At 63.9% G+C, this 54,945-nt stretch carries 57 protein-coding genes (1 of these 57 only partly in view); 22 read left to right on the top strand and 35 right to left on the bottom strand.

The genetic code is table 11. The annotated features are described in order from the left end of the window. The 3 genes from AC0L21_RS24375 to AC0L21_RS24365 form a co-directional block, all read left to right on the top strand. Window positions 1-1,889: the 3' portion of an ATP-binding protein gene (locus tag AC0L21_RS24375; protein ID WP_473264360.1), read on the top strand. Its footprint begins 337 nt before the window's first position; only the last 1,889 of its 2,226 coding nucleotides appear in the window; its start codon lies off the left edge, out of view; the stop codon is at window positions 1,887-1,889. 123 nt (window positions 1,890-2,012) lie between these two features. Then, window positions 2,013-2,636 (top strand): histidine phosphatase family protein, encoded by a 624-nt coding sequence (locus tag AC0L21_RS24370; protein WP_473264303.1) that lies wholly within the window; start codon window positions 2,013-2,015, stop codon window positions 2,634-2,636. A gap of 56 nt (window positions 2,637-2,692) precedes the next feature. Continuing rightward, window positions 2,693-3,751, top strand: coding sequence for an AI-2E family transporter (locus AC0L21_RS24365; protein WP_473264302.1), 1,059 nt, complete (start codon window positions 2,693-2,695; stop codon window positions 3,749-3,751). Between the two features lie 61 nt (window positions 3,752-3,812). On the opposite strand, the gene AC0L21_RS24360 is transcribed toward AC0L21_RS24365, so the two are convergent. The 8 genes from AC0L21_RS24360 to hisB all read right to left on the bottom strand — a co-directional run bounded on the left by AC0L21_RS24360 (window position 3,813) and on the right by hisB (window position 8,894). Further along, the gene (locus AC0L21_RS24360; protein WP_473264301.1) at window positions 3,813-4,052 is read right to left on the bottom strand and encodes a hypothetical protein; all 240 of its coding nucleotides are present in this window, start codon (window positions 4,050-4,052) and stop codon (window positions 3,813-3,815) included. A 105-nt stretch (window positions 4,053-4,157) separates the two neighbouring features. Then, the gene (gene coaA / locus AC0L21_RS24355) at window positions 4,158-5,114 is read right to left on the bottom strand and encodes a type I pantothenate kinase (protein WP_007598451.1); all 957 of its coding nucleotides are present in this window, start codon (window positions 5,112-5,114) and stop codon (window positions 4,158-4,160) included. 20 nt (window positions 5,115-5,134) lie between these two features. Beyond that, window positions 5,135-5,461 carry a phosphoribosyl-ATP diphosphatase gene (locus AC0L21_RS24350; RefSeq protein ID WP_007598445.1) on the bottom strand — a complete coding sequence of 109 codons (327 nt, stop codon included), beginning with the start codon at window positions 5,459-5,461 and terminating at the stop codon, window positions 5,135-5,137. An 82-nt stretch (window positions 5,462-5,543) separates the two neighbouring features. Further along, window positions 5,544-6,320 carry an imidazole glycerol phosphate synthase subunit HisF gene (hisF, locus tag AC0L21_RS24345; protein ID WP_473264300.1) on the bottom strand — a complete coding sequence of 259 codons (777 nt, stop codon included), beginning with the start codon at window positions 6,318-6,320 and terminating at the stop codon, window positions 5,544-5,546. A gap of 10 nt (window positions 6,321-6,330) precedes the next feature. Further along, window positions 6,331-7,071 carry a 1-(5-phosphoribosyl)-5-[(5-phosphoribosylamino)methylideneamino]imidazole-4-carboxamide isomerase gene (gene hisA, locus AC0L21_RS24340; RefSeq protein WP_473264299.1) on the bottom strand — a complete coding sequence of 247 codons (741 nt, stop codon included), beginning with the start codon at window positions 7,069-7,071 and terminating at the stop codon, window positions 6,331-6,333. Beyond that, entirely contained in the window at window positions 7,059-7,709 is a 651-nt protein-coding gene (gene hisH, locus AC0L21_RS24335; RefSeq protein WP_473264298.1) for an imidazole glycerol phosphate synthase subunit HisH, read from the bottom strand. The genes hisA and hisH overlap by 13 nt, the downstream gene beginning before the upstream one ends. Next, window positions 7,706-8,236: a DUF2628 domain-containing protein gene (locus AC0L21_RS24330; RefSeq protein WP_473264297.1), complete on the bottom strand. Its 531-nt coding sequence runs from the start codon at window positions 8,234-8,236 to the stop codon at window positions 7,706-7,708. The genes hisH and AC0L21_RS24330 overlap by 4 nt, the downstream gene beginning before the upstream one ends. Window positions 8,237-8,300: 64 nt before the next feature. Continuing rightward, window positions 8,301-8,894, bottom strand: a complete 594-nt coding sequence (hisB, locus tag AC0L21_RS24325; RefSeq protein ID WP_456766931.1) for an imidazoleglycerol-phosphate dehydratase HisB — start codon at window positions 8,892-8,894, stop codon at window positions 8,301-8,303. A gap of 191 nt (window positions 8,895-9,085) precedes the next feature. On the opposite strand from hisB, the gene hslV reads away from it, so the two are divergent. From hslV to AC0L21_RS24300, 5 genes are all read left to right on the top strand, one after another. After that, the gene (gene hslV / locus AC0L21_RS24320; RefSeq protein ID WP_473264296.1) at window positions 9,086-9,646 is read left to right on the top strand and encodes an ATP-dependent protease subunit HslV; all 561 of its coding nucleotides are present in this window, start codon (window positions 9,086-9,088) and stop codon (window positions 9,644-9,646) included. A 223-nt stretch (window positions 9,647-9,869) separates the two neighbouring features. Continuing rightward, window positions 9,870-10,355, top strand: a complete 486-nt coding sequence (locus tag AC0L21_RS24315) for a GNAT family N-acetyltransferase (RefSeq protein ID WP_473264295.1) — start codon at window positions 9,870-9,872, stop codon at window positions 10,353-10,355. Further along, window positions 10,352-10,969, top strand: coding sequence for a DUF2585 domain-containing protein (locus tag AC0L21_RS24310; protein WP_473264294.1), 618 nt, complete (start codon window positions 10,352-10,354; stop codon window positions 10,967-10,969). The genes AC0L21_RS24315 and AC0L21_RS24310 overlap by 4 nt, the downstream gene beginning before the upstream one ends. Before the next feature lie 52 nt (window positions 10,970-11,021). Further along, window positions 11,022-12,326, top strand: a complete 1,305-nt coding sequence (hslU, locus tag AC0L21_RS24305) for an ATP-dependent protease ATPase subunit HslU (RefSeq protein WP_473264293.1) — start codon at window positions 11,022-11,024, stop codon at window positions 12,324-12,326. A gap of 29 nt (window positions 12,327-12,355) precedes the next feature. After that, on the top strand, window positions 12,356-13,480 hold the full coding sequence (locus AC0L21_RS24300; RefSeq protein WP_473264292.1) for a hypothetical protein: 1,125 nt from the start codon (window positions 12,356-12,358) through the stop codon (window positions 13,478-13,480). 51 nt (window positions 13,481-13,531) lie between these two features. Here AC0L21_RS24300 and AC0L21_RS24295 read toward each other — a convergent pair whose 3' ends face one another. Genes AC0L21_RS24295 through AC0L21_RS24285 form a run of 3 tightly spaced genes read right to left on the bottom strand, consistent with a single transcriptional unit; the run spans window position 13,532 to window position 16,318 of the window. Then, window positions 13,532-14,122: a Smr/MutS family protein gene (locus AC0L21_RS24295; protein ID WP_473264291.1), complete on the bottom strand. Its 591-nt coding sequence runs from the start codon at window positions 14,120-14,122 to the stop codon at window positions 13,532-13,534. After that, entirely contained in the window at window positions 14,119-15,645 is a 1,527-nt protein-coding gene (gene mltA / locus AC0L21_RS24290; protein WP_473264290.1) for a murein transglycosylase A, read from the bottom strand. The genes AC0L21_RS24295 and mltA overlap by 4 nt, the downstream gene beginning before the upstream one ends. After that, window positions 15,623-16,318, bottom strand: coding sequence for a Tim44/TimA family putative adaptor protein (locus AC0L21_RS24285; RefSeq protein ID WP_027566245.1), 696 nt, complete (start codon window positions 16,316-16,318; stop codon window positions 15,623-15,625). The genes mltA and AC0L21_RS24285 overlap by 23 nt, the downstream gene beginning before the upstream one ends. A gap of 415 nt (window positions 16,319-16,733) precedes the next feature. On the opposite strand from AC0L21_RS24285, the gene secB reads away from it, so the two are divergent. Further along, window positions 16,734-17,216: a protein-export chaperone SecB gene (gene secB, locus AC0L21_RS24280; RefSeq protein WP_007598595.1), complete on the top strand. Its 483-nt coding sequence runs from the start codon at window positions 16,734-16,736 to the stop codon at window positions 17,214-17,216. On the opposite strand, the gene dnaQ is transcribed toward secB, so the two are convergent. From dnaQ to AC0L21_RS24260, 4 genes are read right to left on the bottom strand one after another with little or no spacing between them, the layout of a single operon-like run. Further along, window positions 17,213-17,929, bottom strand: coding sequence for a DNA polymerase III subunit epsilon (dnaQ, locus tag AC0L21_RS24275; RefSeq protein WP_473264289.1), 717 nt, complete (start codon window positions 17,927-17,929; stop codon window positions 17,213-17,215). The genes secB and dnaQ overlap by 4 nt on opposite strands. 28 nt (window positions 17,930-17,957) lie before the next feature. Then, window positions 17,958-18,557, bottom strand: a complete 600-nt coding sequence (gene coaE / locus AC0L21_RS24270) for a dephospho-CoA kinase (RefSeq protein WP_473264288.1) — start codon at window positions 18,555-18,557, stop codon at window positions 17,958-17,960. A gap of 23 nt (window positions 18,558-18,580) precedes the next feature. Continuing rightward, window positions 18,581-19,189, bottom strand: coding sequence for a Maf family nucleotide pyrophosphatase (locus AC0L21_RS24265; protein WP_473264287.1), 609 nt, complete (start codon window positions 19,187-19,189; stop codon window positions 18,581-18,583). Window positions 19,190-19,244: 55 nt separating this feature from the next. Beyond that, entirely contained in the window at window positions 19,245-20,084 is an 840-nt protein-coding gene (locus AC0L21_RS24260; protein ID WP_473264286.1) for a pyruvate, water dikinase regulatory protein, read from the bottom strand. Between the two features lie 66 nt (window positions 20,085-20,150). On the opposite strand from AC0L21_RS24260, the gene AC0L21_RS24255 reads away from it, so the two are divergent. The 8 genes from AC0L21_RS24255 (at window position 20,151) to AC0L21_RS24220 (ending at window position 29,122) form a co-directional block, all read left to right on the top strand. Beyond that, window positions 20,151-20,366: a hypothetical protein gene (locus AC0L21_RS24255; protein ID WP_473264285.1), complete on the top strand. Its 216-nt coding sequence runs from the start codon at window positions 20,151-20,153 to the stop codon at window positions 20,364-20,366. A 177-nt stretch (window positions 20,367-20,543) separates the two neighbouring features. Further along, window positions 20,544-20,978, top strand: a complete 435-nt coding sequence (hemJ, locus tag AC0L21_RS24250; RefSeq protein ID WP_473264284.1) for a protoporphyrinogen oxidase HemJ — start codon at window positions 20,544-20,546, stop codon at window positions 20,976-20,978. A 246-nt stretch (window positions 20,979-21,224) separates the two neighbouring features. Beyond that, window positions 21,225-22,490, top strand: a complete 1,266-nt coding sequence (gene rho, locus AC0L21_RS24245; protein ID WP_007598612.1) for a transcription termination factor Rho — start codon at window positions 21,225-21,227, stop codon at window positions 22,488-22,490. A 309-nt stretch (window positions 22,491-22,799) separates the two neighbouring features. After that, on the top strand, window positions 22,800-24,155 hold the full coding sequence (mnmE, locus tag AC0L21_RS24240; protein WP_473264283.1) for a tRNA uridine-5-carboxymethylaminomethyl(34) synthesis GTPase MnmE: 1,356 nt from the start codon (window positions 22,800-22,802) through the stop codon (window positions 24,153-24,155). A 396-nt stretch (window positions 24,156-24,551) separates the two neighbouring features. Continuing rightward, on the top strand, window positions 24,552-26,432 hold the full coding sequence (gene mnmG, locus AC0L21_RS24235; RefSeq protein ID WP_473264282.1) for a tRNA uridine-5-carboxymethylaminomethyl(34) synthesis enzyme MnmG: 1,881 nt from the start codon (window positions 24,552-24,554) through the stop codon (window positions 26,430-26,432). Between the two features lie 7 nt (window positions 26,433-26,439). Next, window positions 26,440-27,213, top strand: a complete 774-nt coding sequence (gene rsmG, locus AC0L21_RS24230; RefSeq protein ID WP_473264281.1) for a 16S rRNA (guanine(527)-N(7))-methyltransferase RsmG — start codon at window positions 26,440-26,442, stop codon at window positions 27,211-27,213. 29 nt (window positions 27,214-27,242) lie between these two features. Beyond that, complete coding sequence (locus tag AC0L21_RS24225; protein WP_473264280.1) at window positions 27,243-28,097, top strand: ParA family protein; 855 nt, start codon at window positions 27,243-27,245, stop codon at window positions 28,095-28,097. Window positions 28,098-28,237: 140 nt separating this feature from the next. Beyond that, window positions 28,238-29,122 carry a ParB/RepB/Spo0J family partition protein gene (locus AC0L21_RS24220; protein ID WP_473264279.1) on the top strand — a complete coding sequence of 295 codons (885 nt, stop codon included), beginning with the start codon at window positions 28,238-28,240 and terminating at the stop codon, window positions 29,120-29,122. A gap of 150 nt (window positions 29,123-29,272) precedes the next feature. Here AC0L21_RS24220 and holA read toward each other — a convergent pair whose 3' ends face one another. From holA to AC0L21_RS24200, 4 genes are all read right to left on the bottom strand, one after another. Then, the gene (holA, locus tag AC0L21_RS24215) at window positions 29,273-30,301 is read right to left on the bottom strand and encodes a DNA polymerase III subunit delta (protein ID WP_473264278.1); all 1,029 of its coding nucleotides are present in this window, start codon (window positions 30,299-30,301) and stop codon (window positions 29,273-29,275) included. Between the two features lie 47 nt (window positions 30,302-30,348). Then, entirely contained in the window at window positions 30,349-30,900 is a 552-nt protein-coding gene (gene lptE / locus AC0L21_RS24210; protein WP_473264277.1) for an LPS assembly lipoprotein LptE, read from the bottom strand. Further along, complete coding sequence (gene leuS, locus AC0L21_RS24205) at window positions 30,887-33,511, bottom strand: leucine--tRNA ligase (protein WP_473264276.1); 2,625 nt, start codon at window positions 33,509-33,511, stop codon at window positions 30,887-30,889. The genes lptE and leuS overlap by 14 nt, the downstream gene beginning before the upstream one ends. A gap of 170 nt (window positions 33,512-33,681) precedes the next feature. Further along, window positions 33,682-35,379: a diguanylate cyclase domain-containing protein gene (locus AC0L21_RS24200; RefSeq protein ID WP_473264275.1), complete on the bottom strand. Its 1,698-nt coding sequence runs from the start codon at window positions 35,377-35,379 to the stop codon at window positions 33,682-33,684. Window positions 35,380-35,487: 108 nt separating this feature from the next. Between AC0L21_RS24200 and AC0L21_RS24195 the strand changes: the two genes are divergently transcribed. Then, entirely contained in the window at window positions 35,488-36,177 is a 690-nt protein-coding gene (locus AC0L21_RS24195) for a YggS family pyridoxal phosphate-dependent enzyme (protein ID WP_473264274.1), read from the top strand. A 156-nt stretch (window positions 36,178-36,333) separates the two neighbouring features. Here the strand turns inward: AC0L21_RS24195 and AC0L21_RS24190 are convergent, their stop codons facing one another. Continuing rightward, the gene (locus AC0L21_RS24190; protein ID WP_473264273.1) at window positions 36,334-37,107 is read right to left on the bottom strand and encodes a 2-keto-4-pentenoate hydratase; all 774 of its coding nucleotides are present in this window, start codon (window positions 37,105-37,107) and stop codon (window positions 36,334-36,336) included. A 6-nt stretch (window positions 37,108-37,113) separates the two neighbouring features. Then, on the bottom strand, window positions 37,114-37,650 hold the full coding sequence (locus tag AC0L21_RS24185; protein ID WP_473264272.1) for a L,D-transpeptidase family protein: 537 nt from the start codon (window positions 37,648-37,650) through the stop codon (window positions 37,114-37,116). A gap of 235 nt (window positions 37,651-37,885) precedes the next feature. Here AC0L21_RS24185 and AC0L21_RS24180 point away from each other — a divergent pair, with 235 nt between their 5' ends. Beyond that, on the top strand, window positions 37,886-38,572 hold the full coding sequence (locus AC0L21_RS24180; RefSeq protein ID WP_007598630.1) for a response regulator transcription factor: 687 nt from the start codon (window positions 37,886-37,888) through the stop codon (window positions 38,570-38,572). 57 nt (window positions 38,573-38,629) lie between these two features. Continuing rightward, on the top strand, window positions 38,630-39,073 hold the full coding sequence (locus AC0L21_RS24175; RefSeq protein WP_473264271.1) for a cyclic nucleotide-binding domain-containing protein: 444 nt from the start codon (window positions 38,630-38,632) through the stop codon (window positions 39,071-39,073). Between the two features lie 95 nt (window positions 39,074-39,168). Here AC0L21_RS24175 and xth read toward each other — a convergent pair whose 3' ends face one another. The 12 genes from xth to AC0L21_RS24115 form a co-directional block, all read right to left on the bottom strand. Then, on the bottom strand, window positions 39,169-39,984 hold the full coding sequence (gene xth, locus AC0L21_RS24170) for an exodeoxyribonuclease III (RefSeq protein ID WP_473264270.1): 816 nt from the start codon (window positions 39,982-39,984) through the stop codon (window positions 39,169-39,171). 152 nt (window positions 39,985-40,136) lie between these two features. Next, window positions 40,137-40,892 carry an outer membrane lipoprotein carrier protein LolA gene (locus AC0L21_RS24165; RefSeq protein ID WP_456769767.1) on the bottom strand — a complete coding sequence of 252 codons (756 nt, stop codon included), beginning with the start codon at window positions 40,890-40,892 and terminating at the stop codon, window positions 40,137-40,139. Between the two features lie 152 nt (window positions 40,893-41,044). Continuing rightward, window positions 41,045-43,522: a DNA translocase FtsK gene (locus AC0L21_RS24160; protein ID WP_473264269.1), complete on the bottom strand. Its 2,478-nt coding sequence runs from the start codon at window positions 43,520-43,522 to the stop codon at window positions 41,045-41,047. Window positions 43,523-43,531: 9 nt separating this feature from the next. Further along, on the bottom strand, window positions 43,532-44,746 hold the full coding sequence (locus AC0L21_RS24155; RefSeq protein WP_473264268.1) for an aminotransferase class I/II-fold pyridoxal phosphate-dependent enzyme: 1,215 nt from the start codon (window positions 44,744-44,746) through the stop codon (window positions 43,532-43,534). A 325-nt stretch (window positions 44,747-45,071) separates the two neighbouring features. After that, window positions 45,072-45,476: a GFA family protein gene (locus AC0L21_RS24150; RefSeq protein WP_473264267.1), complete on the bottom strand. Its 405-nt coding sequence runs from the start codon at window positions 45,474-45,476 to the stop codon at window positions 45,072-45,074. Between the two features lie 217 nt (window positions 45,477-45,693). Further along, the gene (locus AC0L21_RS24145) at window positions 45,694-47,142 is read right to left on the bottom strand and encodes an ammonium transporter (RefSeq protein ID WP_473248850.1); all 1,449 of its coding nucleotides are present in this window, start codon (window positions 47,140-47,142) and stop codon (window positions 45,694-45,696) included. A gap of 38 nt (window positions 47,143-47,180) precedes the next feature. After that, window positions 47,181-47,519: a P-II family nitrogen regulator gene (locus tag AC0L21_RS24140; protein WP_007598642.1), complete on the bottom strand. Its 339-nt coding sequence runs from the start codon at window positions 47,517-47,519 to the stop codon at window positions 47,181-47,183. 436 nt (window positions 47,520-47,955) lie between these two features. After that, window positions 47,956-48,558, bottom strand: coding sequence for an ATP-dependent Clp protease proteolytic subunit (locus AC0L21_RS24135; protein WP_018459663.1), 603 nt, complete (start codon window positions 48,556-48,558; stop codon window positions 47,956-47,958). 41 nt (window positions 48,559-48,599) lie between these two features. Continuing rightward, the gene (locus AC0L21_RS24130) at window positions 48,600-48,956 is read right to left on the bottom strand and encodes an SRPBCC family protein (RefSeq protein WP_473264266.1); all 357 of its coding nucleotides are present in this window, start codon (window positions 48,954-48,956) and stop codon (window positions 48,600-48,602) included. Next, window positions 48,953-49,267 carry an ArsR/SmtB family transcription factor gene (locus tag AC0L21_RS24125; RefSeq protein WP_247285017.1) on the bottom strand — a complete coding sequence of 105 codons (315 nt, stop codon included), beginning with the start codon at window positions 49,265-49,267 and terminating at the stop codon, window positions 48,953-48,955. Before AC0L21_RS24125 ends, AC0L21_RS24130 begins: the two co-directional genes overlap by 4 nt. 41 nt (window positions 49,268-49,308) lie before the next feature. Then, entirely contained in the window at window positions 49,309-50,610 is a 1,302-nt protein-coding gene (locus tag AC0L21_RS24120) for an ammonium transporter (protein ID WP_473264265.1), read from the bottom strand. A 125-nt stretch (window positions 50,611-50,735) separates the two neighbouring features. Beyond that, window positions 50,736-51,074: a P-II family nitrogen regulator gene (locus tag AC0L21_RS24115; protein WP_007598647.1), complete on the bottom strand. Its 339-nt coding sequence runs from the start codon at window positions 51,072-51,074 to the stop codon at window positions 50,736-50,738. A 238-nt stretch (window positions 51,075-51,312) separates the two neighbouring features. Between AC0L21_RS24115 and AC0L21_RS24110 the strand changes: the two genes are divergently transcribed. After that, window positions 51,313-52,203 (top strand): DUF4339 domain-containing protein, encoded by an 891-nt coding sequence (locus tag AC0L21_RS24110; protein ID WP_473264264.1) that lies wholly within the window; start codon window positions 51,313-51,315, stop codon window positions 52,201-52,203. A gap of 40 nt (window positions 52,204-52,243) precedes the next feature. Here the strand turns inward: AC0L21_RS24110 and tesB are convergent, their stop codons facing one another. Next, window positions 52,244-53,107, bottom strand: coding sequence for an acyl-CoA thioesterase II (gene tesB, locus AC0L21_RS24105; protein WP_473264263.1), 864 nt, complete (start codon window positions 53,105-53,107; stop codon window positions 52,244-52,246). 148 nt (window positions 53,108-53,255) lie between these two features. Here tesB and AC0L21_RS24100 point away from each other — a divergent pair, with 148 nt between their 5' ends. After that, window positions 53,256-54,476 carry a ubiquinone biosynthesis hydroxylase gene (locus AC0L21_RS24100; RefSeq protein ID WP_473264262.1) on the top strand — a complete coding sequence of 407 codons (1,221 nt, stop codon included), beginning with the start codon at window positions 53,256-53,258 and terminating at the stop codon, window positions 54,474-54,476. Window positions 54,477-54,556: 80 nt separating this feature from the next. On the opposite strand, the gene AC0L21_RS24095 is transcribed toward AC0L21_RS24100, so the two are convergent. Then, on the bottom strand, window positions 54,557-54,945 hold a 389-nt coding region (locus AC0L21_RS24095; RefSeq protein WP_473264261.1), incomplete at its 5' end, for a transposase.

The following is a 54,945-nucleotide window of genomic DNA, read 5'->3' as shown; positions in this document are numbered from 1 at the left end:
TGTTCGAACAGCAGGGCGATCTGATCGTGCTGCGTGACACGAGCGGCCGCATCACGTTCGCCAACGACGCCTATTGCGCGCTTGCCAGACAGGCGCGCCGCGCGCTGGTCGGCACGCGCTTTGATTTCGACGTGCTGGAGCAGGGCGACAGCGCCCGCGAGAGCAACGGAACGCGGATTCACGACCAGAAGATCGCAACGCCGCTTGGCGGGCGCTGGATCGCCTGGCGCGAAGGCTATGTCCGCGTCGATGCCGGCCAACCCGCCGAATTGCAAAGCGTCGGACGCGATGTCACCGACCGCACCGAGACCGAGCGTGCGCTGTCCGACGCCCGCGATCAGGCCGACGCCGCCAACCGGGCGAAATCGCGCTTCCTGGCCATGGCCTCGCACGAGATCCGCACGCCGCTCAACGGCATCATCGGCATGGGCGGGCTGCTGCTCGACACCTCCCTGACGCCGGAGCAGTCGACCTACGCCAGGGCCGTGAAGACCTCGGGCGAAGCGCTGATGGCGCTGATCGAGGAGTTGCTCGACTATTCCAAGATCGAAGCCGGCAAGCTCGATCTCGAGCAGCGTCCCTTCGCGCTCTCAGGCCTGATCGAGGACATCACCGAGCTGCTCGCGCCCCGCGCGCAGGCGAAGCAGCTCGAGATCGCCGCCTATGTCGACGAACGGCTGCCGCTCGAAGTGGTCGGCGATGCCGCGCGGCTGCGCCAGGTGCTGCTCAACCTCGCGGGCAACGCCATCAAGTTCACTGCGAGCGGCGGCGTCGCGCTGATCGTCGAGCCCGGCATCTGGCCGAACGAGATCAGCTTTCTGGTGCGCGACACCGGCATCGGCATCGCAGCCGACGCGCAACAGCGCATTTTCCGCGAATTCGAGCAGGCCGACGAACGCGTCGCCCGCACCTATGGCGGCACCGGCCTCGGTCTCGCCATCAGCGAGCGCATCGTCAAGCGCATGGGCGGCCGCATCACGCTCACGAGCGAGCCGGACAAGGGTTCGACCTTCGAAGTCGCGATTCCGCTCGCGTCAAAGCACGTCGATCCGGAACAGACGGCATTCCCCAGTCCCGATCTCGCGGGCAAGTCGATCCTGCTGATTGCCGACGGCATCGAGGCGTCACTGATCGCGCGGCGACTCGAGCGCTGGGGCGGCCAGACCTGCATGGTGACGGACGCCGCGGTGGCGGAAGCGCTGCTGCCGGAACGCTCATGGCATTCGGTGCTGATCGATCGCGCGCTCGGCGCCGCCATCGCCGACCGCCTCGGCGAAGCCGCACGCAGCCATGCGACGCAACGCCTCGTGCTGCTGACGTCCGGCTCGCGCCACGAGAAACTCTCGCCGGCCTTCACCGGCTTCCTGGTGAAGCCGCTGCGCGCGGCCTCGCTCGCTGCACGCCTCGCGCTGCCCCCGGAGGTCGCCTCGCCCGATCTCGCGCCAGAGCCATCGGCCTCATCCACCGGCCCGGTACCGGCGAAAGGCCTGTCGGTTCTCGTCGCCGAGGACAACGAGATCAATGCGCTGTTGATGCGCTCGCTGCTGACGAAACTCGGCCACCGCGTCGTCATCGCGATCAATGGCGAGGCCGCGTTGGAATCCTGGCTCGGCGCGTCATCAGCCGGCACGCCCTATGATCTCGTGCTGATGGACATCCAGATGCCGCAGCTCGATGGCATCGAAACGACGAAACGAATCCGTGCGCATGAGGCCACCAAAGGTGGCCACCACACGCCGATCCTGGCGCTCACCGCCAATACGCTGGTGGAAGATCGCTATGCCTGCTTTGAAGCGGGCATGAACGGGTTTCTGATCAAGCCGCTCGATCGCGAGAAGCTGGAAGAGGCGCTGGCCGGACTGGCGGCGGCGCGGCAGCTGGCGGTTTGATACAGGACCGCTCGACGTTTCCGCGCATGGGAACTTCATATCCATCGGCATTCGAGAATTGAAATCGACCCCGCTGCACGTCACCATCCTCCAAGGGGCGTTTTCAAGAAGAGGATGTCGGACATGAAACTGCTTTGCTGCCTCGCCATTGTCCTGCTCTCTGGATCCACCCCCGCCGCGGCCGATAGCTCGGAACTGATCGCCTCGCTCAAGCAAGGCGGCTACGTGCTGGTGTTTCGGCACACCGCCACCGACGACAGCCAAAAGGATGTCTACCCTTTCAAGTTCGACGACATGAGCGCCCAGCGGCAGCTCAGTGAAAAGGGCCGCGACATGGCGCGCCAGATCGGGACGGCCATCAAGGAACTCGCAATTCCGATCGGCGACGTCTACACCAGCAAGCTGAACCGCGCGATCGAGGCGGGCAGGCTGATCTCCGGCCGCGAGGTCAAGCCGGTCGATGCGTTGACGGACAGCAGCAACGCGAGTGCGTCGGGCATGGCAAATCCGACCGGTGCAAACGCAAAGGCGGGCCAGGCCGTGCGGCAGCTCGTCGACGCGCCGCCCAAAGCCGGCACCAACACCTTCCTGGTCACCCACAAGACCAACATCGCCGATGCCTTCGGCAAGGAAGCCGGGGACGTGCAGGAAGGCGAAGCTTTCGTCTACAAGGCCGGCGGCTCGGGTCCCGCAACCTTTGCAGGACGCATCAAGTTCGCCGACTGGACCGCGAAAGCAGACAAGTGACGGCCCGGACTTCAGGTCCGGATCATACTTCTTGCAACAGAAGGGCTGGCGAACACGTGAGAACATCGGAAGACCGCTCATTCCTCATCTTGCTCGCCGCGATCTCCCTTGCGTTCGGGTGGGTGTTCTGGCCGTTCTCCGGCGCGTTGTTGTGGGCCACGCTTCTGGCGATCATCTTCGCGCCGCTCTATCGACGCGCCATGGAAACGCTTCCGGGAAGGCGCAACCTTGCTGCATCGTTCACTGTCGTCGTCGTGATCGTCATGGTCCTCATCCCCGTGGCGGTCGTCATCGCCTCGCTCATCGACCAGGGTGGGGAGCTCTATCAGCGCGCTCAGAGCGGGGAGATCAGTTTCGCTCATCCCCTGCAGCAGCTGAAATCCGCGCTGCCCGCCTGGGCTGCGTCCCTGTCGGATCGTTTGGCCGGCATCGATTTTTCGGCCCTGAAGGAACGTCTGTCGAGTCTGGTCGTTCCTGCCGGCCAACAGCTGGCGGGACACGCCATCAACATCGGTCAGTTGACGCTGGAATTCGTCGCAAGCTTGCTCGTGATGTTGTACCTGCTGTTCTTCCTGCTCCGCGACGGTGACGAGCTCAATGCACGGATCCGCGACGCGCTGCCGCTGCGGCCAAGCCACACCAGCGAGATTCTGAATGCGTTCACCCTCGCGGTTCGCGGGACGATCAAGGGGATCGTTCTCGTTGCGCTGATTCAGGGAGCGCTTGGCGGGCTGATTTTCTGGGTGCTCGGCTTGACTGCCCCACTGCTGGCGGGCGCCCTGATGGCGCTGCTCTCGCTGCTGCCCGTGCTCGGCTCCGCCCTGGTTTGGATTCCGGTCGCACTATACCTGCTGGTGGCAGGCTCAGTCACGAAAGGGATCATCCTGCTCGCTTTCGGGACCTTCGTGATCGGTCTTGCGGACAATTTTCTCCGCCCGATCCTGGTCGGCCAGTCGATCCAAATGCCGAGCTATGTCGTGCTGCTCGCCACCGTAGGCGGCCTTGCGGCTTTCGGAGCGAACGGGTTCGTCATCGGCCCACTCGTCGCCGCGATGTTTCTCACGGCGTGGCACATCTTCATCGGCTCGAAAGCGCGACAGGAGGTCCGGAAATGATCGTCATGTCGAGTTACTATCCGGCGGTCAGCCGAGCGCTGAATCCGGTCACCCCCGAATGCTATGCGGCGTGAGCAGGAAACCGCGGCGCAGAGAGCTTATCCGGCCGCACCGGCGTGCCCTCGAATTTGGTGTCTGCCTGGGCCGCGCGCTTGCAATGCGGGCACACGAAAAGATGCGCGATGATCGGGGTCGGCTCGTCGGCCAGCAGCTCGGAACGGAACCACTTCATCTCGATATGGCAGTCCGGGCATATCGGTGCTTCGAGATGCTCGGCAGCGCTTCTGAGACGATCAACCATGGGGTCCGTGTGCGTTTCCGAAAGCCATAACCAAATACCCCTCGCCGGTCTGCAACAAAAGATACTCAGCCCGAAATTTAACAAGGGCTGCGTTCGTCAAGGCTGTTACAGCCGCCTGAGCGCCACGCTCGCCACCGTGTGATCGGCGCCCTTCTTCAGGATCAGGGTCGCGCGGGGGCGGGTCGGCAGGATGTTGTCCTCGAGATTGGCGAGGTTGGTGCGTTCCCAGATCGCGATCGCGGTGGCGGTGGCTTCCTCGTCCGACAACAGCGCATAGCGGTTGAAGTAGGATTTTGGATTGGTGAACGCGGTGTCGCGCAGCGACAGGAAGCGCCTGATGTACCACTGCCGCAGCGCGGCCTCGTCGGCGTCGATATAGACCGAGAAATCGAAGAAGTCGGAGACCACGGGCACGGCCTTGCCGTCGCGCGGCAGCTTGCCGGTCTGCAGCACGTTGACGCCCTCGACGATCAGAATGTCGGGCTGGTCGATCTCGGCCCACTGGTTCGGCACGATGTCGTAAGTCAAATGCGAATAGACCGGCGCGCGCACATGGCGGCGGCCGGCCTTGATGTCGGAGAGGAAGCTCAGCAGCAGCGGCAGGTCGTAGCTCTCCGGAAAGCCCTTCTTCTGCATGATGCCCTGCCGTTCCAGCACGGCGTTGGGATACAGAAATCCGTCGGTGGTGATCAGCTCGACCTTGGGACGCGGCGACCAGCGCGCCAACAGCGCCTGAAGCACGCGGGCCGTGGTGGATTTTCCAACCGCGACCGAACCGGCGACGCCGATGATGTAGGGCATCTTGCGGTCGCGGATGTTGAGGAACTGGCGCTCCGCGTAATACAGCCGCTGCATCGCATCGACGTAGATCGACAGCAGGCGCGACAGCGGCAGGTAGATGTCCTCGACCTCCTGCAAGTCGAGGCGGTCGTGCAGCGAGCGCAGCCGGTCGAACTCGCCCGGCTCCAGCGTCATCGGCGTGTCGTCGCGCAGTCGCGACCACTCCTCGCGCGTATAGACGCGGTACGGATTATACTGCTGCTCGGGTGCGCGGATATCCATGACGCGACTCTCCACCTCGGCTAGCTGCCGCCCTTACGCGACGCCTTTTCTTCCAACCCTGACATATTGGTCCGCTTGTCCAATGCGGCCTCGACCTCTTCCAGCTTTACGCCGCGGGCCTTGAGCAGCACAAGGAAATGATAGAGCAGGTCGGCGCCTTCGGCGATCAGATGCGCGCGATCGTTTTCGACTGCTGCGATTACGGTTTCGACTGCCTCCTCACCGAACTTCTTGGCGCAATGTTCGGCGCCCTTGTCGAGGAGCTTGCGGGTATAGGACGCCTCGCCACCCGCCGCCGCGCGGGCGTCGATGGTCTCGGCGAGATCGTGGATCGTGAAACGCGGCATACAAAATACTCGGATTGGCCGGTTATCTGGCGGGACAAGCCGGTTCTCGCCGATGATGTAGCATTTTTAGGAACGGGAGTCGTCAGGCATCGAGGCGCATGGGCAGCCCGCGGCGGGACATGTGCTCCTTGGCTTCGCGGATGGTGAATTCCCCGAAATGGAAGATCGAGGCGGCCAGCACGGCGGTGGCGTGGCCGTCGCGAATACCGTCGACGAGGTGGTCGAGATTGCCGACGCCGCCCGAGGCGATCACGGGAACGGGAATGCTGTCGGCGATCGCCCGGGTCAGCGGGATGTCGAAACCCTGCCTGGTGCCGTCGCGGTCCATCGAGGTGAGCAGGATTTCACCGGCGCCGAGCGAGACCACCTCCTGGGCATATTCGACGGCGTCGATGCCGGTCGAGTTGCGGCCGCCATGGGTGAAGATCTCCCAGCGCTCGCCGCCACCGGCGCGCTTGACCCGCTTGGCGTCGATCGCGACCACCACGCATTGCCCGCCGAATTTCTCGGCGGCTTCCTTGACGAACTCACGCCGCGACACCGCGGCGCTGTTGATCGAGACCTTGTCGGCGCCGGCACGCAGCAGCGTCTTGATGTCGTTGACCTCACGCACGCCGCCGCCGACAGTCACGGGCATGAAGCAGGCTTCAGCGGTGCGCCGGACCACGTCCAGCATGATGCCGCGATTCTCATGGGTCGCGGTGATGTCGAGGAAGGTGAGCTCGTCGGCGCCGGCGGCGTCGTAAGCGATCGCCGCTTCAACGGGGTCACCGGCATCGCGCAAATCGACGAAGTTGACGCCCTTGACGACGCGGCCGTCCTTGACGTCGAGGCAGGGGATCACGCGCACCTTGAACATCGGATGTCTCCTAGGCCGCGGCGCGGATCAGGGTGAGGGCGGCTGCGGGATCGAGCCGGCCATCGTAAAGCGCGCGGCCGGCGATCGCGCCGGCGAGCTTTTTCGCGCGCGGCGTCAGCATCGCCTTGACGTCCTCGATCGAGGCGAGGCCGCCGGAGGCGATGACGGGGATGGATATGGCGTCGGCAAGCGCAATGGTCGCATCGAGATTCAGGCCCTTGAGCAGGCCGTCGCGCGCAATGTCGGTGAAGATGATGGCGGCGACCCCGGCATCCTCGAAACGCCGTGCGATCTCCAGCACCGTCACCTGCGAGGTCTCGGCCCAGCCTTCGACCGCGACCTTGCCGTCGCGCGCGTCGAGCCCGACCGCGACGCGACCGGGGAATTTTTTGGCGGCCGCCTTCACCAATTCGGGGTCGCGCACCGCGGCGGTGCCGATGATGACACGGGTGATGCCCTTGTCGAGCCAGGCTTCGACAGTCGCGAGATCGCGAATGCCGCCACCGAGCTGCACTGGAATCGTGATCGTCTTCAGCATCGCCTCGACGGCCTGCGCGTTCACAGGCTTGCCGGCAAACGCGCCGTCGAGATCGACGACGTGGAGATACTCGAAGCCCTGCGCGACGAAGCTCTCCGCCTGCGCGGCGGGATTGAGATTGAACACGGTCGCGCGCGCCATGTCGCCCTGTTCGAGGCGCACGCATTGGCCGTTCTTGAGGTCGATCGCGGGAAAGAGAATCACGGTTTCCATCGCAAAAAGTTCGAGATCAGAGCCAGCCCAAAACGCTGGCTCTTCTCGGGGTGAAACTGCGTCCCGATGGCGGTGTCCTTGCCGACGATCGCGGTGACAGGCCCGCCGTAATCGGCGCGCGCGAGCACGTCCGCCTCGTTGGCGGCGTTGAGGTGGTAGGAGTGCACGAAATAGGCGTGCTGGCCCTTGGGGCCGAGCGGCAGCCTGTCCAGCACCGGATGCTCGCGCAGCACATCGAGCGTATTCCAGCCCATGTGCGGGATCTTGAGGCTATCGTCGCGAGGCGTAATCTTCTCGACGTCGCCGCCGATCCAGTTCAGGCCTTGCGTGATGACATGCTCCTTGCCGCGGGTGGCGAACAGCTGCATGCCGACGCAGATGCCGAACATCGGCCGCGCCTTGACGCGCACCGCTTCGGTGATCGCCTCGACCATGCCGTTGACGGCATCGAGCCCACGCCGGCAATCGGCGAAGGCGCCGACGCCCGGCAGCACCAGACGATCGGCGCTGTAGGCCTGGTCCGGATCGCTGGTGACGAAGACCTTTTGCGGGTTCTCCATGCCGCGCGCGGCGCGCTCGAACGCCTTGGCGGCCGAATGCAGATTGCCGGAACCGTAATCGATGATGGCGACGCTCATCTTGACCCTCCCGGTTCTGGAAACAAACCAATGATGCCGCCCGCCGGCATCGGTGGCGGGCTGGAGAATTGCTGGCCCGGCACGTTGCGGGTCGGCGGCGGGCCGCCGCGATCGACGGCCCATTGATCGTTGACGATGCCGCGCTGCTTCTGGCTCCAGCGCTCGAAGAAGCGGCGCTCGGCGGTGTCCTCATCGTCGGAAATGACCACGTCGAGCTGGCGCCATTTACCGCGCGACAGCGTCCAGCGGCGCAGGCTGGAGGCTTCGAATCCCATCAGCAGCGCGACGATGACGTCGGCGAAAAAGATCGACGAACGGCCGACGCCGAGGCTGGACAGCCCGACGTTGAACGCGGCAACGAAGATCACCCAGCCGATCAGCGCCAGCCATAGCCGATTCCACAGCAGCCAGAGCGGGCCGAAGATCATCGCCCAGAAATGGAAGCCGTCGCGCACGAAGACGAATCTGTCGGTCGCGCGCAGATCGGCTCCGACAGGGGAGGGAGCATGAACTGTGTAGACGGACATGGCGATGCCCCGTTCCCAAGAATTCAGTGATACCGCAAGCGGCGCGGGCCGCGGGCCGAAGATGTCAGCCGCCGAGCGAGCCCTTGGTGGACGGGATTTCGCCCACCGCCTTCGGGTCGATCGCGACCGCCGTCCGCAGCGCCCGCGCCAGACCCTTGAAGCAGGACTCGGCGATATGGTGACTGTTATCGCCATATAGGGTCTCGACGTGAAGAGTCACGCCGGCGTTCATGGCGAAGGCCTGGAACCATTCGCGCACCAGCTCGGTGTCGAACTCGCCGATCTTGTCGCGGGGGAAGTCGACCTTGAACACCAGGACCGGGCGGCCCGAGATGTCGATGACCACGCGCGACAGCGTCTCGTCCATGGGCATGTGCACGCCGGCATAGCGGGTGATGCCCGCCATGTTGCCGAGCGCCTGCTTGACGGCCTGGCCGAGCGCGATGCCGGTGTCTTCGGTAGTATGGTGATGATCGATGTGCAGATCGCCGACCGCCTTGACCGTGAGGTCGATGCGGGAATGGCGGGCGAGGAGATCGAGCATATGGTCGAAAAAGCCGATGCCGGTCGCGATATTGGACACACCGGTGCCATCGAGGTTCACGGTGACCTCGATGTCGGTTTCCTTGGTCTTGCGCTTGATCGTCGCGGTGCGCATCAAAACTGGCTTTCATCCTCGTTCGGGGCCGAAAACGCCGGTCTTTTAACAGCCAAATGACGCCTTCGCTACTGCGGGAACGGCTGGCCGGGCCTCTACTTCTGCCTATGGTGAGCGAAATTGGTCCCGGAGCGGCCCGTTGTGCCCCCGCTCCCGACCGCCTAAATCAGCCCGGACAACGAGGATCATTCATGCAGGCTTCCCAGAACAGCTCGCCGGTCTGGCACGGCACCACGATTTTGACGGTCCGCAAGGGCGGCACGGTGGTGGTCGGCGGCGACGGTCAGGTCTCGATCGGCCAGACCGTGATCAAGTCCAACGCCAGGAAAGTCCGGAAACTCGGCAAGGGCGACGTGATCGGCGGCTTTGCCGGCGCCACGGCCGATGCCTTCACGCTCTTTGAGCGCCTGGAAGCCAAGCTCGAGCAATATCCGGGGCAATTGACCCGGGCCGCGGTCGAACTCGCCAAGGACTGGCGCACCGATCGTTATTTGCGACGGCTGGAGGCCATGATGATCGTGGCCGACAAGGACGTTTCCCTGGTGCTGACAGGCACCGGCGACGTGTTGGAGCCCGAAGCCGGCGTGATGGCGATCGGCTCCGGCGGGAATTACGCACTGGCGGCCGCCCGCGCCCTGCTCGACACCGACAAGGACGCCGAGACCATCGTCCGCCGCTCCCTCGACATCGCCGCCGACATCTGCGTCTACACCAACCGCAATGTGACCGTCGAAGCGCTGGCGGCCGGCTAGGGCTGTGGGGTTGGACTCGGGCCAACGTTCCGACGAAGGTGCGTTCCCTCCCCCCTTGTGGGGGAGGGCTAGGGAGGGGGGTAGCCCAGGAAAAAGTGCCGGTTTTGGATGATGCAACGAGCGCGGGCGCGCGACGGAAAGAGTCCCCGTGTGGCACCCCTCTCCCTGCCCCTCCCCCACAAGGGGGGAGGGAACGGAGAGAGCGTTACTATCGGCCGAACTCATGACGTCCGCCTACACCTTCCGCTCGATGACCGCGGCTGACCTGCCGCTGATCCGGCGATGGCTGGGCGAGGCACATGTGCGGGACTGGTGGGGCGATCCGGACGAGCAGTTCGCGCTCGTGAGCGGCGATCTGGATGAGCCGGACATGGACCAGTTCGTCGTGTTGGCCGATGGCAAGCCGTTCGGCTATCTTCAATGCTACCGCCTGACCGCCTGGAATACGGGTCTTGGGCCGCAACCGGAGGGCACCCGTGGCATCGATCAGTTCATCGGCGAAAGCGACATGATCGGGCGCGGGCACGGTTCGGCATTCATCCGCCAATTCGCCGACGCGCAGTTGCGGCAGGGCCTGCCGCGCATCGTCACTGATCCTGATCCGCTCAACGCGCGCGCCGTGCGTGCCTATCAGAAGGCCGGCTTTGTCCGCGAGCGCATGGTCGAGACGCCCGACGGGCCCGCACTCCTGATGGTGCGCGAGCCATGACGCTGGCAACCACGCATGAGAGCAAGGCCGGGTTTCCACCGCTCGCCTGGGTCGGCATCGCGCTGCTGCTGCTGGCGATGCAGGCCTCGATCCTGCTTGCGATGGGCCGGGTGCCGATCTGCACTTGCGGCTATGTCAAGCTGTGGCATGGCGTGGTGAACAGCTCGGAAAATTCGCAGCACATCGCCGACTGGTACACCTTCTCGCACATCCTGCACGGCTTCCTGTTCTACGGACTGACCTGGCTGCTGTTCGCACGCCTGCCATTCGTATCTCTGTCCTGGCCGGCGCGCCTGATCGTCGCGATGCTGATCGAAGGTGCCTGGGAGATCGTCGAGAACTCGCCTTTCATCATCGAACGCTACCGCGCCGGCACGATCTCGCTGGATTATTTCGGCGACAGCATCGTCAATTCGGTTTCTGACAATTTGTCCATGATGCTGGGCTTCCTCGCCGCGCGCCTGCTGCCTGTATCGGTGACCGTCCTGTTCGGGCTCGCCTTCGAAATCATGCTGGCGCTCCATATTCGCGACAATCTGACGCTCAATATCCTGATGCTGATCCATCCGATCGAGGCCGTGAAACAATGGCAATCGGGCCCGCCGATCATCTGACGGCAAAAAAAGCGGCTTGTCCCGCCCCGCATCTGATCCTAGCTAAGGTCTCATGACAGACTTTTCTCCCCGCGAAATCGTTTCCGAACTCGACCGTTTCATCGTCGGCCAGGCCGATGCCAAGCGCGCCGTCTCGATCGCGTTGCGCAACCGCTGGCGGCGGCAACAGCTCGAAGGTTCCTTGCGCGAAGAGGTGCTGCCGAAGAACATTTTGATGATCGGCCCCACCGGCGTCGGCAAGACCGAGATCGCGCGGCGGCTCGCCAAGCTCGCCAACGCGCCGTTCCTGAAGGTCGAGGCGACGAAATTCACCGAGGTCGGCTATGTCGGCCGCGACGTCGAGCAGATCGTGCGCGATCTCGTCGAGGTCGCGATTTCTCAGGTCCGCGAGCGCAAGCGGAAGGACGTGCAGGCACGCGCGCAGCTCGCCGCCGAGGAGCGCGTGCTCGATGCCCTGGTCGGCGCCAATTCCAGCGCGGCAACGCGGGACTCCTTCCGCAAGAAGCTGCGCGCGGGCGAGCTCAACGACAAGGAAATCGAGATCGAAACGCAAGGCGGCGGCAGCGGCTTTCCGATGTTCGAGATCCCGGGCATGCCAGGCGCGCAGATGGGCGCGGTTTCGATCGGCGACATCTTCGGCAAGCTCGGTGGACGCAGCAAGACGCGGCGGCTGACGGTGGAGAGCTCGCACGAGATCCTCGTCAACGAGGAATCCGACAAGCTGCTCGACAGCGATCAGTTGACGATGGAGGCGATCAGTGCGGTCGAGAACAACGGCATCGTGTTCCTGGACGAGATCGACAAGATCTGCGCCCGCGAGGGCCGCGCCGGCGGCGACGTCTCGCGCGAGGGCGTGCAGCGCGACCTGCTTCCGCTGATCGAGGGCACCACCGTCTCGACCAAGCACGGCGCGGTGAAGACCGACCACATCCTGTTCATTGCCTCCGGCGCCTTCCACGTCGCCAAACCGTCCGATTTGTTGCCGGAACTGCAGGGCCGCCTGCCGATCCGCGTCGAGCTGCAGGCGCTGACCCGCGACGACATGCGCCGCATCCTGACCGAGCCGGAGGCTTCGCTGATCAAGCAATATGTCGCGTTGATGCAGACCGAGGGCGTCACGCTCGACATCACCGACAACGCCATCGACGCGCTTGCCGACGTTGCGGTGGCCGTGAATTCCACCGTCGAGAACATCGGCGCGCGGCGGCTGCAGACGGTGATGGAGCGGGTGCTCGACGAGATCTCCTTCACCGCCCCCGACCGCAGCGGCGAGACCGTCAGGGTCGACGCCGATTTCGTGCAGAAGCACGTCGGCGACCTCGCCAAGAACGCGGATCTGAGCCGGTTCATTTTGTAAATCCGGGCGGCCCGCGCTATGGATGCGGCGTGACCGCACGCATCCTGCAAAACCCCTGGCGTCTCCTGCTCGCGATCAACGCGGCAATCATGGTCGGCGTCTTCGTTCACAAGATCCAGCTGCCGCCTTACGTCCCCTACATCCACCTCCTCGTCGACTATCATTTCGGCTTCATCAAGCGCGCGTTGATCGGGGCGATCGTCGCGCTGTTCACCGACAAGGTGCCGCTATGGCTAGTGTTCGCGCTCGGCGGCGCGGCATGGCTGGTGACGCTCGGTCTTTATGTAAGACTATTCGAGAAGACGTTCGGCTTCACCGTGAAGACATTGCCGCTGTTCGTCTTCATCGCGGGCTCGCCGTTCTTCCTCAAGAACTTCATGCACACGCTCGGCCATTTCGACATCTATGGCTGCGCGCTGGCGATCGTCCTGCTGTTGGTGCCCGCCGGCTCGCTGCTGTTCGTGGCGCTGGCTGCGCTGTTCTCGATCGTTCTCGTCCTGATCCACCACATCCATCTTCTGATGTATGTGCCGACCATCATCACCATCGTCGTGATCAGGCATTATCTGACGCACGGCTGCGATCGCACCAATGTCGCGTTCGGCATCATCGCCCTGCTTGCCGTTTCCACGCTGTTCTTCACGGCGCAGTTTTTGGGAACGATGCCGATCCCGGAGGCGGATTTCGTCGCCTATCTGAAGAGCCGGATGGTCGATCCGTCGCGGACCGACCTGCTGCAGTTCGCCTACATCTGGTATCAGCCGCTGGCGCAGGAGATTTCCGACACCTGGGGCCGCCTGCCGCACAACATCCTGGGCGTCCCCGTGTTCGTGCTGTTGATCTGGCTGCACAATCCGCTGTGGCGCTATTTTGCGAATTTGATCGGCGCGCTCGCCAACGACACACATCGCCGTCTCGTGGTCGCGGCGCTCGCCGGCGTCAGCCTCGCCTGTCTCGTGATGTTCGCGATGATCTTCGACTATTCGCGCTGGATCTCGAACTGGGCCGTCTGCATGTTCCTGATCCTGCACGCGGTGAAGATGCTGCCCACCGCTCACGAGACGCCGTTGATTCCGGCGGAAGACCGCAGCGCGAATATTTCCGGCATGATCCTCACCCTGATCCCGCGCGTAGGGATCGTGCGACCGTTTTAGACGATGCGCTCCCTCTCCCGCTTGCGGGAGAGGTTGCAGCGAGCCCCGCGGCTAATATCTAGCCCGCCTGATCCGCACGTAAAGCGCGCCCTCGCCGCCATGGCCGATGCCGGCCTCTTCGAACCCCACGACGAAGGCGCGGAATTCCGGCAGGCTCAGCCATTCCGGCACCTGACGGCGCAGCACGCCGCTTTCGCCGCCGCTTCGGCCCTTGCCGGTGATCACGAGCACGAACGTCAGGCCGTCATGATGGGCGCGGTGCAGGAAGCCGGTCAGCGCGCGATGGGCACGCATCTGGGTCATGCCGTGCAGATCGAGCCGCGCCTCGATCTCGCTGCGCCCGCGCGACAGCTTTGTGCGCTCGCGTTTGCCGAGCGGCGCAAGCGGCGGCACGGCGGGTTTCGCTGCACGCGGTGCCGGGACGGCGGCAATCGGACGTGGCGATGACGCAGGCCGCGTGGCGGGCGCTGCGGGGGAAGGCTCGGCGCGCGGCGCAGCTTGCGCCTTCGCCGCACGAGGCTTCCTCAGCGGCTTGACCTGCTTTGCGACCGTATCCCACAGCGCGCGCTCTTCCTCGCTCAGCGCGCGACGGCGCGGCGAGGGACGAGGCTCCAGCACGGGCGGACGGGACGATCGCTTCATTGCTGGTGGGAACGACTCTTCGGGTGCCTGCGCGGTTCGCGGACAGGTTCTATCACGGGACGCGGCGCCGGCAGCGGCACCGGGCCGGCGATAGCGACCGTGTCAGTCTTGTTCGGCGCGACAGCTCCGGCAGGAGCAGCGGTCTTCGCAGGCTCGGTTTGCGGAAACAGCTTTGCAATTCTCTCCGACGGCCGCGGATCCGGCACAGGGAGCCGCGCGCCGCGCGTGGTGGGATCGAGGCCCTTCGGCACCAGCATCACGAAATGCATGGCATGGCGCAGCCGCCCGGAGACGCGGCCGGCCTCCTGACCCGCGCCGAAATAGAGATCGGCGCGCGCGGGCCCGATGATGGCCGAGCCGGTATCCTGCGCGATCATCAAGCGATGGAATGGCGTCTTCGACCGATCGGAATCGATCGGCAGCTCGCCTTCGATGAAAAACGGAGTGCCGTAGACGTGCAGCGATTTGTCCACCGCGATCGAGCGGCCGGCCGTCAGCGGAATGCCCTGCGCACCGACCGCCTCTTCCTTGTCGGACAGATTGACCTCGCGGAAGAAGATGTAGGAGCGGTTCTGGCGCCGCAGCTCCTTGGCGCCGTCAGGTGTCTGCGCCATCCACTCCCTGATCCTCTGCATCGACATCTCTTCCTTCGGAATGATGCCGCGCTCGATCAGGATGCGACCGACGGCGGTGTAGGGATAGCCGTTATAGGCGTCGTAGTTGAGCCGGACCGTGCCGCCGTCGTCGAACTTGATCCGCGCCGAGCCCTGGATCTGGGCGAACAGCAGATCGGTCGGGTCCTTCAGCCAGGCAATCTCGAGTCCGCGGCCGGCGATCTTGCCGTCCTCGATCTCGGCGCGGTCGTAATAGGGCACGAGCTTGCGGCGGCCGATCTTGCGATAGACCGGGCCCTTGTTGGGCAGGCTGACCGAATCCTGCTTGTAGCCGCGCACGAACAGGTTGGAGGGGCGGCGATAGACCGGGACGTTGTAGACCTCGGTCTGCGTGCGCGATCCCTCCAGCACCGGCTCGTAATAGCCGGTGACGAAACCGTCGGGCTCGCCGAGGCGCGAGATCCGCAGCGGCGCGAAATTCTCCTCGAAGAAGATCTTGGCCCTGGCATCGTCGGTAAGCTCGAGCGATTTGGCGACCCGGCAGGGTTCGCCCAGCGACGCGCCCAAAGCCTTCGGTTCGGGCGCGCCGGTCTGCGCGCTGATCGGCCGGCAGCTCGCGCGAAAGGTCTTGTAGGCGGCGAGATGATTGTCGTCGCCCCAGCCCTTCACATCGGCCCAGGCCAGCGGCAGATATTGCGCGCCGGGAATTTCGAGCGGCAGGGGGAGCTGCGGATACGGCAAGGCCCGCGGCGGCGCGGCGGGCAATTCCGGAAGATGATGGTGATGGCTGCGATAGTGGCGCCGCGCCGCCTCGGCACCGAGTGAAAACGACGACAGCGCGACGGCACCTGCGCAAAGCGCCGTCGCGCAGGTCTTCAGGAAAGCCTTAATTCGCGCTTCCGGTGCCAACCAGCTTCCAGTTCGGATCGCGAGAGGTGATGTCGCGGGCGAAAGTCCAGATGTCGGTGATGTCGGCGACCGTGTCGGCGCTGCCGTCGACGATGTTGCCGGCCTTGTCCCGCGTGGCTGAGATCATCTGCGAGACGAAGCGGATCGTGAGCTGGGCCGTGCGGTCGCGCAGCTCGGCGCCGACGAGCTCGGCCTTGTCGATCGAGACAAAGCGCGTCTCGGTCTTCTGCTCGTTCTTCTCGCGCTCCTTGATCGCGGCATCGAAGCTCTCATAGACCTCCGACGACAGCAGGTCGCGCAGCGCGCGGCGGTCGCCATTGGCAAAGGCCAGCACGATCATCTCATAGGCGCCGCGGGCGCCGGAGATGAAATGGCGCGGATCGAAGGTGGAATCCTTTTCGACAATGGAGTCGAGACCCTGGGCGAGCACGGTGCCCGGCTCGGTCAGGCCCTTCCAGCGGTCGGAGGGCGGGGTCGGCTCGGCCGTCGGCGCCAAGGGGGCCTGGTCGATGACCTTGCCCGGCATGGTGACGACGTTCTTGTCCTGGGCACCCTGGAGCGCGTTGCGGTCGAACGGCGGCCGCTCGTTACCGGTGCGCTGCCCCAGCACACTGCGCAGCCTCAGAAAGATGAAGACCGCAAGCGCCAGGAAGATGATGGTGTAGATGTCCACGTCGTATTCGCTTTCTGGTCGTCTGTAGAAGGGGCCGTCTCGAAGGATCGTGCCGGGAAAATCGATCCGGCCAGTAGACCGTTCCAGACCGGAACGGCAAGTCTACATCACCATTTCGGGTCCGCGCGTCAGGTCCGTGGGATGTAGGCACGAAATCTTGCCCGGCCAATGGCGCCTTTTGGCACAGCACCGAGTGTAGCGCGTTTTATGCTTAAGGGGAAACCCGATCCTGACCGGAAATCGCGCATCTTCAATCGTTTAAGCCGCGGTTACGCGGGATCGACGGGGTGAACGCCATAGTTGTGGGCGTGGCCGGAATTCCCCATCCGGGACCGTTCGTCCTTGTGGAACGAGGTGGCCCTATGTTAGCCAACCGCCGCGAAATTCAGCCCCAATCGGGTAAGGAGACACTCTTATGACCAACGGTAACGGCACCCCTCCCGAGGCGGCCCAGGCTCCCCAGCTCAACGTCCTGGCGCAATATACCAAGGACCTCTCGTTCGAAAATCCGAATGCGCCCAGCTCGCTCCAGCAGCAGAGCCAACCGCCGCAGATCAACATCCAGATCAATGTCAGCGCCAACAACCTGAGCGAACAGGAGTTCGAGGTCACGCTGTCGGTCGAGGGCAAGGCCGAGACCGCCGGCAAGATCATGTTCTCGTTCGAGCTCGCTTATGCCGGCGTGTTCCGCATCTCCAACGTGCCGAAGGACAATTTGCATCCGCTGGTCATGATCGAATGCCCGCGCCTGCTGTTCCCGTTCGCCCGTGAGATCATCGCTACTGCCGTGCGCGACGGCGGGTTCCCGCCCTTGATGCTGGACCCGGTCGACTTCGTCGGCCTCTATCGGCAGAACATGGAGCGGCAAATGGCCGCTCAGCCGAGCGGCCAGGCCTAACCAGCCGAAGCGACAGCTGGAGCGGGCAAGAACTCGTTCCAGATCGCCTTGTCGCCGAGCGTCGCGATGAAGGCCCGGTGGGCCTCGTGCTCGGCGTCTGAGATTCGCGGCGCGAGCGGCGCTGGCCGCTGCCGCCGTGGCGCATCGGCAGCCCCATTGGCGCGAGTCTCTTCGGATTCCGAAGCGAGCAGCAGCTGCGATTGCCGCGCGCCGACGAGATCCACATAGACTTCCGCAAGCAGCTCGGCGTCGAGCAATGCGCCGTGCTTGGTGCGGCGTGAATTGTCGATCGCATAGCGCGAGCAGAGATCGTCGAGCCGGTTAGATACGCCGGGATGCTTGCGCCGTGCCAGCAGCAGCGTATCGACCAGCCGCTCACGCGGGATCCCCGGGCGCTTGATCCGGTCGAGCTCGGCATTGATGAAGCTGATGTCGAACGAGGCATTGTGGATCACCAGCGGCGCGTCGCCGATGAACTCCAGAAAATCGTCGACGACCTCGTGGAACAGCTGCTTCGTCGCCAGGAACTCGGCCGACAGCCCGTGCACCGCAAAGGCTTCTGCCGGCATGTCCCTTTCCGGATTGATGTAGACGTGGAAACTCTGCCCCGTCGGCATGCGATTGAGCATCTCGACGCAGCCGATTTCGACCAGGCGGTCTCCCCGCAGCGGATCGAGGCCGGTGGTTTCGGTGTCGAGAACGATTTCGCGCATGATCCAAGAAGCCGTGTCAGGCGGCGAATCAGGCGCGCCGCTGCGGCATCTTAACGACCTCGGCCAGGATGTGCGCGATTTGGGCGCGCACCGGCTCGAGTCCATGCGACGTATCCACCACAAAATCAGCACGCTTGCGCTTGTCCGCGTCGGGTGTCTGCTTGGCGATGATGGCGTCGAGCTTGGCCTCGTCCATCGTGCCGCGCGCCAGCACCCGCTCGCGCTGCAGTTCCGGAGACGTGGTGACGACGACCACGGCGTCGACCCGCGTCTCGCCGCCCGTCTCGAACAGCAGTGGAATGTCCAGCACCACGACCGGCGCGTTGGCGGCTTCTGCGTCGGCGAAGAATTTTCTCCGGGAAGCGCCGAGCATCGGATGGACGATCTGCTCGAGCTGCTTGATGGCAGCGGCATCCTGCACCACACGCGCCGACAGTTTTGGCCGATCGACCTTGCCGTTCGCGGTGGTGCCGGGGAACGCGGCCTCGATCGCGGGCGCAGCCTCGCCCTCATAGAGCTGATGGACGGCCGCATCGGCATCGTAGACGGGGACGCCGGCCTCCGCGAATAATTTCGCGGTGGTGGATTTGCCCATCCCGATCGAGCCGGTCAGTCCCAGGATCCGCATCAGCGCCCAGCCATCTCTGCCAATTACACTGCAACTAGCCGCTCGCGCCGCAGGAACGCAAGCAGCGGCAGCAACGGCAAGCCGAGAATGGTGAAGTGGTCGCCCTCGATACGCTCGAACAAATGAATGCCCAGGCTTTCGAGCTGATAGCCGCCGACGCTGGTGGTGACGGCATCGCCGGCGATGTCGAGATAGGCCGAAAGCTCGGCCTCGGTCATCTGCCGCATGGTGAGGCGGGCGACCGAGACCTCCTCGAAGATGATCTCACCATTACGTGCTATCGCCACGGCGGAATTCAGCTCATGGCATTGGCCGGAGAGATCGCGCAGTTGCGCCAACGCCTGGGCACGGCCCGCAGGCTTGTTGAAGAGCCGATCGCCAAGCGCCAGCGTTTGATCCGCACCGATGACGGTGCTTCCAGCGTGATGGACCGAGACCGCTCTGGCCTTTTCGCGCGCCAAAAGCAACGCAATCTCGCGCGGATCTGAAAGCCCGGAGGCGGCCTGGATACCGCGCTCGTCGATATCAGCCGTGATCGCCTTGAACTCGAGCCCGGCATTGGCCAGCAGCATCTTTCGCGCGCTGCTCTGCGAGGCCAGGATCAACGAGGATTTGCCGAGCCACAGACCCATTGCGAAACTATTCCCAAGACTATTCCCAAGGATATTCCAAAGACTGTTCTCAAGTTTATTCAGACGGCCGGTTACGCTGGCGATCGCTGTAGAGTTTCATGATCGCCGCGGCGGTTTCCTCGATCGAGCGCCGCGTCACGTCAAGCAGCGGCCAATCGTGCTTGGCGCTCAGCTTGCGGGCAAATGCGACCTCCTCGGCGACCGACTGCTTGTCCGTGTAGGTGTCGCCGCTGGAATCGGCGCCCATGGAGAGCAGGCGGTTCGTGCGCACCTGAATCAAGCGTTCCGGCGTCGCATGCAGGCTCACCACCAGCGGTCGCGTCAACGTTTCCAACTGCGACGGCACCGGAATGCCTGGAACCAGCGGCACGTTGGCAGTGCGGATGCCACGGTTGGCAAGGTAGATCGACGTCGGGGTCTTGGAGGTGCGGGAGACACCGACGAGCACCACGTCCGCGTCGTCGAGCCCTTCGACATGCTGGCCGTCATCATGGATCATCGTGTAGTTCAACGCGTCGATGCGCTTGAAGTATTCGGCATTGAGGACGTGCTGGGCGCCGACCCGGCCGGTCGTGGCAGCTCCAAGATACGCCTCGAACAGCTGCATCACCGGGCCGATGATCGACAGGCTCGGAACATTGATCCCCTTGCACTTGTCCTCGAGCCTGGAGACCAGATCCTTCTCGAGCAGCGTGAACAGCACGATTCCCGGCGCTTCCTCGATCTCGTCGAGCACACGATCGAGCTGTTTCTGGCTGCGCACCAGCGGATAGACGTGCTCGACCGGCGTCACGTTGGCGTATTGGGCGGCAACGGCCCGCGCGACCGTGATCAGCGTCTCACCGGTGGAGTCGGACACGAGGTGCAGATGGAAATAATTGCTCGAGGTCGGCACAAAAGACCTTTGTATGAAACCCGTGTGGTTTGTGGATTTCTGTGGACCTTAACCCCTCGGAAAGGGATGTGCGACACCGCGGGCGGGACAAGTGCCAATTTTCTTCACACCACTGCCCGTGAGAACAAGTTCGGCGCCCCGTCGAAAGAGAAACGGGATTGTGCCGATAACCCTCTTGATAAGCTGCCGACAGAAACGCGCAAGCCTTTGAAGCTGACCGCCTTATCGAAAGCGGCCAGCGCAATCAGGGATATGTTGATGGATGTGAACAAGCGCGTGTGAACGGGCGGACGGAATTGTGTGAGTCCAATTCACCGTCACATAGACTCAAACCTTAAGAATCTAAGATTCTTATTGGAGAAGGGCGCTACGGACGGATATGTGTGCAGGCAAGACCTTAACGAGTTCTTACTATCCCCAGCGTTCCCCCTCGGCTGGGTAGAAATCCGGACCCCAGACATGTTTGAAGACGTCTATCTCTGGATCAAGGCGCTGCATGTGATCGCGGTCATCTCCTGGATGGCCGGCATGCTCTATCTGCCGCGGCTGTTCGTTTATCATTGCGAGGCCGAAATCGGCTCGAAGCAGTCGGAAACGTTCAAGATCATGGAACGGCGGCTGTTCAAGGCGATCATCAACCCCGCCATGATCGTGACCTGGCTCGCCGGGCTCTATCTCGCCTGGGCTGGACACTGGTTCAGTTTCGGCTGGCTGCACGTAAAACTGGCACTGGTCCTGGCGATGTCCGCGGTCCACGGCTTTTTTTCGCGCTGGCTGAAGGATTTCGCGGCGGACCGGCGCCCCCGGAGCCAAAAATTCTATCGAATTATCAATGAGGTACCTACTGCCTTGATGATTCTGATCGTCATCATGGTGATCGTGAAGCCGTTCTAGGCAGGGGTCGCGAACAATCGCTCAGTGCTTCTGCTTGCGGAGTGAGAGGCGATTTTCTATATTAGCAATATCCCACCCAACGCAGGCGGATGTGGTCGTGTCTGAGCTTTCCAGAGGCCGGACACCCCATCAGGTTTGAAGCCTCACCGGCGCTCTCCTTGCCAGACCTGCGGACCTTACCTTTTCGCGTCCGCATTTCAGAGCCTCCTCGCACCCCCTCCCAGGTTACCCCACAGGACCACCCCAATGCGGGAAATCAAACTCCAGGACCTCAAGTCGAAGACGCCGGCCGAGCTCGTCTCGTTCGCGGAAGAGAACGGGGTCGAGAATGCCAGCACCATGCGCAAGCAGGAGCTGCTGTTCGCCATCCTCAAGCAGCTTGCGCTCGCCGAGACCGACATCGTCGGTGAAGGCGTCGTCGAGGTTCTCTCCGACGGCTTCGGCTTCCTCCGCTCGCCCGATGCGAATTATCTGCCGGGCCCGGATGACATCTACGTTTCGCCCTCGCAGATCCGCCGTTTTGGCCTGCGCACCGGCGACACCATCGAAGGCCACATCCGCAGCCCGAAAGAAGGCGAGCGCTATTTCGCGCTGCTGAAGGTCAACACGCTCAATTTCGAGGACCCGGAAAAGGCCAAGCACAAGGTCAATTTCGACAACCTCACGCCGCTGTTTCCGAATCAGCGCTTCCGCATGGAAATCGACGACCCAACGCGGAAAGACCTGTCTGCAAGGGTGATCGACATCGTCGCACCGATCGGCAAGGGCCAGCGTGCTCTGATTGTCGCGCCGCCGCGCACGGGCAAGACCGTGCTGATGCAGAACATCGCGCATTCGATCGCGCATAATCATCCCGAGTGCTATCTGATCGTGCTCCTGATCGACGAACGTCCGGAAGAAGTTACGGACATGCAGCGTTCGGTGAAGGGCGAGGTCGTCTCCTCGACCTTCGACGAACCGGCGGTGCGCCACGTCCAGGTCGCCGAGATGGTGATCGAGAAGGCCAAGCGTCTGGTCGAGCATGGCCGCGACGTCGTGATCCTGCTGGACTCCATCACGCGCCTCGGCCGCGCCTACAACACCGTGGTGCCGTCATCGGGCAAGGTGCTGACCGGCGGTGTCGACGCCAACGCGCTGCAGCGGCCGAAGCGGTTCTTCGGCGCGGCCCGCAACATCGAAGAGGGTGGCTCGCTGACGATCATCGCGACCGCGCTGGTTGATACCGGCAGCCGCATGGACGAAGTCATCTTCGAAGAGTTCAAGGGTACCGGCAACTCCGAGCTGATCCTCGACCGCAAGGTTTCGGACAAGCGGACCTTCCCGGCGATCGACATTTCGCGCTCCGGCACCCGCAAGGAGGAGCTGATCACCGATCCGGTGGTCCTGAAGAAGATGTACGTGCTCCGCCGCATCCTGAATCCGATGGGGACGATGGACGGAATCGACTTCCTGCTCGACAAGCTGCGCTCGACCAAGAGCAATTCCGAGTTCTTCGACTCGATGAACACCTGATTGCAGTGCAATATGACCAAAGGGCGCCTTCGGGCGCCCTTTTTCGTTGTGCGGCTTTGCTGCAGCGAAGGTGCAGCATTGTGGGGCGTCTGCCGCTTTTAGCGGATGTCGCCTAATACATTGATATGATTTGCGAATAGCGAGATCAGGGACGTCGCTCATTCCGTTGGAAGTGGTTCTTGCAACAGACGCTCGCGAAATTGTTGCATCGCAACACGGGCTTTGCTGCAGGAATTGGTGCAGCAAATCGCGCGATTTGTCTGCCGAAACAGATGTTTGCCTTTTCGCTTTCAGCCGGACAAATAGGTCATGCATCCGCGAGACCACACCATCTTTGCGCTGTCGTCCGGCCGTCCGCCAAGCGCGCTCGCGGTGGTGCGCGTCTCCGGGCCAGGCGCCAGCCTGGTGCTGACGACGCTGGCGGGCAAGCTGCCGGCGCCGAGGCAGGCAAGTCGCCGGCTCCTTCATGACGACGCGGGCCAGCCGATCGACGATTCGGTGGTGTTGTGGTTTCCAGGCCCCGCCAGCGCGACCGGCGAGGACGTCGCCGAATTCCACGTCCATGGCGGCCGCGCGGTGCTGGCGGCACTCTTCGCCGCTATTTCCGTAATTCCGAATACGCGTACCGCCGAGCCCGGCGAATTCACCCGGCGTGCCTTCGAGAACGGCAAGCTCGACCTGACCGAAGCGGAGGGCCTCGACGATCTCATTCACGCCGACACCGACCGGCAGCGCCGCCAGGCGTTACGGCAGCTGCAGGGTCTCCTTGGCAGTCGCGCGCGCGACTGGCGCGAGCGCATCATCGAGGCCTCGGCCTTGATCGAGGCCGGCATCGATTTCTCCGATGAGGGCGATGTGCCCGCCGAGTTGATGGCGCCTGCGGTCAAGGCGATCAGTGCGCTGCACGACGAAATCGCAGAAGTCCTTGCGGCACAGGGACAAGCTGAACGCTTGCGCGACGGCCTCGTGGTTGCGATCGCGGGCGAGCCGAATGTCGGCAAATCGACGCTGATCAACCAGCTCGCGCGTCGCGACGTGGCAATCGTCTCGCCGCATGCCGGCACGACACGCGATGTAATCGAGGTGCAGCTCGATCTCGACGGCTATCCCGTCACGGTGATCGATACCGCCGGCATTCGGGAGACCGACGATCCGGTCGAGCAGGAGGGTGTACGCCGGGCGCGAGCCCGAGCCGAAGACGCCGACCTCGTGTTGTGGCTGGTGGAGGCGGGGCGCGCTGTTGATCCGGCTGCGATACCGTTGCTGGGGAAGTCCGGCAACGCAGGCAATCGCTCCGGCTCGGTCTGGACCGTGCGCAACAAGGTCGATCTCGGCGGGGTCGAGGACGTCGGACCGCGCGGTGAGTTCCGAATCGCAGCGAGCCGGGGCGACGGCATTCCCGAACTGGTCGATGCCCTCGTGAAATTCGCTGCCGTCTTCTTCGGAACGACCGAGGGGGCATTGGTGACCCGGGCCCGGCAGCGGGATCTGCTGCGCCGGGCATCGGACAGCTTGCGTCGGAGTCTGGAGCTTGTAGAACACGGCGAGGAGCTTGCCGCCGAAGAGCTGCGGGCTGCCGCCTATGCCTTGGGCCGGCTGCTGGGTCGGGTGGACGTTGAGGACGTCCTGGGGGCCATTTTCCAGAAGTTCTGCGTTGGAAAGTAGCGCTAGTTCTTCATTGTAGAACTAGCCTTTGTTCCACTTCTTCCGTTTCACGTGAAGCGTCTCCATCACCCAATTCTCCGGTCTGAAACGTAGCAGCTAAGGAGCGGGTGAGCGGAGAGACCGGGATCACCCCTCTCGCGCCGATAGGGGTATGCCGCTGCCATCGCTTCGGAGACCGGCCGGCATCTGGGCACTACGACCTCCGGTCCATGTCCTTATCCTTCGAGAGTCCCGTTTTCTCGCATTGAAAACCGCAATCTTTCCAAGGGCCATTCTACTGTGCATGGGGTTGTTTTCGCGAAAACACTCGGGCATCGCTTGCCCCGTTTCACGTGAAACAGCCGCCTCTCCAGTTTCCACTTCCGGCTTGCCCGCCTCTGAGTTAGAAGTCCGCCCATGCGAACAGAGCGAGAGAGCTTCGACGTCATCGTGATTGGCGGCGGCCACGCCGGCTGTGAGGCCGCTTCTGCCTCTGCCCGGATGGGCGCGGCCACGGCCCTGGTGACGCATCGTTTCTGCACGGTTGGCGCGATGTCCTGCAATCCCGCCATTGGCGGTCTCGGCAAGGGCCATCTGGTTCGCGAGGTTGACGCGCTCGATGGTCTGATGGGCCGGGTCGGCGACGCGGGCGGCATCCAGTTTCGCGTCCTCAATCGCCGTAAGGGACCGGCGGTGCGTGGTCCGCGCGCGCAGGCCGACCGGAAGCTCTATGCCGCCGCAATGCAGTCGGCGATTCGGGAGACCGACGGTCTTTCGGTGATCGAAGGCGAGGCCGACGAGCTGATCGTGGTCGAGGGACGGGTGATCGGCCTGCGCCTGGCAGATGGCCGCGAACTTCGGGCAGGGGCTGTCGTCGTCACCACCGGCACCTTCCTCCGCGGTCTGATCCATCTTGGAGAGAAGAACTGGCCGGCCGGCAGGGCTGGCGAGGCGCCTGCGATGGGTCTTTCGACCTCCTTCGAGCGTGCCGGGTTCACCCTTGGACGGCTCAAGACAGGGACCCCGCCGCGACTGGACGGCTCGACGATCGACTGGTCCGCGGTCGAAATGCAGCCGGGGGACGAGCCCCCGGAGCCGTTTTCGGTGATGACCCAGCGGATCACGACCCCGCAGATCCAGTGCGGGATCACCCGGACCACGCCTGCGACGCACGAGGTGATCCGGGCCAATGTCCATCGCTCTCCGATGTACTCCGGCCAGATCAAGAGCTCCGGACCGCGCTATTGCCCTTCGATCGAGGACAAGATCGTTCGCTTCGGCGATCGCGACGGTCACCAGATCTTCCTGGAGCCGGAAGGGCTCGACGACAGCACTGTCTATCCCAACGGCATCTCGACCTCGCTGCCGGAGGAGGTCCAGCTCGCCATCCTCGCAACCATTCCCGGCCTGGAGCGGGTGAAGATGGTCCGGCCGGGCTATGCCATCGAATACGACCACATCGATCCGCGTGAGCTCGATCCGACCCTCCAGACCAAGCGTCTGCGCGGCCTGTTCCTGGCCGGGCAGATCAACGGCACGACCGGATACGAGGAAGCCGCCGGCCAGGGCATCGTGGCCGGCCTGAACGCGGCTTTGGCTGCGAGCGGGTCCCCGTTGACGGTGTTCGACCGGGCCGATGGCTATCTTGGTGTGATGATCGACGACCTCGTCACCCGCGGCATCAGCGAACCCTATCGGATGTTCACCTCCAGGGCCGAGTACCGGCTGACGCTGCGGGCGGACAATGCCGATCAGCGTTTGACCGAGAAGGGCATCGCCCTGGGATGTGTTGGGAGCGCCCGGACCGTGCATCATCGCGCCAAGATGAATGCCCTGAATGCGGCTCGAGCGCTGTCGAAGTCGCTGACGATCACCCCGAACGAGGCTATCAAGCAGGGTCTCACCCTGAACCGGGATGGTCAGCGTCGCTCGGCCTTCGAGCTGATGGCGTATCCCGAGATCGGCTGGAGCCAGGTCCGTGCGATCTGGCCGGAGCTCGCTGCCATCGATCCTGTCATTGCCACCCATCTCGAGATCGACGCGAAGTACGACGTCTATCTGGAGCGCCAGAGCGCCGACGTCGAAGCCTTCAGGCGGGACGAGGGGATGGTCCTGTCGGACGTCGATTACCAGCAGGTCCCCGGTCTCTCCAACGAGGTGAGGGCCAAGCTGGAGAAGGCGCGGCCGTTCACCGTTGGCCAGGCCGGCCGAATCGACGGCATGACGCCGGCCGCGCTCGGGATCCTTGCGGCCTATCTCCGCCGCGAAGCGCGGAAGACTTCCAAAGCAATCGCATAGGTTTCACGTGAAACAGCGCGCGCCGGGCGGCGGCGGATCGTCATCGAGAAAATCCTCGGCGGGTGAGGGCGCCGGCGGTCGCCCCGAACCGGCGCCGACCGGACCGAAGATCGACAAGGCCAGCGCCAACGACCGGTCTTTGGACTCCGTCATCGCGGCCGACAAGATTGCAGCGCTCAAGCTCGCACCCGTTTCACATGAAACGGAGGCCCGGCTTGATCGCTACATCGCACTGCTCCGGGAGTGGCAGGCCAAGACCAACCTGGTCGCGCCCTCGACGTTGCCGCATCTCTGGACCCGGCACATCGCCGATTCACTTCAGCTCGTCGCTCTTGCCCCGTCGGCCAAACGCTGGGCCGACCTTGGTAGCGGCGGCGGCTTCCCCGGCGTAGTGCTGGCCTGCGCTATGGCAGGAACGGCCGGGGCGAGCGTCCATCTGGTCGAGCGAATCGCCAAAAAGGCGGCCTTCCTGCGCGAAGCCGTCCGCGTCACGACATCTCCAGGAGTCGTACATCTCGCTGAGATCGGGGATAATGTGGATAGAATCACCGGCCCGGTCGATTGCGTCACCGCGCGTGCGCTGGCTCCGCTACACCAACTCATCGGCTTTGCGGAGCCGCTGATGCGCCAAGGCGCAAAGGCGTTGTTTCTCAAGGGTCAAGATGTAGAGTCTGAATTGACCGAAGCCACTAAATATTGGAATGTTCAGCCGCAGCTCCACCGAAGCCGAACAGGCGACGGTTGGATCGTTGAGCTGGCTTCCGTCGAACGGCGCGGGTGAGGCGTCAGGGGCCGAGTGGGGAATTTGCGATGAGCGTGATTGACGAACCGCAGCAGGAACAGACCGCCGCCGTCCCGCAGGGCCATCCGCGCATCCTGGCGCTGGCGAATCAGAAGGGCGGCGTGGGAAAAACAACCACGGCGATCAATCTCGGCACGGCGCTCGCTGCGATCGGCGAACGTGTCCTGATCGTCGATCTCGATCCGCAGGGCAACGCCTCGACCGGACTCGGCATCGATCGCCGCAACCGCTCCTGCTCGACCTATGACGTTCTGGTGGGCGAGGCGAGCCTGCGGGAAGCGGTAGTGTCGACGGCAGTGCCGCGGCTGCATATCGCGCCCTCGACCATGGATCTCTCCGGCCTCGAGCTCGAGCTCGGCACCACGCCCGGTCGTGCGTACAAGCTGCGTGACGCGATCAGCGTGCTCAACAACAACGTCTCGCCCGACGCCGATTACACCTACGTGCTGATCGACTGTCCGCCCTCGCTCAATCTGATCACCGTGAACGCGATGGCGGCTTCCGACGCGATCCTGGTGCCGCTGCAGTGCGAATTCTTCGCGCTCGAAGGTTTGTCGCAACTGCTGCAGACGGTGGAGCAGGTGCGCTCGACGCTCAATCCGAACCTGTCGATCCACGGCATCGTGCTGACCATGTTCGACTCGCGCAACAATCTCTCGAACCAGGTCGTTGCCGACGTCCGGCAGTTCATGGGCGAGAAGGTCTACAAGACCATGATCCCGCGCAACGTGCGCATCTCGGAGGCACCGTCCTACGGCAAGCCGGTGCTGGTCTACGATCTCAAATGCGTCGGCAGCGAAGCTTACCTGCGGCTCGCCACCGAAGTTATCCAGCGCGAGCGCGAGCTGCGAACGACGCATTAGAGGTGCTGTAGGGTGGGCAAAGGCGTCTCGCCGTGCTCACCATCTTCCGCACATAACTAACTGGTGGGCACGCTTCGCTTTGCCCACCCTACGACAATTCAGTTCTGGAGTGCTGCAGCGTGAATCCAAGGGAGCTGGCGATGGCCGACGAAGCGCGTTCGCGATTGGGCCGGGGTCTTGCGAGTCTGATCGGTGATGTCGGTGGCGAGGCCCAGCATGTCGATCGCCCGCGCGCGCAACGCAAGGTGCCGATCGAGTTCATCAAGCCCAATCCGCGCAACCCGCGCCGCACCTTTTCGGAAGGCGAGCTTAGGGAGCTCAGCGATTCGATCAGGCAGCACGGCGTGATCCAGCCGATCGTGGTCCGCCCGGTGAAGGGGGCGCAGGACCGCTTCGAGATCATCGCCGGCGAGCGGCGCTGGCGCGCCTCGCAAATGGCCGGCCTGCACGAAGTGCCGATCGTCCCCGTCGACATCAGCGACAGCGATGCGCTGGAGTTCGCGATCGTCGAGAACGTGCAGCGCGAAGACCTCAACCCGATGGAAGAGGCGCTCGGCTATCACGCGCTCGCCAACGAGTTCAAACGCAGCCAGGACGACATCGCCAAGGTCGTCGGCAAGAGCCGCAGCCACATCGCCAACATGATGCGGCTGACGAAGCTTCCCGCGGAGGTGCAAGCCTTGATCACGAGCGGGAAGCTGACCGCCGGTCACGCCCGCGCGCTGATCGGCGTGCCTGATCCGCTCGCGGCCGCCAAGCGCATCGTCGAAGAAGGCCTCAACGTCCGCCAGACCGAGGCGCTGGCGCATGAAGAGGGCGTGCCGGAGCGCAAGCCGCAGAAGGCGCGCACGGGGGCGAAGGAAAAGGACCCCGACACGGTCGATCTGGAGAAGCGCGTCAGCGATGCGCTGGGACTCAAGGTCACCGTCAGTCACCGCGACCCCGGTGGCTCCGTGCAGATCAACTACCGCAACCTCGATCAACTCGACGAGGTGATGCGGCGGCTGGCGAAGGGCGCGATCTAGACGCACCCTCGATGTCGTCCTGGCGAAGGCCAGGACCCATACCGCGTGATGTCTCGATTGGAGCTGGTCGCCATACCGGACTCCGAATCTTCGCCCAACCTCTCCTTGGGATAATGGGTCCTGGCTTTCGCCAGGACGACATTGGGAGACTCAGCGCCGCCGCTTCGCGTTCGCGGCGATCGCCATCAGCGTGCGCTGGGCGATGGCGGCGGCTAGCGTCGATTGCTTGCGGGTGTCGAGCGCGGCGGTCGCGAGCTGCTCGATGATGGCGGCGAGCCTCGCCACGCTGAAATTGCGCAGTGCGGTTTCGACCGCGGGTTTCCGCGAAAAATGCAGGCGCGGATAGCCGCTGTCGAGCACCGCGGAAGCGGGCGTGCCGTCGGCGATCGCGAGCGCCGATTTGTGCAGCCACGCCGCCTGACGCTGCGCCGCGGAGATGATCACCCCGGGGTAGGTGCCAGCGATCATGGCCTTGGCAAACTCGTTCTCGACGATCTCGGGTCGCCCGGCGAAGGCGCCATCGACGATCGGATCGAGTTTCAGCTCCGACGCATCGGCGACCACGGCCATCACGTCATCCAGCGTGATCTCGCCCTTGCCGTGGGAATAGAGCGTGAGCTTGCGTAGCTCGTTGCGGGAGGCCTGGCGGTCGCCGCCGAGGAACGACATCAGCGCCGCGCGGGCATCCTGCGCGATGCGCAAATTGGCGATGCGGAGCTCGTCTTCCATCAGCTTGGCGAGGTCGCGCTCGGTATCGGGATAGCAGGCGATCGCGACGGCCGTCTTGGCGCGTTCGCAAGCCTTGCGCAGTGGCGATTCCGGGCGCAGCTCGCCGGCCTCGATCACGATGCGGCAATCCTTCACGCCCATCTCCGCCAGCGTGTCGATAGCGCTGGCAAAGCTGCGCGAGCCGGCGCGCACGCGGATGGCGCGACGGCCGCCGAACAGCGGCACCGTCATGGCTTCGTCGACGAGGCGCGACGGCTCGGCGGAGAGCTCGTCGCCATCGACCTTGACCAGTGAGAACGGATCGTTGGGATCGTCGACGGCCGAGGCGATCAGCGCATCCGCGCGTTCGCGGACCAGGCCGGCGTCAGGACCATAGAGCAGGATAATCGGACGGCCCGCATCGGGGCGGGCGAGAAAGGCGTCGATCTCTTTTCCGCGCAGCGCAACCATGGTGCCTGGGAATCGTCATTCCGGGTGAACCGGAAGGGCGGGATGAATTAAGTGCCCGCGGTGAAGAACGAGGCGAGCCGGGTATTGATGTTCTCGGCGATCTCGTTGGCGGCACGATCCTCGGCATCGCGCACTGCGCGGTTGCGCGAGAAGCGCTGGTAGGAGCCGGGCATGTCATAGGACACGCGCGAGAACGTGGTGCCGGTCATCACCGATTTGCCGGTCGCGACCTCGACCAGATTGTACTGACAGTCGATGCCGTAGTTTTCGCTGCTCGGCAGACCGGTGCTGGGATCGACGATCAGGGACGATTTGCTCGAGTTGAAGCGGATCACCAGGCGGTGGGTCGGCGGCATGCCGGTGGCGGTGCCATAGAGCTTGAAGGCCAGAGCATTGCGGACCTCGACGCCGACGCGGGCCTCGCGGGAGGCATTTGGCTTGTCGACAGGAGGCAGCTCGACCCCCATCAGCTTCTCGCGCAGGCCGGGGGTTCCGTCGGTATGCTCGGCATACATCGGCTGGAAGCAGCCGGCCGTCATGGCCGCCAGTGCGGCCACCGCCAGCAAGCGGGCTGCGATGCGGATCCTAGCCGACAACATTCACGATCCTCTTGGGGACGATAATCACCTTGCGGACGGGCTTGCCGTCCAGCGCCAGTTTTACCGCATCGAGGGCCAAAACGGCAGCCTCGATTTCCGGATTCTCGGCCCCTGTTGCAACTGTGACCTCGCCCCGCTTCTTGCCGTTGACCTGGACCACCAGGGTCACACTGTCTTCAACCAGCAAATCGCGTTCGATTTGGGGCCAATTGGCCTCGGAAACCAACCCGCCGTGGCCGAGAACCTGCCAACACTCCTCGGCCAAATGCGGCATCATCGGGGAGAACAGCTGGACCAGGATCTGGCTGGCCTCCCGGATCGCCCAGGCCAAATCTGGAGCCGGCTGGCCGGGACGCTGCAAGATCTCCGCAAACGCATTGGTGAATTCGCGGATATGGGCGAGGCAGACGTTGAAGTGCAGCCGCTCGATTCCGGTGGTGACCTTGTCCAGCGCCCCATGGGCGGCCTTGCGCAAGGCGGTGGCGTCCGGGCCGAAGCTGGCGGGCCGGGCCGCCGGCGCGGCCTTGCCGCCTTCGACAGAGTCGTTCACCAGCCGCCACAGCCGCTGCACGAAGCGCGAGGCGCCCTGGACGCGCTCATCGCTCCAGATCACGTCGCGCTCGGGCGGGGAGTCCGACAGCATGAACCAGCGGGCGACGTCGGCGCCATAGGTCTCGATGATGTCGTCGGGGTCGACCGTATTCTTCTTCGACTTCGACATCTTCTCGATCGGGCCGATCTGGATGTCTTCGCCTGACGTCAGCAGCGTCGCGCGGCGGCCGTTGGCGCCGGTCTCGACCTTCACCTCGACCGGCTGGACGTAGGTGCCGTCGGCCTTCTGATAGGTCTCGTGCACCACCATGCCCTGCGTGAACATGCCGGCGAACGGCTCGTCCAGTGCGATGTGACCGGTCGCCTTCATGGCGCGCGTGAAGAAGCGGCTGTAGAGCAGATGCAGGATCGCGTGCTCGACGCCGCCGATATACTGGTCGACCGGCAGCATCCGGTTGGCGACCTCTGGCGTCGTCGGCGCGTTCTCGTTCCAGGGATCGGTGAAGCGCGCAAAGTACCAGGACGAATCCACGAAGGTGTCCATGGTGTCGGTTTCACGCTGCGCCTTGCCGCCGCATTTGGGGCAGCTGACGTGCTTCCAGGTCGGGTGATGGTCGAGCGCGTTGCCGGGCTTGTCGAAGGTTGCATCGTCCGGCAGCTTCACCGGCAGGTCTGCGTCAGGCACTGGCACCACATCGCATTTGGGACAATGGATGACGGGGATCGGGCAGCCCCAATAGCGCTGGCGCGAAATACCCCAGTCGCGCAGGCGGAAATTGACCTGACGCTCGCCGACCGGCGCGTTGCCGCGCAGCTCGGTCTCGAGACGCTTCGCCACCTCGTCCTTGGCCTGATCGATTGTCATGCCGTCGAGGAAGCGCGAATTGATCATGCGGCCGTCACCGTCATAGGCGGTATCGGTGATGACGAACGATTTCGGATCCTGGCCCTCAGGGCACACCACCGGCGTGTTGCCGAGAGCGTACTTGTTGACGAAGTCGAGGTCGCGCTGGTCGTGTGCGGGACAGCCGAAAATGGCGCCGGTGCCGTATTCCATCAGCACGAAGTTGGCGACATAGACCGGCAGCTTCCAGCTCGGATCGAACGGGTGAACCGCGCGGATGCCGGTATCGAATCCCTGCTTCTCGGCGGTGTCGATGATCTCCTGCGCCGTGCCCATCCGCTTGATCTCGCCGATGAACTCGGCGAGCGCAGGGTTTTTGGCGGCGGCGGCCTGCGCCAGCGGATGATCGGCCGAGATCGCCATGAACTTCGCGCCGAACAACGTGTCCGGGCGCGTCGTGAAAATCTTCAGCTCGCTCTCACCGGCCGGTGTTGTCGCCGTATCGAGCGCGAAGCGGATCAGCAGCCCCTCGGACCGGCCGATCCAGTTGCGCTGCATCAGCCGCACCTTGTCGGGCCAGCGATCCAGCGTATCCAGTGCCGACAGCAGCTCCTGCGAGTACTTCGTGATCTTGAAGACCCACTGGTTCATTTCCCGTTGTTCGACAACGGCACCCGAACGCCAGCCCTTCCCGTCGATCACTTGCTCATTGGCGAGCACGGTCATGTCGACGGGGTCCCAGTTCACCTTGCGCTTCTCGCGCTCGGCGAGGCCTTCGCGCAGGAAGTCCAGAAACATCTTCTGCTGGTGCTTGTAATAGGAGGGATCGCAGGTCGCGACCTCACGGCTCCAGTCCAGCGACAGCCCGATCGAACGGAGCTGCTTCTTCATCGCGGCGATGTTGTCGTAGGTCCAGGCCTTCGGCGCCACCTTGCGCTCGATCGCGGCGTTCTCGGCCGGCAGGCCGAAAGCGTCCCAGCCCATCGGGTGCAGCACGTTGAAACCCTTGGCGCGCATGAAGCGGGCCAGTACGTCGCCGAGCGTGTAATTGCGGACATGGCCAATATGGATGCGCCCCGACGGGTAGGGGAACATCTCGAGCACATAATATTTCGGCCGCGGATCGTCGTTCCTGGAGACGAAGATCGCCTGTTGGTCCCAGGCGGCTTGCCAGCGCGGTTCGGCGTCGCGGGCGTTGTAGCGTTCGGAGGTCATGGAATCGTTGGGGTTTTCGTGGATCTGGGCCGGCTAAAGACGGCGGACTAGGCCATAGAAGTCCTCAAGGGGTCAATGGGTTGCCGCAATTTGGGAACCTCCGCGACCGTCCCGGGTAAATAGTGGGGCCGCCATTGGGGTGTGATTAAAAGGTTGCTACGGGTTACCCCTCAACCCGCCATCATCATTTCCGCCGCGCCGTTGTCGATCACCGTGATGCCGTGCTCGACGACGTTGTTGCGGCCGCGGTGCTTGGCGGCGTAGAGCGCGGCGTCGGCGGCTTCGATCAAATCGCCCGGGCGCAAGCTCTCGTTGGGCTTTGTCGCGGCAACGCCGATCGAGACGGTGACGATCATGTGGTCGGAGGTGATGTGCGGCAGGCACAGCTTCAGCACGGCCGCGCGCGCCTGTTCGCCGATTTCGACGGCGCGCGCGACGTCGGTGTTCGGCAACAACAGGCAGAATTCCTCGCCGCCGTAGCGGGCCGCGAAGCCCATCGTGTCGGCGGCGATACCGGACAGCGATTCGCCGAGCCTGGTCAGGCAGGAATCGCCTTCGAGATGGCCGTAGGTGTCGTTGAACAGCTTGAAATGGTCGACGTCGATCATCAACAGTGCGAGGTCGCTGCCATATTGCTGCGCGCGCATCCATTCGAAGTCGAGGCGGCTCTGGAAGCCGCGGCGGTTGGCAAGTCCCGACAACATGTCGATCGAGGCCATCACCGTGAGCCGGTCATTGCTCGCCATCAGCTCGCGTTCGCGCTGGCTGAGCTGCGCGGCCATCGCGTTGAACGCACGGGCCAGCGGCACGAACTCGGACGGCAGGCGGTTGCGCGCGGCACGCGCCGAGAGATCGCCCTCGCCCAGACGCTTGGCCATGTCGGCGAGCATCCTGATCGGCTTGATCACCAGTTTCTCGGCTGCGATCAGCGCGCCGAGCAGCACGAATACGACGACGAAAGCAAGCTGGAGATAGGCGGTGCGGATGTCGCGGCTCACGGCGGCGGACACCTTGTCCTCGTCGATGCTGGCGATCAGGCGGGCATTGGTTCCGGCAATGCGGATATAGCTGACCGCGCGGCGGGAGCCGTCGGCAGCGAGGAAAGAGAGGGAACCTTCGTCCTGATCCGACCTCAGCGCCTTGTCGGCGATCGCGGACATCAGCGGCATGTTGTCGAGTGGACGTCCGATCGCACTATGCTGGTCGGCCGGTGCGGCCAGCACGGTGCCGGTGCTGTCGACCAGCACGGCCGTGATGCCGGCGCGACCCCCCAGATTGCTCATGACCTTCGACATCCAGTCGAGGTTGACGGTGGCGAGCACGACGGCATCTGCTGCGCCGCTGAAGGCGGATACCGGGTAAACCGCCATGACGGTCGGTGTCGGCACCGGGCGCGACATGATGAAGTCGCTCAGCACGAAGCGGCCGGTTTCTTGCGCCTGCTGGAAGTACGGCCGATCGCTGAGGTCGAGGCCGACATACATGTTGTTGGTGGCGCACTGGATGCGTCCGTCCTGGCCGGCGATCAGAAGCGTGCGGATCCAGGGGAGATTCGACGGCAGGCTCGCGCGCAGCACGTCACAGCTCTTGCTGATGCCGCCGGCGGAGGCGCGGATGAATGCTTCCGATTTCAGGATGGTCTCGACCGACGAGATCACCTCGCGCTGCGCGTCGGCGCTGTGTCTTGCGACGGTGGTGAATTCGGCCGTGGCCTGCGCGATCTGCCGCGTGCGCGTGTCTTCGAGCGAACGGATGCGCTCGAACATCAAAGGCGTCACCAGAATGACCGCGAGCAACGCAAGCCGCGCCCGGATTCCGAGAACCTGCTTGAGTTTCACTCGTTTGCGGTTGAAACTGACGTTTGCCATCTTCGCTGCCCACCCCGCGGCTAAGGTAAAGCGAAGGGTTCAAAAACTCTTTCTTGAACTCGGTAAAATTAGAACTACCTCCGCAACAATCAGCCCCGATGCGACATCATGACCGAAGCCAACGCCGCGCCGCTAACCGGCCATTCACCAAACGCGCTCGCCGCGGTCGAAGCCGAAATCGCGCGCGCCTGCAAGGATGCGCGGCGCGAACGTGGCTCCGTGACCTTGATCGCGGTGTCGAAAACTTTCGCCGCGGATGCAATTACCCCGGTCATCGACGCCGGACAGCGCGTATTCGGTGAAAATCGCGTGCAGGAGGCCAAAGCCAAATGGCCCGCGTTAACGTCTGTTTACTCCGAAATCGCGCTGCATCTGATCGGGCCGCTGCAATCCAACAAGGCGAAAGAGGCGGTCGCGCTGTTCGATGCCATCCATTCGGTCGACCGCCCGAGCATTTGCCAGGCGTTAGCCAAGGAAATCGAATCCCAGAACAAGCACCCGGAATTGTTCGTCCAGATCAATATCGGTGAGGAGCCGCAGAAGGCGGGCATCGCCCCCGGCGAGGCCGATGCCTTCATCGCGAGCTGCCGCGACACCTACGGGCTGACGATCTCGGGGTTGATGTGCATCCCGCCGGTGGACGAGCCGCCGGCCGCGCATTTCGCGTTGACCGCCAAGATCGCCGCGCGCAATGGATTGAAGAAGCTCTCGATGGGCATGAGCGCGGATTATGCGACCGCGATCATGCTCGGCGCCACTCATGTGCGCGTGGGCAGTGCGATCTTCGGGCACCGGTGATCATAGGCGAATTTGTTTTTGGTCGTCCTGGCGAAAGCCAGGACCCATTACCCCGATAGTCTGTTTGACCAAGACCGTGGCAACGACCGTTCTGCCCTTTGCGTAGATCACGCGGTATGGGTCCTGGCTTTCGCCAGGACGACGATGGGGATGAGCCTATTCGAACCTCACCGACACCGTCCCCAGCACGCCGAAATCCGCGGCGAGATGATCGCCGGCCTGGATCGGCAGCGGCGGATGGCACGTGCCCGTGGTCACCACCTCTCCTGCCCGCAAGCTGATGCCGAGCCCACGCAGCTCGTTGGCCAGCCAGGCGAGCGCAATGCGGGGATCGCCGAGCACGTTCTTGCCGTGGCCGAGATAGCGCTGGCCACGCAGCGTGATCTGCGGCCGCTGCTCGACGAGATCCATGGCGCGCCAGTTCGCGTTCGTCGCTGCGCCCAGCACGAACAGATGCGCACAGGCGTTGTCGGCGATCAGCTGCGCCTCGCCGGCGCTGGCGAAATCGGCAAAGCGTGAATCGGGAATCTCGATCGCGGGATGCAAGCTGTCCACGGCGGCGAGCACCTCGTCGACAGTATAAGGTGCCGTGCGCGGCGGCAGATCGCGTCCCATGCGGAAAGCGAACTCGGGTTCGCCGACGCGCATTGCGTTGCCCTTCATCGAGGCGGTGCCGCCATCGGCGATCACGGTGTCGCTCATGATCCGACCGGCCAGCGGTCCCGCGACATTGATGTGCTTCTGTCCGGACTCGCTCGTCGCCGCGATCTTCCAGCCGAACAAGGTCCCGCCGAGCGCTGCCTGTACGGCGTAACCCTCGGTCCGGTTCTGAGGCCGCAACCCCGCCTCCAGCGCGTCAATCTTGGTGCCGTCGCGCCAATGTCGGATGAGGACGCGCGATGCGGCGGCGATCTGATCCCTGTCGAGCATGTGTCCTCACCCGATGATGATTCTTGTTTTTGGTCCCAGCCGCCGCAGCAATTGTCGCATCGCCGCTTGGGTCATCGAGACGCAGCCTGCGGTCGGGCCGAAATTGTCGCGCGCGAGATGCAAGAACACCGCGCTGCCCCGGCCGGCGATCCGCGGCCTCGTATTGTGGTCGATTTCGATGATGAAGTCATAGAGATGGTCGGCCCGCTTCAGCCTGTCGCCGCCCTGCCCCTCGCCGAGGCGGATTCCCTGATTGTAGTGACGGTCCTTGGGATCCTCGCACCAGGCGTCCTCGCCGGTGATGATCCGGGCCGGCAGGAAGGTCTGCGGGCGGCTGTACCGGTCGCCCCGCCACCACAATCGCCTGGGACGGAAGCTGCCCCTCGGGGTGCCGCCATCGCCCTCGCGCTTGTTCGCCAGAATGCCGCCACGTCCGAGCGCCACCGGAATCGTCAGCGCTCCGGCGGTCAGCCAGCCCCGGCGCGGATTCCCGGCGGCAGCCTTAACGCGGATCGCCGAGAGCGGCCCGGCGCTTCGGTTCATGGTGTAACTAGCTGAAGCAGCTTTATTTTTCATATGAACGTGCGATGTCGAATTCATTACAGGACATTCATCAAAACGGCCTGCTATTCTGGGTTAGAGTGGTTCTGGCTTGTGAATCGGTAACAGCCCACTACTTCAAGACGAACAACAATAATAATTGCGACCCCTAAACTTCCCTCTCGGCTGGGTGCAGCATGGATGCGCGCCGCGCCGGACCCCAAAAGGATGACCCCCTATGGCCAATGCCCGCAAGATCCTGATCGTGGATGACGATACCGATCTGCGCGATACGTTGGTGGAGCAATTGTCGCTGCACGAAGAGTTTGAAGCCTCCGCGGTCGATACCGGCGCCAAGGGCGCGAGCGCCGCGAAGGCCAATGCCCCCGATCTCGTTCTGATGGATGTTGGCCTGCCCGACACGGATGGCCGCGAAGTGGTCCGTTCATTGCGCAAGGGCGGGTTCAAGGCTCCGATCATCATGCTCACCGGGCATGACACCGATTCCGACACGATTTTGGGGCTGGAATCCGGCGCCAACGACTATGTCGCAAAACCCTTCCGCTTCGCCGTGCTGCTGGCGCGCATCCGCGCCCAGCTCCGGCAGCACGAAGCCAGCGAGGACGCGGTGTTCTCGGTCGGCCCCTACTCTTTCCGGCCCGGCTCCAAGATGCTGACCGCCGCCAATGCGCGCAAGGTCCGGTTGACGGAGAAGGAAACCGCCATCCTTCGCTTCCTCTACCGGGCCGGCCAGATGCCGGTCTCACGCGAGACCCTGCTCCAGGAGGTCTGGGGCTACAATTCCGGCGTCACCACCCACACGCTGGAAACCCACATCTACCGGCTTCGCCAGAAGATCGAGAAGGACGCCGCCAACCCGGAGATCCTGGTCACGGAAGCCGGTGGCTACAAGCTGGTGCCGTGATACGCTTTGGCGCGTGCGAATCGTTTTAGATTGCGTGCCCTTGAGCCCCGGACCTGAATGTCAATCGACGACGATGTAGCGCTTCTCGAGCGTGTCCCGACACTGCGCCTGTTGGGAGACGCTTCGTTGCGCATGCTGGCGATCGGTTCCGAGCAGCGTAACTTCGTCCGCGGCGACGTCTTGTTCAATCTCGGCGACGATGCCGATGCCGGCTTCGTGGTCCAGCGCGGCGCCTTCCGGGTCGACGACGGCGCCGGCGCGGAGATGATCGCAAGTCCCGGTGCGCTGATCGGCGAGCTCGCGCTGATCGTGCCGATGAAGCGGCCGTCGAGCGCGATCGCGATCGAGCACGCCTCCGTCATCCGCGTCGCGCGCAGCCTGTTTCAGCGCGTGCTCGAAAGCGACCCGCCCGCCGCCGTTCGCCTGCGCGATGAGTTCGCGGTGCGCTCCAGCCAGATCGCCAGCGATATATTGATGGCTGGTGCGAAGTTGACGAGCTAGCAGTGCAGTAGCCCGGATGGAGCGCAGCGTAATCCGGGATTCTCGCCTACGGAAAAACTGCCCCGGATTACGCTGCGCTCCATCTGGGCTACAGATCACACCTCGAGCGTCACTGTCACCGGCACATGGTCCGACGGCCGCTCCCAGCTGCGCGCATCGCGCAAAATCCTGAAATCACTGACTGCATCTTTCAGCGCGCGCGAGACCCAGATGTGGTCGAGCCTGCGGCCGCGGTCGCCGACGGTCCAATCGGCGGAGCGGTAGCTCCACCAGGTGTAGACCTTCTCCGACATTGGAATGCGCTCGCGCGCGACGTCGACCCACTCGCCGGCGGCGAGCGCGGCTTGCAGCTTCTCGGTTTCGACGGGCGTGTGCGACACCACTTTGAGAAGCTGCTTGTGCGACCAGACGTCGTTCTCATGCGGGGCGACGTTGAGATCGCCGACCAGGATGTGGCGATCCTCGCCGCGCGGATGCAACGGCTCGCACGCCTTCATCTCGTCGAGGAAGCGGAGCTTGTGATCGAATTTCTCGTTCAGCGCGGGATCGGGAATGTCGCCGCCGGCCGGCACGTAGAAATTATGCACCACCAGGGGCTTCGCGATCCCGGCCTTCTCACCGAACGATACCGAGATGTGGCGTGAATCCACCTTGTCGCAGAAGGTTCGGATGTCCTTCGACTCGAACGGTATCTTCGAGACGATGGCGACGCCGTGATAACCCTTCTGACCGTTCAACGCGACATGCTCGTAGCCGAGCCGCTTGAAGCGCTTCAGCGGAAAAGCGTCGTCGATGCACTTGGTCTCCTGGAGACACAGCACGTCCGGCCGTGCGCTCTTGAGAAATTTTGCGACCAGATCGATGCGTAGCCGCACCGAATTGATGTTCCAGGTTGTCAGGGAAAAACGCATGAGGGATGCGTCTTAGCATGGATTGGCGTGGGGAAAATGCTTGTCCACAGGGGCGGAATCGTATGGTGGGTTAGCGCAGCGTAACCCACCATGCTTCCACATTTGCGGACCGAGATGGTGGGTACGTCTTCGGCTAACCCACCCTACGGCACCTAGCCCGGCGACGGGCCGTAATTGGTGAAGTCGATCTTGAACATGCCGGGATCGAGCTTCTTGCTCGTATCCAGATTGTAGACCGCGATCGTGGTGTCGTAGCCCTGCGGATCTGTGACGGTCCACTGCTTCAACTGGCCGTCCTTGGCGCCGAACATCAGCAGAAGGCGACTGGTGCCGACCAGCGCCTGCTTCTCCTCGATGGTGACGCTGACGAAGACGTCGTCGGCCGAGACGTTGACGACGTTGGTGTCCTTCATCAGGTCGATGCGGTCGGACAGCAGGAAACGCAGCGGTGTTTGCGACAGCGGATAGACGTCCTGCGTCGCCAGCTTGCGGTCGCGCACCACCAGCGAAGATCCGTCGGCGACGATGTCGATCGGGCTAGGCGCGTCATATTCGAAGCGCACCTTGCCCGGCTTCTGGATGTAGAAGTCGCCTTGCGTCTTGCTGCCGTCGGGGCCGACCTGGACGAAATTTCCGACCAGCGTCGACAATGACGACAAATAGGCGCTGACCTTGGCGGCCTGGGCCTTCTGGTTCGCATCGAAGGTCTGGAAGATGCTGCTCGGCACATTGCGGCGCGGATCCGGGATCACCGGATTCGGCGGCGTCTGGGTCGCGCCGGTGACCGCGGGCCCTCCACCTGCCGGACCACCATCGCGGCCCTTCGGCGCGGGCTTCGGCACGGGAACGGTCTGCGCAAAGGACGCTGCACTCACCATCGCGGCGGTGACTAGAATCACGCCGGCCATGCGCGCGCTTCGCGCGGCGACGATGGCAGCGAATCGAATGTCCGGATGTCTGATCAACGCGTCGTCCTGTGTGGCTGGGCGCCCTTTTAGCGTGATTTCGGCCAAAAGCAGATAACGTTTTTGCGTGAAATGGTGGTCTGGGGCGGCTCGCCTCACATATGGCTGTCTTCTTCCTCGACCAGAATCTCGCGCTTGCCGGCGTGGTTGGCGGGTCCGACGATGCCCTCCAGTTCCATGCGCTCCATCAGCGATGCGGCGCGGTTATAGCCGATCTGCAGGCGGCGCTGGATGTAGCTGGTCGAAGCCTTGCGGTCGCGTTTGACGATCGCAACGGCCTGCGAGAACAAATCGCCGCCGCCATCCGCGCCCATGGCGGACGCGTCGAACACCGCGCCGTCCTCGTCCTCGCTGGGTTCTTCGGCCGTGACGGCTTCGAGATATTCCGGCTGTCCCTGAGTCTTGAGGTGGCGCACCACCTTCTCGACTTCCTCGTCCGAGGCGAAAGGTCCGTGCACGCGGCTGATGCGACCGCCGCCGGCCATGTAGAGCATGTCGCCCTGGCCGAGCAGCTGCTCGGCGCCCATCTCGCCGAGAATCGTACGGCTGTCGATCTTGGATGTCACCTGGAAGGCGATGCGGGTCGGGAAGTTCGCCTTGATGGTGCCGGTGATGACGTCGACCGATGGACGCTGCGTTGCGAGGATCACGTGCAGCCCGGCGGCGCGCGCCATCTGCGCGAGGCGCTGCACCGCGCCTTCGATGTCCTTGCCGGCAACCATCATCAGGTCGGCCATTTCGTCGACGATGATGACGATGTAGGGCAGCGGGTCGAGCGAGAGCTTCTCTTCCTCGTAGATCGCCTTGCCGGTTTCCTTGTCGAAGCCGGTGTGCACCGTGCGGGTCGGCTCTTCGCCCTTGGCCTTCAATTCGAGCAAGCGCGTGTTGTAGCCGTCGATGTTGCGCACACCGAGCTTGGCCATGTTCTTGTAGCGCTCTTCCATCTCGCGCACGGCCCATTTCAGCGCGACCACCGCCTTCTTCGGGTCGGTCACGACGGGCGTGAGCAGATGGGGGATACCGTCATAGACTGAGAGTTCGAGCATCTTCGGATCGACCATGATCAGGCGGCACTGGTCCGGGCGCAGTCGATAGACCAGGCTGAGGATCATGGTGTTGATGGCGACCGACTTGCCGGAGCCGGTGGTACCGGCGATCAGCATGTGCGGCGTGCGTGCGAGGTCGATGATGACGGGATCACCGCCGATGGTCTTGCCGAGGCAGAGCGGCAGCTTCGCAACCGAATCGACGGTCTCCTTGGCGACCAGCAGCTCGCGCAGATAGACCTTCTCGCGATGGGCGTTCGGCAGCTCGATGCCGATGGCGTTGCGGCCGGGCACGACGGCGACGCGCGCCGACAGCGCGCTCATCGAACGCGCGATGTCATCGGACAGTCCGATCACGCGCGACGATTTGATCCCCGGCGCCGGCTCCAGCTCGTACAGCGTGACCACAGGACCAGGATTGGATTTCACGATCTCGCCGCGAACGCCGAAATCTTGCAGCACGCCTTCGAGCGCGCGCGAATTGGTTTCCAGCTCGGCCTTACTGAGCGGCTGGCGATCGCCGGCCTTCGGTGCGGCCAGCACCGACACGGACGGAAGCTCGAACTTGTCGGAGGATTTCTTGGAAGCGGCCTTGGGCGCAGCCTTCTTGCGCGGCGCGCGGGCGGCGGGCTCCTCCTCCTCTTCCTCGTCTTCTTCGACCTCTTCGTGCTCGTCGTCGTAGTCCTCGTCCTGAGCCTGCGGCGAGATCGACGGCGCGGCGCGGCCGCCACCGAGCTTCGGCTCCTGGCGGCTGAATGCAACGGCCTTGGTCTTCGGTCCGCTCGAGACCAGCGAGCGGTAGGCCGCGCCAAGCAGCCAGATCAGCCGTGCTTTCGTGCTCATCAAGGCGTGGAACAGCCAGCCTAGCGATACCGAACCGCGATCGCTCTCCTCGTCCTGGTCGAGCGGCTTGTCGTCGTCCTCGATCTCCGCGAGTTCGTCGTCATGCTCGCGTGCGCCGAGGCCGCAGGCGATCAGGAAAGTCGCCGCCATCGCGGCGAACAGGATCGTGCCGAGCACGATTCGATAGATCATGCCCGGCGGTCCGAAGATCACCGCGGGCGCGCGAACCAGCGCATCGCCGACCACGCCGCCGAGGCCTGTCGGCAGCGGCCAGGCGCCGCCATGCGGCCAGCAACTGACGAAGCCCGCCGCGATCACCGTGCAGAGAATCCAGGAGCCGAGCCGCAGCGCCTCGCGGTCGAACGGGCGATGGGTCAACATGCGCCAGCCCCAGACCGCGACCGTCAGGACCAGCATGATCGCGCCGAGCCCGAGGATCTGCATCGCAAGGTCGGCGCCGATTGCGCCGGCATAGCCGAGAATGTTGCGGATCGGCCGCGACGTTGCATGGCTGAGGCTGGGATCCTGCACCGACCAGGTCATCAGAGCCGCAGAGGCGACGCCCGACAAAGCGATCAGGCCGAGCCCGCTGAGCTCGCGCACACGCCGCGCCAGACCCTCGCGGATCGAGGGCGGCAGATGGCCGACCAGGGGAATGACACGTTCGATTGTCGACATGCTCACGGGCCCCGCCTAACCCAGAGTCTCGACCAGGCGGTGCAGCGCCTGCGCCGTGGTCTCGCCATCCTGCACCAGCGCAAGGCGAATGTAGCCTGCGCCGGGATTGAAGCCGTCGGGCTGGAGCCGCGCCAGGTAGCTGCCGGGCACCACGCGCACGCCTGCTTCCGTGAAGAGTTTCAGGCACACGGACACGTCGTCGCCGATTTCTGACGTGTTGAGCCAGACGCAGAAGCCGGCGTCGGGCCGGTGATAGCCGTAACGATTGCCGATGATCTGGTCGGCGAGATCGAACTTGATCCGGTAGAGCCTGCGGTTCTCCTCGACATGCGCCTCGTCGCCGTAAGCAACGGTAGCGACATGCTGCAGGGGCACCGGCACCTGCGGCGCCGCGATGTTGCGCAGCTCGAGGAACATGCCGATGAGTTTTTTGTCCCCGGCGGCGAAGCCGACGCGCAGGCCCGGCAGGTTCGAGCGCTTCGACAGCGACTGGAACGCAACCACGCGGGTGAAATCAGGGCCGGCGCATTCGAGCGCGCTGCCGGGCGCTTCGCGGGTGTAGATCTCCGAATAGCACTCGTCGCTGAGGATCACGAAGCCGTAGCGGTCGGCGAGCTGCTTCAGGCGCGTGAAATAATCGCGAGAGGCGACCGAGCCCTGCGGGTTGGCGGGCGAGGCCAGATAGAATGCCACCGTGCGCGCCAGCGTCGCCTCGTCGATGGCGTCAAGATCGGGCAGGAAGCCGTTCTCGGCCGTCGTCGGCAGGTAGACCGGCTCGCAGGCGGCGGCGCGGGCACCGGCGCCATAGACCGGATAGAACGGGTTCGGCATCAGGATCGCCGGCTTGCCGGGACGCGGGCCGACATAGCGCGCCGCCGCGATCGCGGCGAGGAACAGGCCTTCGCGGCTGCCATTGAGGACGAGAATCTCGCTCTCGGCATCGAGGGTGCGCGGCAGCCTGAAACGCGACGACAGCCAGGCGCCCGCAGCCTTGCGGAACGGGTCGGTGCCCTTGTTCGCGGGGTAACGGCCGAAATCGGCGATATGCTTGGCCAGCACCGGGCCGACGAAGTCGGGCACAGGATGCTGCGGCTCGCCGACGGCAAGCGAAATCAAAGGCTTGCCGGGCTGATGCGGCGCCAGCAGTTCGTTCAGCCGGACGAAGGGAGAGCGTTCGCTATCGGAGCTTCCACTGTCCTGCGGCGCACGGGATGAAGCGGTCATAGCCATTCTGGACGCCAGCACTCTTGGAACAGCCGGTCGCGACCAAGGCGCCGGCGGGAAGCGGTTCAGTTCACCATAGATAGGGCGAGGTTAAGACGCGATTAACCATCGGTCGCCGGCTCCGTCCAGAGCAGGAATAATGAGGCCGGATAACATACGGGATGCGGGCCACGGGGGGAGCTGGTTCTTGCACCTCTCCCGCTTGCGGGAGAGGTCGGCGCGTAGCGCCGGGTGAGGGTTCTCTCCATCCAGGGACTGTCCCGATGTTGAGACACCCTCTCCCCAGCCCTTCCCCGCATGCGGGGGAGGGAGCGCGCCGTCATCGCGGCCTTTAATGCGCCGGCAGCTTCTCGAATGTCGCCATGCCCGCGGGGATCGCGTGGAAGTCCTGCTTGTCGCAGGTGTAGATCGCCATCTGCGGATGGAACTGCGCAGGCTCGTCCAGCGTGCCGACCTTCAGGATCGCAGCCGGCAGTCCGGGAACCTTGGTCACCAGATGGGTCCCGCATTCGGCGCAGAATTCGCGCGTGACGGCGCGTTCGAGGTCCTCGCGCGTGAACTGCTTGGGTTGCCCGGTGATGTAGCTGAAGCCGGCCGCCGGCATCGCGATGAAAGTGTTGGGCGCGCCGCCCGAGATGTACTGGCACTCACGGCAATGACACTGCGCCTGCATCATCGGGTCGCCCTCGGCGACATAGCGCACTTCGCCGCAATAGCATCCGCCTTCCAAACGCATGACGACCTCCCTTTTGTTGTTTGTTGTGGTCGATATTTCTGCGCCGGTTATCCGGAATGGCAATCCTTTTCTTCGCGCTTCTTTCCGCCCAGCCGGACAAAAAGAAAGGGGCTCCAACTTGCGCTGGAGCCCCTCAACGGTCGGGACATTGCCGGGTATGTGCCCCAAACCGTAGTTGTGAGCGCGACCCCCGAGGAGGTCGCGCCCGGGAGGAGACTTACATGTTGTAGGCGCGCTCGGTGTGCTCGGTGATATCGAGGCCTTCACGCTCGCTCTCGACATTGGCGCGGAGGCCAACGATCACATCGACGACCTTGTAGAGGATCGCCGAACCGATACCCGACCACACCAGCGTGGTGCCGACGCCCCAGACCTGGGAGATCATCTGCGCCGCGAAGTCGTAATCGGCAACCTTCGGCGGGATCGCGGTGTAGTCGATGATGCCCGCACCACCCAACGCCGGATTGACGAGGATGCCGGTGCCGAGGGCGCCGATGATGCCGCCGACGCAGTGCACGCCGAACACATCGAGGGAGTCGTCGTAGCCGAGCGCGTTCTTCACGACGGTGCAGAAGAACAGGCAGACCACGCCGACCACGAGGCCGAGGACGATCGCACCCATCACGCCGGAGAAGCCGGCGGCAGGCGTGACGGCCACGAGGCCCGCGACAGCGCCGGAGATGACGCCGAGCACCGACGGGTGACCCTTGATGATCCACTCCGCGAACATCCACGACAGCGCGGCGGCTGCGGTGGCGACGAAGGAGTTGGTCATAGCCAGGGCCGCGCCGCCGTTGGCTTCGAGGTTGGAGCCGGCGTTGAAGCCGAACCAGCCAACCCAGAGCAGCGAGGCGCCGATCATCGACATGGTCAGCGAGTGCGGAGCCATCAGCTCCTTGCCGTAACCGACGCGCTTGCCGATCAGCAGGGCGCCGACGAGGCCTGCGATGCCGGCGTTGATGTGCACCACGGTGCCGCCCGCGAAGTCGATCGCACCCTTCTTGAAGATCCAGCCTGCGTCGGCGTTGATCTCATCGAGCTTGGCCTGCGCCGCGGTCTTCGCCGCGCCATCAGCCGCAGCAGCCAGAGCCTTGGCTGCGTCCTGGATCATGTCCGGGCCGGGCCAGTACCAGACCATGTGCGCGATCGGGAAGTAGATCAGCGTGACCCAGAGCGGAACGAAGAGCGCGAGCGCGGCGAACTTCATGCGCTCGGCGAAGGCGCCGACGATGAGGGCGGGCGTGATCGCCGCGAAGGTCATCTGGAAGCACATATAGATGAGCTCCGAGATGTTAGCGTCGACCGAGAAGGTCGCGGCCTTCGAGTCGGTGGTAACGCCCATCATGAAGGCCTTGGAGAAGCCGCCGATGAAGTCGGAGCCGCCGGTGAAGGCGAGGCTGTAGCCGTACACGGCCCAGATCACGGTGACGACGCAGACGGTGTAGAACACCTGCATCAGGACCGAGAGCATGTTCTTGGAGCGGACGAGGCCGCCGTAGAAAAGCGCGAGACCGGGGATCGTCATCAACAGCACGAGCACTGTCGATGTCAGCATCCAGGCGTTGTCTCCCTTGTTGACCGTTGGCTCGGCGTAGGCTGCGGTCGCAGCGAACAGGCCGACTGCGAGAGCCGCCAATCCCGCGCCATAGGGACGCTTAAACGTCATTTCATTTACTCCTGATTGAATTTTGATTGAGCGCGAAATCAAAGGGCCGCAGCATCGGCCTCGCCGGTGCGGATGCGAACCGCATGGTCGAGATTGATGACGAAGATCTTGCCGTCGCCGATCTGACCGGTTTTCGCGGCGGTCGTGATGGCGTCGATGGTCTTGTCGACCTGGTCGGAGGCGACAGCGACCTCGATCTTGATCTTGGGCAGGAAGCTCACGGCATATTCGGCGCCGCGATAGATTTCCGTATGGCCCTTCTGGCGGCCATATCCCTTGACTTCCGTCACCGTGAGACCGTGAACGCCGATGGCGGTCAGGGCGTCACGGACTTCTTCCAGCTTGAATGGCTTAATAATCGCCATAACAATTTTCATGGGTCCTATCCCCGCTTGGGCCCGGTCCGGACGTGGCCGGGCGTTTCTCGACTGGTTCGCCACGAGGGAGAAAGTTCACTACGCGGGCACAGCCAGGACCCATAGAATCAAATGCCGTGCCAGATCGGGCGTGTTGCCTAACGGACTATGAAAACGGGTGTTTTCGCGTTTGACGCGTATTGCGGTGCAGTGCGCCATTACGCCGCGCTCAATAGCTGATCATGCCTGATTAAAATAAAGGCACGTCAAGCTGCCGACACATTGATGCCCACGCGTCGGGCAGTGGAAAGGTAATTTAGTAGCGCGAACGCCTGTTGCAGGGCCGTTCGTGCTGCGAAATATCGGGCTCCCCGTACTTCTGCTCACGGAATGCGCGCAACCGGCCAACCGGCTTGAGTAGGGGCGAGGCCTGCCGAGCGGTCGCCGGCAGAGACCGTCAGGCGGCGCTGCGTTCCGCGAAGACCCGGTCGATCAGCCCCCAGTCGACCGCCTGCTGTGCGGTCATGAAGTGGTCGCGGTCCAGGGTCCGTTCCACGTCCGGCTCGGGGCGCCCGCAATGCTGGGCATAGAGCCGGATGATGCGCCGCTTGGTTTCCTGCATCTCGGTGGCATGGATCAGGATGTCGGACGCCTGGCCCTGAAAGCCGCCGAGTGGCTGATGCACGTGAAGGCTCGCATTGGGCAGGGCGGCGCGGTGGCCGGGCTCGCCGGCCATCAGCAGGAACGAGCCCATCGAGCGCGCGGTGCCCATGCACAGCGTATGCACCGGCGCCTTGATGAATTGCATGGTGTCGTACATCGCGAGGCCGCTGGTGACCACGCCGCCATAGGAATTGATGTAGAGATTGATCGGCTTGTTCGGATTCTCCGCCTCCAGGAACAAGAGCTGCGCGCAGACCAGTCCGGACATCGCATCATTGACCTCGCCGTTGAGGAAGATGATGCGCTCGCGCAGCAGGCGCGAATAGATGTCGAAGGATCGCTCGCCGCGGGCGGATTGTTCGACGACCATAGGAACGAGCTGAAGCATGTCGCGCATCGGCGACCTCCATGTCTGCGGGTGATGAAGTGGTGTTGGTGTCAGGCGGCCGCGCGCATCAGGCAGCCATTGCTGTTGGCCGGCTGCGGCAGCTTCATGCGGATCTCGCAGGCTTGCTGGATGATGCGGAAGCGGGTGCCGCCGTCCTTGTTCGGCTCGATCCGGAAGATGACATGGCTTTCGCGAAACGGCGGCTCGGAATCGCGAAGCCGGTAGCGCACCTCCTGGCCCGGGATCGATGTCTCAGGCTCGGCGCCCGCAAGATCGCAATCCGGCAGCCAGCGCTCGCGCAAAGCCGGAATGGTCACCGCGCGCCAGACCTTGGCCGGCGGCGCATCGAATTGATATTCGAGCACGAGCGCTGCGTCGGAGGGATCAGGCTTCACGGCGTCACTCATTGATCCATCTCCTTCAAGAGATCGGCGAGGGCATCCATGCGTTTCGGCCAATAGGCGCGGTAGCGCGCAAGCCAGGTCCCGATGGCGGAGATTCCTTCGGGATCGACTTCGTAATTCACAAAGCGGCCCTGCCGCTGTTCGCGCACCAGGCCTGCCCCGCGCAGCACCGCGAGATGCTGCGACATCGCCGGCTGGCTGATCTCCAATCCGTCGCGCAAAGCGCTGGCATTCAGGCTTCCGCCGGCAAGCTTCTCAAAGACCTTGCGGCGGGTCGGGTCGGCCAGCGCCTTGAAGATGTCGGCTTCGATCATGGCAACATATAAGCATACGCTTATGTGTTGCGCAAGCCCAATTACTGCAGCGCCTCGCCGTGCTGCGAAATATCCAGTCCTTCGAGCTCGTGCTCCCGCGAGACGCGCAGGGGCACGAAAAGGCTGACCAGCTTGAGCAGGATGAAGCTCACGCCCGCCGACCAGACGAACGTGACGGCGACCCCGTAGAGCTGGCTCAGAAGCTGCTGCGGATGGCCTTCGAGCAGGCCGGCGGTGCCGCCGATCGCGCTGGTTGCGAACACGCCCGCCAGCAGGGTGCCGGTCAGCCCACCGATGCCGTGGACGCCGAACACGTCGAGCGAATCGTCATAGTCGAAGCGATGCTTCAGCCACGTGCAGGCCCAGTAGCAGACGAGGCCCGCGATCACGCCGATGACGATGCCGTGCCAGGGCGCCACGAAGCCCGAGGCCGGCGTGATGGTGCCGAGGCCGGCGACCGCGCCGGAGATCATGCCGAGCACGGATGGCTTGCGCCGCGTCGACCATTCGATCGCGCCCCAGGTCAGCGCGCCGGAGCAGGCGGCGAGATGGGTCGCGATGATCGCCAACACCGCGCGCGAATTGGCTGCGCCCGCCGAGCCGCCGTTGAAGCCGAACCAGCCGACCCACAACAGGCCGGTGCCCATCACCGCGAGCGACAGATCGAACGGCGAGAGATTTTCGGTGCCGTAGCCGTGGCGGCGTCCCATCACCTTCGCTGCGACGAGGCCGGCGGTGCCGGCCGACAGATGCACCACGAGACCGCCGGCGAAATCCAGCACGCCCATGCTGGCGAGGAAGCCGCCGCCCCAGACCCAATGCGCCAGCGGAATGTAGACGAAGATGAACCAAGCCACCGAGAACAGCAGATAGGCGGAGAACCGCATCCGGTCGGCCACCGCACCCGCGACCAGCGCCACCGTGATGATCGCAAACGTCATCTGGTACAGCATGAACAGCGCTTCCGGGATCGTCTTCGCCGCCGGGTTGACGCTGTCCATGGTCATGCCGGCGAGAAACCAGCGGTCGAGCGTGCCGATCCACGGGCCGTCGCCGACGAAGCACAGCGAATAGCCGAACGCGACCCAGAGAATGGAGATGATCGTCACCGCGGCGAGGCTCTGCGCCATGGTCGCGAGCACGTTCTTCTTGCGCACCATGCCGGAATAGAACAGCGCGAGCCCCGGGATCGTCATCATCAGCACCAATGCGGTGGCGACGATCATCCAGGCGGTGTCGGCGGTGTTGATCTCGGAGCCCGCGGCACGCGCCGGCGAAGCCATGATCGACACAAGCCCGATCGGCGCGGCAATAGCAGCCGCGCGGCGCAACAATCCCGCCATGTCGTTTCCCCCAGCTATTGATTGCGTCGCACGCTGTGGCGCCGTTGCCCGGTGCGATCGAAGAAGAGCGTTTTCGAGCGAAGCGGATACCGCTTCGCGAAACGAAAACGCGTCAAGGCAAAAATCTAGAGCGCGTCGCTGTCGGTCTCGCCGGTGCGAATGCGGGTCGCGTGATCGATCGGCGTGACGAAGATCTTGCCGTCGCCGATCTGGCCGGTGCGCGCGGTCGCGGTGATGACGGCGACGGCCTTCTCCGCGATATCGGAGGCAACCGCGATCTCGATCCGCAGCTTCGGCAGGAAATTCACGACATATTCGGCGCCGCGATAGATCTCGGTGTGGCCCTTCTGGCGGCCATAGCCCTTCACTTCGGTCACGGTCATGCCGTGGACGCCAATCGCCGTCAGCGCCTGGCGGACTTCATCGAGCTTGAAGGGTTTGATGATCGCGACGACGAGTTTCATGGTCAGGCCTATTCCCCGGGATGCGCCGCGCCGTATGTCCCCGGCGCTGCGTCAATCTGGCATCTTTCCGGGCAAATGGCATAAAAAAGTTGCAGATTGAAGCGGAAAATCGTTGGGCCATGTGAACGGCCGCCTCTGTACAGGGCAGCCGTTCATCCTCCACAATGCGTTTTTGGCATGGATGCGATGAACCCAAGCGTCGCGGCCGGTACAAAACTATGTTCGAGGGGGACGCTTCATGGCGAGTTGGTTCTACGCATCCGAGGGCAAGCAGCAGGGGCCCTATCAGGAAGGGCAATTCCGCGACCTCGTCGCCCAGGGAGTCGTGCGCCCGGATACGCTGGTGTGGTCGGAGGGCATGGCCGGCTGGCAGAAGGCGGCCGAAATCCCCGGCCTGATCAGCGGCGGCGGTGCACCCCCGATGATGCCGGCTGGCGGCCCGCCGATGATGGGCTCCGGGGGCTACGGCGGCGGTGGCGGCGGAGGATCGCTGGCGGTCGATTTCGGCATCCTCGAGTTCACCTGGCGCAGCATCGTGATGCTGATCGGCATGTGCTTCATCATCCCGGTGCCGTGGGTGTTCGTCTGGTACACGAAATGGATCGTGTCCTGCGTGAAGGTCCCCGGGCGGCCCAATCTCAGCTTCACCGGCAATGCGATGGCGCTGGTGCCCTGGTATTTCGGGTTCATCGTTCTGGCGATCGTGATCGGGTTGATCGGCGTCCCCTTGCTGAGCAATTTGCTGTTCATTGCCCAGATCGTTCTGTACTGGCTCCTGATCAAATGGATGGTCGCGAACCTCGCCTCCAACGGGCAGCCGCTCGGCCTGAGCTTCACCGGCACGGTCTGGGCCTATGTCGGCTATAGCCTGCTGTTTGCGATCTCCATCATCACCATCATCGGCTGGGCCTGGGTCGCCGCGGCTCAGATGCGCTGGTTCTGTCGCAGCATCGAAGGCACGCGGCGCGAGATCGTCTTCAACGGCAGCGGTCTCGGAATTCTCTGGCGGGGCATCGTGGCCGCATTCCTGTGCGGCTTCATCATCCCGATCCCGTGGGTATATCGCTGGATCATGAACTGGTTCGCGTCGGAGACCGTTCTGGCTCCGCGCGGATCGCTCAGGGCATGACCTCGAGAGGCATAAGCGCGATCGATCGTGCTTGTGCCTCCTAGGCCTTCCGTTCGCGCACGGAGCCTTCCTGCGCGACGGAAGCCACCAGCGTGCCGTCGGGCTTGAAGATCGAGCCGCGCGTCAAGCCACGGCCGCTTCGCGCGCTCGGCGAATCCTGTGCGTAGAGCAGCCATTCGTCGGCGCGGAACGGGCGGTGAAACCACATCGCGTGGTCGAGGCTCGCGGGCATCATGCGCTTGTCGAACAGGGTGCGGCCGTAGCGCGCCATGATCGCATCGAGCAGCGAGAAGTCGGACGCGTAGGCCAGCGCGCACATGTGCAGCGCCGGATCGTCCGGCAGCGTCGCCGCGGTCTTGATCCAGACATGGATGCGGCCGTCCTCGATCCTCTCCCCGAAATAGCGGCCGAGCTCGACCGGGCGCAGCTCGATCGGACGGTCGGATTCATAGTAGCGGCGGATGAACTCCGGCATCTCCTTGAACATCGGCTGCTTCGCCACCTCCTCCGCCGTCAGCTTTTCCGGCGGCGGCACGTCGGGCATCTTGTCCTGGTGATCGAACGCGCTCTCCTCCTCGGCATGGAACGACACCATGATCGAGAAGATCGCGTTGCCGTGCTGAATCGCGGTGACGCGTCGCGTCGAGTAACTCTTGCCGTCGCGCAGGCGCTCGACCTGGTAGATGATCGGGATCTGCGGATCGCCGGGCAGGATGAAATAGCAATGCAGCGAATGCGGCAGCCTGCCCTCGACGGTGCGGCACGCCGCAACCATCGCCTGCCCGATCACCTGGCCGCCGAACACCCGCTGCCAGCTGGTCTTCGGACGGTTGCCGCGGAACAGATTCACCTCGAGCTGTTCGAGGTCGAGGATCGAGATGAGGTCGATCAGGCTCTTGGACATGGAATTCAGCTTTCGCCTTGCCGCCCCGGGTTCGCTGCTCCGGAATGACACAATGGGGGCTTTCCGCCCTTGTTTCACCGCACTGTTTCGCCCACCTCAAGTCTGCTAGCAAGACTAAGAAACGCGAAGACTTAGCCGGGAATTGGGTATGTCGGTACAGGGTAGCATTGTCATCGGTGGCGGCGCGTTTGCAGGCCTGGCGCTGGCCCTGGCGCTGCGCCAGGGGCTCGGGCCCGAGATCCCCGTCATCGTCGCCGACCCCGCGCTCGGGACCCGTCCCAGCCGCGACCCGCGCGCCACCGCGATCGTGGCCGCCTGCCGCCGCCTGTTCGAGGCGATCGGCGCCTGGGATGACGTCAGGGGCGAGGCGCAGCCCATCCTCGACATGATCGTCACCGATTCAAAGCTCGAAGACGCCACCCGTCCGGCGTTCCTCAACTTTGCCGGCGATGTCGCGCCGGGCGAGCCCTTTGCGCATATGGTCGAGAACCGCCGCCTGATTGATGCGTTGGTGGTGCGCGCCGAGGCCGAGGGCATTGATCTCCGCGCGACCACAGTGTCGTCTTACGACGCGCGGGCCGAAGGCATCGACGTGACGCTCGGCGACGGCAGTGTCATCGCGGCGAGCCTCCTGGTCGCGGCCGACGGTGCGAAGTCGAAACTGCGCGAACGCGCCGGCATCGCTACCCATGGCTGGGAATATGATCAATCCGGCATCGTCGTCACCGTCGGCCATGAGCGCGATCACGAGGGCCGCGCCGAAGAGCATTTTCTGCCGGCGGGTCCGTTCGCGATCCTGCCGCTTTCGGGCAAACGCTCCTCGCTGGTATGGACCGAGCGCCGCAGCGAAGCCGCGCGTATCGTTGCGTTGAGCGACGAAGAATTCCACGGCGAGCTCGAGCAACGCTTCGGCCTGCATCTCGGAGAGGTGAAGGCGCTCGACAAGCCGCGCGCGTTTCCGCTGTCCTATTTCGTCGCACGCTCCTTCATCGCCGAGCGCCTCGCGCTGGTCGGCGATTCCGCCCACGTCATTCACCCGATCGCGGGCCAGGGTCTCAATATGGGGCTGAAGGACGTCGCCGCGCTGGCCGAAGTCGTGGTCGATGCCGCGCGGCTCGGCATGGATATCGGCGCCGCCGACGTGCTCGAACGTTACCAGCGCTGGCGCCGTTTCGACACGATGGCCATGGGCGTTGCCACCAACTCGCTCAACTTCCTGTTCTCGAATCAATCGACGCTGCTGCGCACCGTGCGCGACATCGGCCTCGGCCTGGTCGACCGCGCCCCGCCGCTGAAGAACCTGTTCATCCGCCAGGCCGCGGGTTTGACCGGTGAGATACCGCGGTTGCTGAAGGGCGAGGTGCTGTAGCGCGTTTAGGGAGCGCTCCGTCCCACTCTCCGCGTCGTCCCGGACAAGCGCGCCTCAGGCGCGCGCAGATCCGGCAACTGTTATGTTGGCTTGGTGTGCAGGTACGGTTTCCTGTCGCGCATGATGGCATTGAGGACTGTGAGCAGCTTCCTGGCGACGGCAATGAGGGCGAGTTTGGCTGGTTTGCCGGTCTGTCGCAGTCGGGTGTAGAAGGCTTTGAACGGATCGGCGCGGCGAACCGCGTTCAGAGCGGCCATGTAGAGGGCGTCACGCACGCGCTTTCGGCCCCCGGCGATCTTGCGTTTGCCACGGAAGGCGCCGCTGTCAACGTTGAAGGGGGCCAGGCCGGCAAGCGCCGCAATTTGTTTCGGTCCGACCCGGCCGAGTTCCGGCATCTGTGCGATCAGCTGCATGCAGGCTACGGGACCTACGCCGGGAAGTGACCGTATCAACTGCGCATCATCCGAGA

This window comes from Bradyrhizobium sp. WSM4873, assembly GCF_055811355.1.
Note: the sequence above shows the minus strand (reverse complement) of the source record. Positions and strands in the feature narration are given on the sequence as shown.

Excerpts from the sequence above, each read along its gene's own strand:
- AC0L21_RS24145 (WP_473248850.1), bottom strand. The coding sequence starts at position 47,142 with ATGACGTTTAAGCGTCCCTATGGCGCGGGATTGGCGGCTCTCGCAGTC.
- xth (WP_473264270.1), bottom strand. The coding sequence starts at position 39,984 with ATGCGTTTTTCCCTGACAACCTGGAACATCAATTCGGTGCGGCTACGC.
- hemJ (WP_473264284.1), top strand. The coding sequence starts at position 20,544 with ATGTTTGAAGACGTCTATCTCTGGATCAAGGCGCTGCATGTGATCGCG.
- AC0L21_RS24295 (WP_473264291.1), bottom strand. The coding sequence starts at position 14,122 with ATGAAGCGATCGTCCCGTCCGCCCGTGCTGGAGCCTCGTCCCTCGCCG.
- AC0L21_RS24315 (WP_473264295.1), top strand. The coding sequence starts at position 9,870 with ATGACGTCCGCCTACACCTTCCGCTCGATGACCGCGGCTGACCTGCCG.
- AC0L21_RS24125 (WP_247285017.1), bottom strand. The coding sequence starts at position 49,267 with ATGATCGAAGCCGACATCTTCAAGGCGCTGGCCGACCCGACCCGCCGC.
- mnmG (WP_473264282.1), top strand. The coding sequence starts at position 24,552 with ATGCGAACAGAGCGAGAGAGCTTCGACGTCATCGTGATTGGCGGCGGC.
- AC0L21_RS24190 (WP_473264273.1), bottom strand. The coding sequence starts at position 37,107 with ATGCTCGACAGGGATCAGATCGCCGCCGCATCGCGCGTCCTCATCCGA.
- rho (WP_007598612.1), top strand. The coding sequence starts at position 21,225 with ATGCGGGAAATCAAACTCCAGGACCTCAAGTCGAAGACGCCGGCCGAG.
- AC0L21_RS24185 (WP_473264272.1), bottom strand. The coding sequence starts at position 37,650 with ATGAACCGAAGCGCCGGGCCGCTCTCGGCGATCCGCGTTAAGGCTGCC.
- AC0L21_RS24110 (WP_473264264.1), top strand. The coding sequence starts at position 51,313 with ATGGCGAGTTGGTTCTACGCATCCGAGGGCAAGCAGCAGGGGCCCTAT.
- hisH (WP_473264298.1), bottom strand. The coding sequence starts at position 7,709 with ATGAGCGTCGCCATCATCGATTACGGTTCCGGCAATCTGCATTCGGCC.
- AC0L21_RS24370 (WP_473264303.1), top strand. The coding sequence starts at position 2,013 with ATGAAACTGCTTTGCTGCCTCGCCATTGTCCTGCTCTCTGGATCCACC.
- AC0L21_RS24265 (WP_473264287.1), bottom strand. The coding sequence starts at position 19,189 with ATGGGTCTGTGGCTCGGCAAATCCTCGTTGATCCTGGCCTCGCAGAGC.
- AC0L21_RS24360 (WP_473264301.1), bottom strand. The coding sequence starts at position 4,052 with ATGGTTGATCGTCTCAGAAGCGCTGCCGAGCATCTCGAAGCACCGATA.
- AC0L21_RS24175 (WP_473264271.1), top strand. The coding sequence starts at position 38,630 with ATGTCAATCGACGACGATGTAGCGCTTCTCGAGCGTGTCCCGACACTG.
- AC0L21_RS24350 (WP_007598445.1), bottom strand. The coding sequence starts at position 5,461 with ATGCCGCGTTTCACGATCCACGATCTCGCCGAGACCATCGACGCCCGC.
- coaE (WP_473264288.1), bottom strand. The coding sequence starts at position 18,557 with ATGCGGATCCTGGGACTGACCGGCTCGATCGGGATGGGCAAATCCACC.
- coaA (WP_007598451.1), bottom strand. The coding sequence starts at position 5,114 with ATGGATATCCGCGCACCCGAGCAGCAGTATAATCCGTACCGCGTCTAT.
- AC0L21_RS24220 (WP_473264279.1), top strand. The coding sequence starts at position 28,238 with ATGGCCGACGAAGCGCGTTCGCGATTGGGCCGGGGTCTTGCGAGTCTG.
- AC0L21_RS24100 (WP_473264262.1), top strand. The coding sequence starts at position 53,256 with ATGTCGGTACAGGGTAGCATTGTCATCGGTGGCGGCGCGTTTGCAGGC.
- holA (WP_473264278.1), bottom strand. The coding sequence starts at position 30,301 with ATGGTTGCGCTGCGCGGAAAAGAGATCGACGCCTTTCTCGCCCGCCCC.
- AC0L21_RS24165 (WP_456769767.1), bottom strand. The coding sequence starts at position 40,892 with ATGGCCGGCGTGATTCTAGTCACCGCCGCGATGGTGAGTGCAGCGTCC.
- AC0L21_RS24130 (WP_473264266.1), bottom strand. The coding sequence starts at position 48,956 with ATGAGTGACGCCGTGAAGCCTGATCCCTCCGACGCAGCGCTCGTGCTC.
- AC0L21_RS24225 (WP_473264280.1), top strand. The coding sequence starts at position 27,243 with ATGAGCGTGATTGACGAACCGCAGCAGGAACAGACCGCCGCCGTCCCG.
- AC0L21_RS24115 (WP_007598647.1), bottom strand. The coding sequence starts at position 51,074 with ATGAAACTCGTCGTCGCGATCATCAAACCCTTCAAGCTCGATGAAGTC.
- AC0L21_RS24310 (WP_473264294.1), top strand. The coding sequence starts at position 10,352 with ATGACGCTGGCAACCACGCATGAGAGCAAGGCCGGGTTTCCACCGCTC.
- AC0L21_RS24155 (WP_473264268.1), bottom strand. The coding sequence starts at position 44,746 with ATGGCTATGACCGCTTCATCCCGTGCGCCGCAGGACAGTGGAAGCTCC.
- lptE (WP_473264277.1), bottom strand. The coding sequence starts at position 30,900 with ATGTTGTCGGCTAGGATCCGCATCGCAGCCCGCTTGCTGGCGGTGGCC.
- hisA (WP_473264299.1), bottom strand. The coding sequence starts at position 7,071 with ATGGAAACCGTGATTCTCTTTCCCGCGATCGACCTCAAGAACGGCCAA.
- leuS (WP_473264276.1), bottom strand. The coding sequence starts at position 33,511 with ATGACCTCCGAACGCTACAACGCCCGCGACGCCGAACCGCGCTGGCAA.
- AC0L21_RS24140 (WP_007598642.1), bottom strand. The coding sequence starts at position 47,519 with ATGAAAATTGTTATGGCGATTATTAAGCCATTCAAGCTGGAAGAAGTC.
- dnaQ (WP_473264289.1), bottom strand. The coding sequence starts at position 17,929 with ATGCGCGAAATCGTTCTCGACACCGAAACCACCGGCCTCGATCCGCTG.
- mnmE (WP_473264283.1), top strand. The coding sequence starts at position 22,800 with ATGCATCCGCGAGACCACACCATCTTTGCGCTGTCGTCCGGCCGTCCG.
- tesB (WP_473264263.1), bottom strand. The coding sequence starts at position 53,107 with ATGTCCAAGAGCCTGATCGACCTCATCTCGATCCTCGACCTCGAACAG.
- hslV (WP_473264296.1), top strand. The coding sequence starts at position 9,086 with ATGCAGGCTTCCCAGAACAGCTCGCCGGTCTGGCACGGCACCACGATT.
- hisF (WP_473264300.1), bottom strand. The coding sequence starts at position 6,320 with ATGTTCAAGGTGCGCGTGATCCCCTGCCTCGACGTCAAGGACGGCCGC.
- AC0L21_RS24200 (WP_473264275.1), bottom strand. The coding sequence starts at position 35,379 with ATGGCAAACGTCAGTTTCAACCGCAAACGAGTGAAACTCAAGCAGGTT.
- AC0L21_RS24195 (WP_473264274.1), top strand. The coding sequence starts at position 35,488 with ATGACCGAAGCCAACGCCGCGCCGCTAACCGGCCATTCACCAAACGCG.
- AC0L21_RS24255 (WP_473264285.1), top strand. The coding sequence starts at position 20,151 with ATGTGCGACACCGCGGGCGGGACAAGTGCCAATTTTCTTCACACCACT.
- AC0L21_RS24120 (WP_473264265.1), bottom strand. The coding sequence starts at position 50,610 with ATGGCGGGATTGTTGCGCCGCGCGGCTGCTATTGCCGCGCCGATCGGG.
- AC0L21_RS24180 (WP_007598630.1), top strand. The coding sequence starts at position 37,886 with ATGGCCAATGCCCGCAAGATCCTGATCGTGGATGACGATACCGATCTG.
- hslU (WP_473264293.1), top strand. The coding sequence starts at position 11,022 with ATGACAGACTTTTCTCCCCGCGAAATCGTTTCCGAACTCGACCGTTTC.
- AC0L21_RS24135 (WP_018459663.1), bottom strand. The coding sequence starts at position 48,558 with ATGCGCGACATGCTTCAGCTCGTTCCTATGGTCGTCGAACAATCCGCC.
- secB (WP_007598595.1), top strand. The coding sequence starts at position 16,734 with ATGACCAACGGTAACGGCACCCCTCCCGAGGCGGCCCAGGCTCCCCAG.
- AC0L21_RS24330 (WP_473264297.1), bottom strand. The coding sequence starts at position 8,236 with ATGTCCGTCTACACAGTTCATGCTCCCTCCCCTGTCGGAGCCGATCTG.
- hisB (WP_456766931.1), bottom strand. The coding sequence starts at position 8,894 with ATGCGCACCGCGACGATCAAGCGCAAGACCAAGGAAACCGACATCGAG.
- AC0L21_RS24150 (WP_473264267.1), bottom strand. The coding sequence starts at position 45,476 with ATGCGTTTGGAAGGCGGATGCTATTGCGGCGAAGTGCGCTATGTCGCC.